The following is a 56,085-nucleotide window of genomic DNA, read 5'->3' on the forward strand; positions in this document are numbered from 1 at the left end:
CACGAACAGCATGGCTTGCGGCATGATCTCGTGCAGCTTCATGGCGTCGTGGCCGGCGCCGCTGGGCATGCGGTGCACGGGCACGCCCAGCGCGTCGACGGCGGCTTCCCAGCGGGCCTGCCATTGCGGATGGCTCGGCGCCGCGCTGGCGCGCATGGTTTCTTCCAGTTCGCGGCGCAGGCCGCGCCGCGCGCAGATGGCGTCCAGCTCGGCCAGCACGTCGCGCGCGAGGGCGTCGCGCTGCGGGTCGCTGGGCGCGCGCAGGTCCAGGCTCAGACGGCATTCGCCCGGGATGACGTTGATCGAGCCGCCCGGGACATCCAGCATGCCCACCGTGCCCACCGACCCGGCGTCGGCCGCGGCGCGTCGCTCCACATACAGGATGAGCTCGGCCGCGGCGGCGGCCGCGTCCCGCCGCCGGTCCATGGGCGTGGTGCCCGCGTGGCCGGCCATGCCGAGTATCCGCACGCGATGGCGCAGGCAACCGTTGATGGACGTGACCACGCCCAGCGGCAGGCCCAGTTCGTACAGCACCGGCCCCTGTTCGATGTGCACTTCCACGAACCCCAGGTAGCGGGCGGGATCGCGCTTGAGCCGGGCGATGTCTTCGGCGCGCAGGCCGGCCCGCGCCATGGCCTGGCGCAGCGTGACGCCGTCGGCGTCACGCTGGTCCAGCCAGGCGGGCTGGAAGCCGCCGACCAGCGCGCCGGAGCCGAGGAAGGTGGCCGGGAAGCGCTGGCCTTCCTCTTCGGCGAATCCGATCACTTCGAGGTGGAACGGCAAGCGGCGGCCCTGGCGGCGCAGTTCGCGCACGCAGGCCATGGGGGTGAAGATGCCGAGCCGGCCGTCGTACTTGCCGGCGTTGCGCACCGTGTCGTAGTGGCTACCTGTCATCAGGGTGGGGGCCTGGGGATCGGCGGCGCGGTAGATGCCCACCACGTTGCCCACCGCGTCGGTGCCGACTTCGTCGAAGCCGCATTCGCCCATCCATTGCGAGATGCGCTGCGCGCAGGCCCGGTGGGCCTCGGTGAGGTAGGTGACCGTGAGCTGGCCTCTTTCGGCGTATCCCGGGTCGCTGTGGGCGCTCAGTTCCTCCTGCCAGTCCCAGATCCGGTCGCCCATGGCGGTGTCGGCGCCGAAGCGGCGGGCAAGGCGCAGCTCGGCGCTGCGGTGCAGCGCCCGCAGCGCTTCGCCGCGTTCCAGGTCGGCGGGATGATCCAGGCGGCGCCTGAGCATGTCCTCGGCCTGCGCCGCGTCCAGCGGCGCGCCGCGCGGGCCGGCTTCGGCGAGCACGCAGGGGTAGCCGAACCGCGCCTCGTATTCATCGGCCAGCCAGGCGGGCGCGCCGGGGGCGCGCGCCTGGCTGCGCAGCATCGCCGTCTGCGCTTCGGCGCCGGCTTCGTCCACCGCCTGCCGCAGACGCTGCTGCAGCTCGGCCAGGGAGCGGAAGGGGCGGGCGGCGAGCGCGGCCCGGGCGATCCAGGGCGCGTGGTCGTACAGGCCGTCGAGCAGGCGGAGGGCTTCGTCGTGCGGCGCGCGGTTGAGATCGGCGAGAGTGGCGGGGGTCATGGAGCGCTCGGATGGAAACGGGGGGCGGGAAGTCTCATAGAGTACAAAAGATGTATACAAATTTCCAGTGCACCGGCCGGCGCCCAGGCCGCGTGCGGAATGTGATCCGCTTGCGTGCCCGCGCGCTGCCGCCAGGCGGTCTCGGCGAATATCGGACATCCGGACGAGGCTTGCATGCAACAGGCCGACGCCCGCCGTGCAAAATATGGTGCGCCGCCGCATCTCGAAATGCCTGACATTGCGGGCGAGTAACCGGCGCAATGCCCGGCGTTGCCAGGACATTCCAGGCTTGCATGACTCCATTCCAAATCGGCTTTTGCGGCACGCAATGCCGAAAAGACACCCGTAAACTCAAAGGGTTATACTTTCGCCCATACGGCTTTCAAGGCTCGTACGCGCCTTCTGCCCCTGCTATCCGCTAACCGGGAAGCCCGTGTCGCGGAAGGTTTTCTCCTGCATCGTGTCGAGTGAAGCACTCGTAAAGGTGAAGCGATATGTCTTCGGAAATAGAGTCCCTATCCACGTCTTACTTGTTTGGGGGTAATGCCCCCTACGTCGAAGAGCTTTACGAAGCCTACCTCGACAACCCGGGTTCGGTGCCCGACAACTGGCGCGAATATTTCGATCAGCTCCAGCACGCCCCCGCCACCGACGGCCAGGAATCCACCCGCGATCAGGCCCACGCTCCCATCGTCGAATCCTTTGCGCAACGCGCCCGCGCCAACGCCTTCGTGCAGCGCGTCGCCGAGCCGGATCTCACCGTGGCGAGCAAGCAGGTGTCGGTGCAGTCGCTGATCGCCGCCTACCGCTCGCTGGGCTCGCGCTGGGCCGACCTCGATCCGCTCAAGCGCCAGGAACGTCCGCCCATCCCCGAACTCGACCCGGCCTTCTACGGCCTGACCGAAGCAGACCTCGACCAGACCTATTCCGCCACCAATACGTACTTCACGACCGCCAGCACCATGACGCTGCGCGACATCCTGAAGGCGTTGCGCGACACGTACTGCCGCTCCATCGGCGCCGAATTCACGCACATCTCCGACCCCGCCGCCAAGCGCTGGATCCAGGAACGCCTGGAGTCCACCCTGGGCGCGCCGAACTACACGGCCGAAGAAAAGCGCCACATCCTCCAGCAGCTGACCGAAGCCGAAGGTCTCGAGCGCTTCCTGCACACCAAGTACGTGGGCCAGAAGCGCTTCTCGCTGGAAGGCGGCGAAAGCTTCATCGCCTCGATGGACGAAGTGGTTAACCACGCCGGCGAGAACGGCGTGCAGGAAATCGTCGTGGGCATGGCCCACCGCGGCCGCCTCAACCTGCTCGTGAACATCATGGGCAAGATGCCCGGCGACCTCTTCGCCGAGTTCGAGGGCAAGCACGCCGAAGGTCTGACCGACGGCGACGTGAAGTACCACAACGGCTTTTCCAGCGACCTTTCCACGCGCGGCGGCCCGGTCCACCTGTCGCTGGCGTTCAACCCCTCCCACCTCGAAATCGTGAATCCTGTGGTCGAGGGCAGCGCGCGCGCGCGCCAGGAACGCCGCGGCGACACCGAAGGCAAGCAGGTCCTGCCCGTGCTGGTGCACGGCGACGCGGCCTTCGCCGGCCAGGGCGTGGTCATGGAAACGCTGAACCTCGCGCAGACCCGCGGCTACGGCACGGGCGGCACGCTGCACATCGTCATCAACAACCAGATCGGCTTCACCACGTCCGATCCGCGCGATTCGCGTTCCACGCTGTATTGCACCGACGTGGTCAAGATGATCGAGGCGCCCGTCTTCCACGTGAACGGCGACGATCCCGAAGCCGTGGTCTTCGTGACCAAGCTGGCCCTGGACTACCGCCTGCAGTTCCGCCACGACGTGGTGGTGGACATCGTCTGCTTCCGCAAGCTGGGCCACAACGAGCAGGACACCCCCTCGCTCACGCAGCCGCTGATGTACAAGCGCATCGGCCATCATCCCGGTACCCGCAAGCTGTACGCCGACAAGCTCACCACGCAGGGCGTGCTGGCCGAGGGCGAAGCCGACCAGCTCGTCAAGGACTACCGCCAGCTCATGGAAGACGGCCAGCGCACCATCGAGCCGGTGCTGACCGACTACAAGAGCAAGTACGCCATCGACTGGTCGCCGTTCCTGGGCGCCAAGTGGACCGACCAGGCCGACACCGCTGTGCCGCTGGCCGAGCTCAAGCGCATCGGCGAGCGCATCACCACGGTTCCCGACGGCTTCACCGTGCACCCGCTGGTGGCCAAGCTGCTGAACGACCGCCGCGCCATGGCCAAGGGCGAGCTGAACCTCGACTGGGGCATGGGCGAGCACCTGGCCTTCGCCACCCTGGTGGCCTCGGGCTACGCCGTGCGCATCACCGGCCAGGACTCCGGCCGCGGCACGTTCACGCACCGCCACGCCGTGCTGCACGACCAGAACCGCGAGCGCTGGGACGACGGCACCTACATCCCCCTGCAGAACGTCTCGGAAGGCCAGGCGCCCTTCACCGTCATCGACTCCGTGCTGTCCGAAGAGGCGGTGCTGGGCTTCGAATACGGCTATTCCAGCGCCGAGCCCAACACGCTGACCATCTGGGAAGGCCAGTTCGGCGACTTCGTCAACGGCGCCCAGGTCGTGATCGACCAGTTCATCAGCTCGGGCGAAGCCAAGTGGGGCCGCCAGTCGGGCCTGACCCTGATGCTGCCGCACGGCTACGAAGGCCAGGGGCCCGAGCACTCGTCGGGCCGCATCGAGCGATTCCTGCAGCTTTGCGCCGACAACAACATGCAGGTCATCCAGCCGACCACGGCTTCGCAGATCTTCCACGTGCTGCGCCGCCAGATGATCCGCCCGTTCCGCAAGCCGCTGGTGCTGTTCACGCCCAAGTCGTTGCTGCGCAACAAGGACGCGGGCTCGCCGCTCACCGAACTGGCCGGCGGCAGCTTCCGCCCGGTGATCGGCGAGCTGGACGAGTCCATCGACGCCGGCAAGGTCAAGCGCGTGCTGGTCTGCTCGGGCAAGGTCTACTACGACCTGGTCCACGCCCGCCGCGAGCGCGGCGCCGACAACGTCGCCATCATGCGCGTCGAGCAGCTTTATCCGTTCGCTCACAAGGCGTTCGAAGCCGAGATGCGCAAGTACCCGAAGGCCACCGAGGTCATCTGGGTCCAGGACGAGCCCCAGAACCAGGGCCCGTGGTTCTACGTGCAGCACCATGTGTACGAGAACATGGTCGAAGGCCAGAAGCTCGGCTACGCCGGCCGCCCGGCGTCGGCCTCGCCGGCCGTGGGCTACCTCGCCAAGCACCAGGAGCAGCAGAAAGCCCTGATCGAGGCGGCTTTCGCGCCCAAGTTCAAGACCATGCTGACGAAGTAAGCATCACACGCCGCATGCGACGTCCGCGGCAAGCGACCGGAACGCCCGTTTCGACCTTGCCGCGGCCCGTTACCAGAATACAAACTCTACGGAATACACAAAATGGCTATTACCGACGTCGTCGTCCCCCAACTGTCCGAGTCCGTCTCCGAAGCCACGCTGCTCACCTGGAAGAAGCAGCCGGGCGCCGCGGTTGAAGCGGACGAAATCCTCATCGAAGTCGAAACCGACAAAGTCGTGCTCGAAGTGCCGGCCCCGGCTTCGGGCGTGCTGGCTGAAATCGTCAAGGGCGACGGCAGCACCGTGACCTCCGGCGAAGTCCTGGCCCGCATCGATACCGACGCCAAGGCCGCCGCCGCTCCCGCCACCGCGCCTGCCGCCGCGCCCAAGGCCGCCGAGCAGGCCGCCGCCCCCGCCGCCGCTCCGGCTTCCAAGTCGGCCGCCGGCGTGGCTTCGCCCGCCGCCGCCAAGATCCTGGCCGAGAAGGGCGTCGATGCCGCTTCCGTGACCGGCACCGGCCGCGACGGCCGCGTGACCAAGGGCGACGCCCTGGCCGCCGAAGCGCCCAAGGCCGCCGCCAAGCCGGCCGCCGCCGCGCCCGCGCCCACCACCCTGTCGCTAGACGGCCGCCCCGAGCAGCGCGTGCCCATGAGCCGCCTGCGCGCCCGCATCGCCGAGCGCCTGCTGCAGTCGCAACAGGAAAACGCGATCCTCACCACGTTCAACGAAGTGAACATGCAGGCGGTCATCGACCTGCGCAACAAGTACAAAGAGAAGTTCGAGAAAGAGCACGGCATCAAGCTGGGCTTCATGTCGTTCTTCGTGAAGGCCGCCGTGGCCGCCCTCAAGAAGTTCCCGCTGATCAACGCCTCGATCGACGGCAAAGACATCATCTACCACGGCTACTTCGACATCGGCATCGCCGTGGGCAGTCCGCGCGGCCTGGTGGTGCCCATCTTGCGCAACGCCGACCAGCTCTCCATCGCCGATATCGAGAAGGCCATCGCCGACTTCGGCCGCCGCGCGGCCGACGGCAAGCTGGGCATCGAGGAAATGACCGGCGGCACGTTCTCCATCTCCAACGGCGGCGTGTTCGGCTCCATGCTGTCCACCCCGATCATCAACCCGCCGCAATCGGCCATCCTGGGCGTGCACGCCACCAAGGAGCGCCCCGTCGTCGAAAACGGCCAGATCGTCATCCGCCCGATGAACTACCTGGCCCTCTCCTACGACCACCGCATCATCGACGGCCGCGAAGCCGTGCTGGGCCTGGTCGCCATGAAGGACGCCCTGGAAGATCCGCAGCGCCTGCTGCTGGACCTGTAATCCGTCCGTCCTGGTCCGGGCGCCGCGGCGGGCATCCCGCCCCGCGGCGCCCGGGCCGGCCCTGCGCCGGCCCGCCCCGGACCCGCCATCCCATTCATTCTTTGCGAGAACGCTATGTCCAAACAATTTGACGTCGTCGTGATCGGCGCCGGCCCCGGAGGCTACATCGCCGCGATCCGCGCGGCGCAGCTCGGCATGTCCGTGGCGTGCATCGACGCCTGGCAGAACGGCCAGGGCGGCCCGGCCCCCGGCGGCACGTGCACCAACGTCGGCTGCATCCCGTCCAAGGCGCTGCTGCAATCGTCCGAGCACTACGAACAGGCCGGCCATCACTTCGCCGAGCACGGCATCGAGGTCAAGGGCCTGGGCCTGAAACTCGACACGCTGATCGGCCGCAAGAACACCGTGGTCAAGCAGAACAACGACGGCATCCTGTACCTGTTCAAGAAGAACAAGGTCACCTTCTTCCATGGCAAGGGCGCGTTCAGCGGCCAGGTCGAAGGCGGCTGGGGCATCAAGGTCACCGGCACCGCCGAGGAGGACCTGGTGGCCAAGCACGTCATCGTCGCCACCGGCTCGTCGGCGCGCGAGCTGCCGGGCCTGCCGTTCGACGAGAAGGTCGTGCTGTCCAACGACGGCGCGCTCAACATGAGCGCCGTGCCCAAGAAGCTGGGCGTGATCGGCGCGGGCGTGATCGGCCTCGAAATGGGCAGCGTGTGGCGCCGCCTGGGGGCGGAAGTCACCATCCTGGAAGCCATGCCGGAATTCCTGGCCGCCGCCGACCAGCAGGTCGCCAAGGAAGCGCTCAAGGCCTTCGCCAAGCAGGGCCTGGACATCCAGATGGGCGTGAAGATCGGCGAGGTCAAGGCCACGGCCAAGTCCGTGACCATTCCCTACACCGATGCCAAGGGCGCCGAGCAGAAGCTGGTGGTGGACAAGCTCATCGTCTCCATCGGCCGCGTGCCCTACACCGGCGGCCTGAACGCCGAGGCCGTGGGCCTGAAGCTCGACGAGCGCGGCTTCATCGCCGTGGACGCCGACTGCAAGACCAACCTGCCCAACGTGTGGGCGGTGGGCGATGTGGTGCGCGGCCCCATGCTGGCGCACAAGGCCGAGGAAGAGGGCGTGGCGGTTGCCGAGCGCATCGCCGGCCAGCACGGCCACGTCAACTTCGACACCGTGCCGTGGGTCATCTACACCTCGCCCGAGATCGCCTGGGTCGGCAAGACCGAGCAGCAGCTCAAGAAGGAAGGGCGCGAGTACAAGGCCGGTTCGTTCCCCTTCCTGGCCAACGGCCGCGCCCGCGCGCTGGGCGACACCACCGGCTTCGCCAAGGTGATCGCGGACGCCAAGACCGACGAAGTCCTGGGCGTGCACATCGTGGGCCCGATGGCCTCGGAACTGATCTCGGAAGCCGTGACCATCATGGAATTCCGCGGCGCCGCCGAAGACATCGCCCGCATCTGCCACGCGCACCCGACGCTGTCGGAAGCCGTGAAGGAAGCCGCGCTGGCCGTGGACAAGCGTGCGTTGAACTTCTGATGCACGACGGGGCGCCCGGGCGCCCCGGCCATCGCAGCAAGGGCGGGTTCGCGAATCCGCCCTTTTTTCATCCTGCCTGCTCCCTCATCTCCATGAACGTCCGCGAATACTACGAACATGCCCTGGCCGAGCGCGGCTACAAGCCCGACGAGGCGCAACTGCGGGCCATCGACCGGCTGCAGCGCTATTACGACGACTGGGTCAGGTTCAAGTCCATGCGTTCGAACGCCCTCAAGAAACTGCTCAACCGGCCCGATGTGCCGCGCGGCGTGTACCTCTGGGGCGGGGTGGGGCGCGGCAAGAGCTTCCTGATGGACGCGTTCTACGCCACCGTGCCCGTGGTGCGAAAGACGCGGCTGCACTTCCACGAGTTCATGCGCGGCGTGCACCGCGAACTCGAAGAAGTGAAAGGCATGCAGGATCCGCTGGACGAGGTCGCGCGCCGCCTCGCCAAGCGCTACCGGCTGATCTGCTTCGACGAATTCCACGTATCGGACGTGGCCGACGCCATGATCCTGTACCGGCTGCTCCTCAAGCTCTTCGAATACGGCACGTCGTTCATCATGACCTCGAACTACGAGCCCTCCACGCTGTATCCCGACGGCCTGCACCGCGACCGCATCCTGCCGGCCATCGAGCTGATCCAGTCGCGCATGGACGTGCTGAACGTGGACGCCGGCATCGACTACCGCCGCCGTTCGCTGGAGCAGGTGCAGTGCTACCACACGCCGCTGGACGCCAAGGCCGACCAGGCGCTGCGCGAAGCCTTCGAGCACCTGGCCGACACGCCGCCGCAGGATCCGGTGCTGCACATCGAGCACCGCGAGATCCGCGCCCTGGCGCTGGCGGGCACGGTGGTCTGGTTCGATTTCGCCACGCTTTGCGGCGGGCCGCGCTCGCAGAACGACTATCTGGAGCTGGCCAATCGCTTCCACGCCGTCATCCTTTCCGGCGTGCCGCGCATGGGACCGCGCCAGGCCTCCGAGGCGCGCCGCTTTACCTGGCTCATCGACGTGTTCTACGACCATCGCGTCAAGCTCATCATGTCGGCGGAATGCGAACCCGAGGAAATCTATACCGAAGGCGTGCTGGCCAACGAATTCCACCGCACCGTCTCCCGGATTCTGGAGATGCAGTCGCGCGAATACCTGGAGTCCGAGCGCCGCCTGGCGGTGGACCTGTAGGCTGCCGCGGCGCGGCCTTTGCGCGCCGCGGCGGCCGGGCGGCCATGCGGCGGTCTTTTTCGTAGTGAGAATGGTTATAATTCAAACCCTGTCGGCGGGCGTTCGCAGCGGGGCGGGCGCGGCCGGCGGCTCATCACAAGGAAAAGACCTCATGCAATTCGCAAGAACCCTGGCCGCGCTCGTTCTTCTGGGCAGCGCGGGCGCCGCGCAGGCGCATTTCGTCTGGATCGAGCAGGCGCCGGGCGGCGTCGCCAAAGCCTATTTCGGCGAGTGGGCCGACGACCTGCGCGAAAAGCGCGATGGCCTGCTGGGCAAGGTGCTCGCCGCGCCCGTGGTGACCGACGCCGAAGGCAAGACGCTCAAGGCTTCCGGCGAGGGCGCGGATTTCATCGCGTTCGGCGGCGCAGGCAAGGGCGACGTGCGCCTGAGCCAGCCCTACCCGTACAAAGACACCCTGGTGCGCTTCGGCGCGCGCGCCGGCCGCCAGGACACCCGGGGCAAGCTCGATCTCGAACTGGTGCCGGCCGCGGCGGGCGCCAACGCCTTCGTGCTGCAGTTCAAGGGCCAGCCCCTGCCCAGGACGGAAGTCACGGTGTTCGGTCCGCCCAAATGGGAAAAGCGGTTCCGCAGCGACGAAAACGGGCGCATCGAGATCACGACGCCGTGGCCGGGCCAGTATGTGCTGGAGGCCGCGCACGTCGAGGATAAACCCGGCGAGGCCGACGGCAAGTCCTATGCCAAGGTCCGCTATGTCACCACGCTCACCTTCGACGTAGCCAAGTGAAAGCTCCCGCTGCCGGCGCAGGCATGATGCGCTACCGAATGGCCGTCGCCTCGCGCGCGGTGGCCGCAATCCTGGGCGGTTACGGCCTGGCGTCGGCGGCGGCGGCCTGCCTGGCGGTGTGGCTGCCGATGGCGCGCGCCGACGCGGTGACCACCGCCCAGATGCTGTCCTTCGTCGTGTATGCCTGCGGCGTGATCTGGGTGTTCGCCACGCGCAACGCATGGCGGGCGTGGGGCGGCATCGTGCTGCCCGCCGCCGTTTTCGGCGGCCTGTTCCTCGCCGGCCGCGCCCTGGGGGTGGCATGAAGCCGGCCGCCAAAGCACAGGGCGAAGAAGGCCTGCGCCAGTCCATGTCCTGGCTGCACACCTGGTCGGGGCTGATCTTCGGTTGGGTGCTGTTCGCCATGTTTCTCACGGGCACCCTGGCGTTCTTCCGGCCCGAGATCACGCGCTGGATGCAGCCGGAAATCCAGACGCACAGCGCGCCCGCCGCCCAGTCGGCGGCCCTGGCGCAGCGCTATCTCGAAGCGCACGCGCCCGACGCCAGGCGCTGGTTCATCACGCCGCCCTCGGACCGCGAGCCCGTCATCCGGCTGCTGTACCAGGCGCCCAAGCCCAAGCCGGGCGAGCGCGGCTTCGTGCGGGTCGCGCTGGACCCCGCCACGGGCGAGGCGGTGCAAGGCCGCGAAACCCGCGGCGGCGATTTCTTCTACCGTTTCCACTTCGAGCTCGAAATGGGCTTCCCATGGGGGCGCTGGCTGGCGAGCATCGCCGGCATGTTCATGCTGGTGGCTATCATCAGCGGCATCATCACGCACAAGAAGATCTTCACCGACTTCTTCACCTTCCGGCCGCGCAAGGGCGGCCAGCGCGCCTGGATGGACGGGCACAACGTGCTTTCGGTGCTGGGGCTGCCGTTTCACCTCATGATCACGTTCAGCGGGCTGGTGCTGTTCATGTTCATGCTCATGCCCGCCGGCATTCTGGCGGTGTACGAAAACCAGCGGCAGTATTCCGACGAGGTCTTCAGCTCGTTCCGGATCACGCCGCCCAAGAATGCGCCGGCGCCGCTCACGCCGCTGGCGCCGCTCGTCGCGCAGGCCGAAAGCCACTGGCAGGGCCGCGTAGGCCGCGTCACCGTGAACAATCCGGGCGATGCGGGCGCCGTGGTGACCGTGTCGCGCGACGCGGCCGACGGCGTTTCGTTCGGCAGGATCTCTCCCTCCATGCGGTTCGACGGCGTGACGGGGCAGCTGCAGGACAGGCAGGACGAACTCAGCGCGGCGGTGCGGACCGCCGGCACGATCAGCGGCCTGCACCTGGGCCTGTTCGCCGCGCCGTTCCTGCGCTGGCTGTATTTCCTGGTCAGTCTGGCCGGCGCCGGCATGGTGGGCACGGGACTGGTCCTCTGGATCGCCAAGCGCCGCCAGAAGCTGCGGCCCGGCGCGGCGGAGACATTTTCGCTGCGGCTGGTGGACGGGCTCAACGCGGGCACCGTGGCCGGCCTCTTCATCGCGGTGGCGGCGGTTTTCTGGGCCAACCGGCTCGTGCCGGCCGGCCTGCCGGGGCGCGAGCTCTGGGAAACGCGCGCGTTCTTCGCGGCCTGGGGCCTGTCGCTCGCCTATGCTTTCCTGTTTCCGCGCCGCAAGTGGCAAGACCTGTTGTCGGCCGGCGCGCTGGCGCTGGGGCTGGTGCCCGTGCTCAACGCGTTGACCACGCAGCGCCACCTGGGCGTGTCGCTGCCCGCGGGCGACTGGGTCATGGCCGGGTTCGACCTGACCTGTCTGGCCGGCGGGCTGCTGCTTGCCTGGATCGCCCGCCGGGCGGCGCGCGGCCGCAAGGCGCCCGCCGCGCAGGCCAGAGCCGGCGCCGCGCCGGCGCGGCGCGGGGCGTCCGCGGCCGCCGCGGCGCCGGCTCCGTCCGCATCCACCCACTACGCGCAAGGAGGTGAAGCGCCATGATCCTCGCCGCTTTCTGCCTGGCCTACGCGGGTTTTTCCGCGCTGTGCCTGGCCATGGACCGTCATTATGAAGACGTGTTCGACCGCACGTTGCCGCGCCGCCACCGCATCCCGCTGCGCCTCTTCGGCGCGCTGGCGCTGGGCCTGTCGCTGTGCGCCTCGGCCGCCGTGTGGGGATGGAGCTACGGCACGGTCGAATGGATAGGCATACTCAGCCTGGCAGGGCTGCTGCTGATCTGGTTCCTGACCTACAAGCCGCGCGCGGCGCTCGCCGCGGGCGGGCTTTGCGCCGTGGCCGCGCCGGTGCTGGCCGCGCTCTAGCCGCAGGCTCCGGGCCGGCGTTGCGGGCGGGGCGCGTTAAACTCGGCTTTTCCCAGCGCTACTGTCTGACGGTTTATGAACACCCGCGTCCTCACTGGCATCACCACCACCGGAACCCCCCATCTCGGCAATTACGCCGGCGCCATCCGCCCCGCCGTCCGCGCCAGCACCCAGCCCGGCGCGGACGCGTTCTTCTTCATGGCCGATTACCACGCGCTCATCAAGTGCGACGACCCGGCCCGCGTGGCGCGCTCGCGCCTCGAAATCGCCGCGACCTGGCTGGCCGCCGGCCTCGACCCCGACCGCGTCACCTTCTATCGGCAATCCGACATTCCCGAGATTCCCGAACTGTGCTGGATGCTCAGCTGCGTGACGGCCAAGGGCCTGATGAACCGCGCCCACGCCTACAAGGCCTCGGTGGACCAGAACGTGGCCAAGGGCGTGGACCCGGACGACGGCGTCACCATGGGGCTGTTCTCCTATCCGGTGCTGATGGCGGCCGACATCCTCTTGTTCAATGCGAACAAGGTGCCGGTGGGGCGCGACCAGATCCAGCACCTGGAAATGGCGCGCGACATCGCCCAGCGCTTCAACCATCTGTACGGGCGCGACTTCTTCACCCTGCCCGACGTCTCCATCGAGGACGACGTGGCGACGCTGCCGGGGCTGGACGGGCGCAAGATGTCCAAGAGCTACAACAACACCATTCCCCTCTTCGAGGGCGGCTCCAAGGCGATGCGCGCCGCCATCATGCGCATCGTGACCGACTCGCGCGAGCCCGGCGAGCCCAAGGATGCCGAGAACTCCCATCTGTACACCATCTATCGCGCCTTCGCCAGCGCCGAGCAGGCGGCGGCATTCCGCCGGCAGCTCGAAGAGGGCATGGGCTGGGGCGACGCGAAAAACGCGCTGTACGAGCATCTCGAAGCCCTGGTCGCGCCCATGCGCGATCGCTACGTCGAACTGATGGCCGATCCGGCGCGCATCGAAGACATTCTCCAGGCGGGCGCGGCCAAGGCGCGCAAGCTGGCCACGCCCCTGATGCGGGAACTGCGCGAGGCCGTGGGCCTGCGCAACATCTCGGCGGCGCCCGCCGCCGCCCCGCGCGCGGGCAAGAAAGAAAAGGCCAAGGGCGCGCGCTTCGTCAGCTTCCGCGAAACCGACGGCAGCTTCCGCTTCCGCCTGCTGGCGGCCGACGGCGAAGAGCTGCTGCTTTCCGGGCGACATGCCGATCCCAAGGCCGCGGGCGCGGCATTGCGCCGCCTGCAGACCGAGGCGGCCGACCTGCGCGCGGGCGAAGACGGCACGGTTGCGGCCTACCTCGACGGTTCGGCCGCCGCGTCGATGGCCGTGGCGGACGCCGAGGCGCATCTGGAGAAAATCCGCGCCGCCCTGGCATCCCTGGCCGAGGAATAAGGCGGGGCGGGCCCGGCGAGGCGAACCGCGCCCGCCGGGCCGGGCGCCGTCGAGGCCGGCGACGGTTCCCGTCCTGCCGGCGCGCATGAAAAAGCCCGCTGCGGGGCAGCGGGCTGCGGGACGGCGATGCGGGACGATCAGCGCTTGAGCTTGGCGAAGGCGTCGGCCATGGCGCTGTTCATCAGGCCGCCGCCCTGGCCGCGGCCGCCATCGTTGCCGCGCCGGTTCGGGCGCTCGCCGCCGCGCTCGCCGCCGCGCGGCGCATCGCCGCCACGGCGGGGCGCGGGAGCCGCCGTGTCGTTCAGGCGCATGGTGAGCGCGACCCGCTTACGCGCCACGTCCACTTCCAGCACCTTCACGGTCACCGTCTGGCCCACGCGGACCACGTCGCGCGGGTCTTTCACGAACTTCTCGGACAGCGCCGAAATGTGAACCAGCCCGTCCTGGTGCACGCCGATGTCCACGAAGGCGCCGAAGTTGACGACGTTGGTCACCACGCCCTCCAGCACCATGCCGGGATAGAGGTCGTTAAGCGTTTCCACGCCTTCCTTGAACTGCGCCGTCTTGAATTCCGGGCGCGGGTCGCGGCCGGGTTTCTCCAGTTCGGCGAAGATGTCGCGTACCGTGGGCAGGCCGAAGCGCTCGTCGGTGAAGTCCGAAGGCGACACGCCCTTGAGCGCTTCGCGGCGGCCGATGATCTCCTTCACTTCGGCCTTGATGCGGGCCACGATGCGCTCGACCACCGGATAGGCTTCCGGGTGCACGGCCGAGGCGTCCAGCGGGTTCTCGCCGTTCGGAATGCGCAGAAAGCCCGCGGCCTGCTCGAACGCCTTGTCGCCGAAGCGCGGCACCTTGCGCAGGGCCTCGCGGGTGGGGAAGGCGCCGTTCTCGTCGCGGAAGGCCACGATGTTCTTGGCCAGCAGCGAATTCAGCCCCGACACACGGGCGAGCAGGGCCGCCGAGGCGGTATTCACGTCCACGCCCACGGCGTTCACGCAGTCTTCGACCACCGCGTCGAGCGAACGGGCCAGCTCGCGCTGGTTGACGTCGTGCTGGTACTGGCCCACGCCGATGGCCTTGGGATCGATCTTCACCAGTTCGGCCAGGGGATCCTGCAGGCGGCGCGCAATGGATACCGCGCCGCGCAGCGTGACGTCCAGATCGGGGAATTCCTGCGCGGCCAGCTCGGACGCCGAATAGACGGATGCGCCCGCCTCGGAGACCACCACGCGCGTGACCTTGAGCTCGGGGAAGCGCGCCATCATGTCGCCCACCAGCTTCTCGCTTTCGCGCGAGGCGGTGCCGTTGCCGATGGCGATGAGGTCCACCTGGTGGCGCGCCGCCAGGGCGGCCAGGGTATTGATGGCGCCGTCGCGGTCGCGGCGGGGCTCGAACGGATACACGGTGGCGGTGTCCACCACCTTGCCGGTCCGGTCGATGACGGCCACCTTGCAGCCCGTGCGGATGCCCGGGTCCAGGCCCAGCACCGCCTTGGGGCCGGCGGGCGCCGCCAGCAGCAGGTCTTTCAGGTTGGCGGCGAAGACGCGGATGGCCTCGTCCTCGGCGCTTTCGCGCAGCCGGCCGATGAGTTCGCTTTCGAAGGCCGTGAGCAGCTTGACGCGCCAGGTCCAGCGGCAGACCTCGCCCAGCCAGCGCTCGCGCGGCGCAGCATCGGCGGCGAACAGACCGTTGCCCAGCTTGAGGAAGCTGGCGATGCGCGCCACGCAGGGATGCGGAAGCTGTTCTTCGAGCCCGGCCTCCAGGCCCAGGCGCAGGTCCAGCACGCCCTGCTGGCGCCCGCGCAGCAGCGCCAGGATGCGGTGCGAGGGCAGGGTGCGCAGCGGCTCGCTGAAATCGAACCAGTCGCGGAAGTTGGCGCCTTCGGCCTCCTTGCCTTCGGCCACCTTGGAATAGAGCACCCCGGTGTTCCAGAGGTGCTCGCGCATGTCGGCCAGCAGGTCGGCGTTTTCCGCATAGCGCTCGGCGAGAATGTCGCGCGCGCCGTCCAGCGCCGCCTTGGCGTCGCTGATGGAGGCTTCTGGGTTCAGGTACCGGGCGGCCAGCGCGGCGGGATCGCAGGACGGATCGGCCAGGATGGCGTCGGCCAGCGGTTCCAGTCCCGCTTCGCGCGCGATCTGCGCGCGGGTGCGGCGCTTGGGCTTGTAGGGCGCGTACAGGTCTTCCAGGCGCTGCTTGGTGTCGGCCGCGGCGATTTCCTTTTGCAGCTCGGGCGTGAGCTTGCCTTGCTGGGAGATGGATTCGAGGATGGCGCCGCGGCGTTCCTCGAGCTCGCGCAGATAGCCCAGCCGCACTTCCAGGTTGCGCAGCACGCTGTCGTCCAGCCCGCCGGTGGCTTCCTTGCGGTAGCGGGCGATGAAGGGCACCGTGGCGCCGTCATCCAGCAGCTCCACGGCCGCGGCCACCTGGCTGGCGCGCACGCCCAGTTCGGTAGCCAGTTGCGCCACGATGCGGGCGTTGTCGACGCCGGCGGCGACGTTCGTGATAACGGAAGTTTCAGACATCTCGGTACGACGGCAAAAAGGGAAAACAAGGGGCGGATTGTGCCATAAGCGGGTGTTACAAAAAGTGCGCACCGGGACGGATATGTCCCTGAAGCGCCGCGCACGCGGCCGGCGCGGCGGCGCGGCAGGGGGTATCATTGGGGCCTTCGCCTCCGAGCCTGTGCCCGAACCGCGGTCCAGCCCGGTTCTCCCGCCTGCCCGAAACACGCCTGCACTCCCCCATGCTGGACCTGGAAATTTCCGAATTCTTCGCCGAAGATGGCCCGCTCGCGTCGGCCTTGCCCGGCTATGCGCCGCGCCCCTCGCAAGTGGCGCTGGCGCAGGCCATCGGGCAAGCCATCCGCGACCGCGCCACGCTCGTGGCCGAAGCCGGCACCGGCATCGGAAAAACCTGGGCCTATCTTGTACCCGCCTTCATCCAGGGCGGCAAGGTGCTCATCTCCACAGGCACCCGCACCCTGCAGGACCAGCTTTTCATGCGCGACCTGCCACGCGTGCGCGCGGCGCTGGCCGCGCCCGTCACCGCGGCCCTGCTCAAGGGCCGCGGCAACTACGTGTGCCATTACCATCTCGACCGCCTGCAGGGCGACGAGCGGGCGCTGAAATCGCGCACCGAGATCAGCCAGTTGCGCCAGATCCAGGTGTTCGCCGGTATTTCCAAGACCGGCGACCGCAGCGACCTGGCCCAGGTGCCTGAAGACGCCGACATCTGGCAGCGCGTGACATCCACCCGCGAGAACTGCCTGGGGCAGGAGTGCCCGCGCATCCGCGACTGCTTCGTGCTCAAGGCCCGGCGCCAGGCCCAGGAGGCCGACGTGGTGGTGGTGAACCACGCGCTGTTCATGGCCGACCTGGTGCTGCGCGAGGAGGGCGTGACCGATCTGCTGCCCGAAGCCGACACGGTCATCTTCGACGAGGCGCACCAGCTGCCCGATACGGCCACGCGCTTTCTGGGCAGCAGCGTGTCCACGCACCAGTTGCTGGATTTCTGCCGCACCCTGGAGGCCGCCGGCCTGGCCTATGCACGCGAGGCCGCGAAATGGAGCGACGTGGCCCGCCATCTCGAAACCGCCGCGCGCGAGCTGCGGCTGGCCTGTGCGCCGCTGGACAGGCTGCCCGGCCGCAAGGCCACTTTCGAGGCCATGCCCGACCCGGATACCTTCGACGCGGCCCTGGCGGACCTGCGCGCCGCCGTGGACGCCGCCGCGCAGGCGCTGGGCGCCGTGGCCGAGAAGCATCCGGACCTGATGGCAGCGGCGCGCAGCGGCGCGGAGATCTCGCTGCGCCTGAAGCGCTGGGCCACGCCGGCCCGCGCGGGCGCGGCGGCCGAGGACGAGGGCTGGGGGCGCGACGACCAGTCGCCTGGCGGGGCTGCCGTGGAACCGCTCGCGGGCTCGCTCGCGCCCGCGCTGATGCAGGCCGCGGCCGACGCGACGCCCTGGACCGGCCCGGCGGTGCGCTGGGTGGAGCACGGGCAGCACCATGTGCGGCTGCACTCGGCGCCGCTCTCGGTGGCGCAGGCTTTTTCCAAGTACCGCAAGCCCGGCCAGGCCTGGATCATGACTTCGGCCACGCTGTCGGTGAACGGCGAGTTCCATCACTTCACCAGCCAGCTCGGGCTGGAGCAGGCGCGCACCGGCAAATGGGAATCGCCCTTCGACTACCCCGAGCAGGGGCTGTTGTTCGTGCCGCGCGGGCTGCCCGAGCCGCAGTCGCCGGCTTTCCTGGAGCGCTTCGTCGAAACGCTGCTGCCCTTGCTGCAGGCCAGCCCCGGCGGCGCGCTCGTGCTGTGCACCACGCTGCGCGCGGTGGACAAGGTGGCGGCCCTGCTGGCCGACGCCTTTGAAGACGAGGGGCACGACTGGCCGCTGCTCAAGCAGGGCGACGGCACGCGGCGCGACCTGCTCGAGCGCTTCTGCAAGCTGAAGCATCCGGTGCTGGTCGGCAGCGCGAGCTTCTGGGAAGGAATAGACCTGCCCGGCGACGTGCTTACGCTGGTGGCCATCGACAAGCTGCCGTTCGCGCCGCCGGACGACCCGGTCATCGAGGCGCGGCTGCGGGCCTGCCGCGCCCAGGGCGGCAACCCCTTTGCCGAATACCAGTTGCCCGAAGCCGCCATTTCGCTCAAGCAGGGCGCGGGGCGGCTGATCCGCACCGAATCCGACTGGGGAGTGCTCATGGTGGGCGATACCCGGCTGGTCGAAAAGCCCTACGGCAAACGGCTGTGGCGGGGCCTGCCGCCTTTCGCGCGCACGCGCGAACTGGAAGAGGCGCTGGCCTTCTACCGGCGCAAGGGCGGCGACTGACCCGGGTCCAAAAGCGACAAGCCCCGGAGACGGGGCTTGTCGTTCGGGGCTTGCCGCTTCAAGGCAGCCTGGGACGGCCGGGGGCCGGGCGGCTCAGTTGAACGGATTCCACCAGCTCTTGTCGGCGTCCAGTCCTTTTTCGCGGAAGGCGCTGTTGGGGAAGTTCGTGTCGTACACGCGCTTCGCGTCGTCGCGCAGCTTCGTCATGCCCAGCTTGTCGTAGGAGTTGACGAGCAGGTACAGCGCCTCTTCGGCGGCCGGCGCGCCTTCGAAATCGGTAATGACGGTCTGGGCACGATTGGCCGCGGCCACGTAAGCGCCGCGCTCGTAGTAGTAGCGCGCCACGTGGACTTCGTTCATCGCGATGGCGTTCACCAGCCACGCCACGCGCTTTTCCGCGTCGGCCGAGTACTTGCTGTCGGGGTAGCGCTTGATGAGCTCGTTGAACGCGTCATACGAGGCGCGCAGGCCCTTGGGGTCTCGCTCGGACGGATCCTGGCCCGTGATGTTGCTCATGAACGCGCTGGCCGGCGTGAAGTTGATGAGGCCCTTCAGGTAGAGGGCGTAGTCGGTGCCGGGGTGGTTCGGGTAGAGCTGCTGGAAGCGGTCGATGGCGGCCAGGGCCTGCTCGTTTTCGCCGTCTTTCCAGTTGACGTAGGCGAGATCGAGCAGCGCCTGCTGGGCGTAGACGCCGAAGGGATACCGGCTTTCGATGGAGGTCAGGCGTTCGCGCGCTTCTTTCCAGCCGCCCGAGGCCATTTCGGCCTTGGCGTCCGCGTAGAGCTGCTCGGCGCTCCAGTTGGCGGTCTTGTCGTATTTGCCGTCGGTGGAGCTGCACCCGGCGATGGACAGCGCGATGAGAAGCGCGACAACCACGCGCAAGACCGGCCCGCTGCGGGAGGCGGGATTCGAGGAAGCTGCGAAGTGGTGAATCACGAGAATCGTATCCTTGGTGTTAGCATGGCAGGCTGATTATATGATTTGTCTCCATGTCTGATACAGCCGTCGGTTCCGACCCCCCCTGCGAAGGCGAGGCGCGCCGCCGCGCAGGCGAAAACACCGGCCCTGACCGCGCCGGCGAGGCCATCCTGGCCGACGATGACGCCGCCGAGCCGCTTCTGCTCACCGTGCCCCGCGACGCGCGCGCCGACCGCCTCGACAAAGTGCTGGCCGGCCTGCTTCCCGAGCATTCCCGCAGCCGGCTGCGGGCCTGGATCGAAGCCGCGGGCGTGCTGGTCAACGGCAAGCCCGCCAAGGTGCGCCAGACGGTGGGGCCCGGCGACGAGCTCGCGGTCTGGGTGCAGCCGGCCCCCGAGGCGAAGGCCTTCGCGCCCGAACCCGTGGATTTCGGCGTGGTGGACGAAAGCCCCGACTGGATCGTGGTGAACAAGCCGGCCGGCCTGGTCACGCATCCGGGCGCGGGCAACTGGAGCGGCACCCTGCTCAACGGGCTGCTCCACCGTTATCCCGAGCTGGTCCAGGTGGCGCGCGCGGGCATCGTGCACCGGCTCGACAAGGACACCTCCGGCCTCATGGTCGTGGCGCGCAACGAAATCGCCCAGACCCACCTGGTGCGCCAGCTGCAGGCGCGCAGCATGGGCCGCGAGTACGTCGCGCTGGTCCATGGCTGGATCGAGCGGCCCGGCAGGGTCGACCGCCCCATCGGCCGCGACCCCCGGGTGCCGGTGCGCATGAGCGTGGAGCGGCCCGTGGCGCCCAAGCCCGCCGTCACCCACTATGCGCCGTCGCGCCTCGGCGCCGCCGGTCCCGGCGTGCGCGTTTCCGAAGTCGTGTGCCGCCTGGAAACGGGACGCACGCACCAGATCCGCGTGCATCTGGCCAGCCTGGGGCATCCGCTGCTGGCCGACGCTCTCTATGGCGGCAAGAACGCGGCGGGCGCCTTGCGGCAGATGCTGCACGCCCGCGCCCTGCATTTCGACGATCCGGCCGGGCGCGGCGCAGTCAGCTTCCACGCCGACCCCCCGCCGGACATGCTTCAGGTACAGGAGGCCATCGAATGGAACGCATGATCGCGGGGCTGCCCGTGGTGACGGGGCCCGACTGGAAAGGCGTCAGCTATTTCTGCACCACCCGGGCAGGCGGCGTGGGCGCGGCGCCTCACGACACCCTCAACCTGGGCTTGCGGGCCGGAGACGATCCGGCGGTCGTGGCTGAGAACCGCCGCCGCTTGCGGGCGGCCGTGCCGTCCGAGCCGCTGTGGCTGCGGCAGGTCCATGGCGCGGGCGTGGTGGACGCGGACGCCCCGCAAGCGGAGACGGAGCCGGCGGCCGACGCCAGCGTCACCTCGCGCCCCGGCCGGGTGTTGGCCATCTTGGTGGCCGATTGCCTGCCCGTGCTCATCGCCGACGCCGAAGGGCGGGCAGTAGGCGCGGCGCACGCGGGCTGGCGCGGCCTGGCGGGCGGCGTGCTGGAGAACACGTTCGCGGCGCTGCGGGCCAAGGCGCCCGGCGCGAGCCAATGGCGCGCCTGGGTCGGCCCGGGCATCGGGCCGCAGGCCTTCGAGGTGGGAGACGACGTGCGCGACGCCTTTATTTCGGACGATTCCTCCGTCGCGGCGTATTTCCGGCCGCGCCCCGGCGTGCAGGGCAAGTGGCTGGCCGATCTCCCCGGATTGGCCGATTTCCGTTTGCGCCGGGCCGGGGTAAAAGAGGTGAGCCTGAGCGGGCTGTGCACCGCGAGCGATGCGAAGCGGTTCTTTTCGTATCGCCGTGACGGACAGACCGGACGCATGGCGATGCTGGCCTGGATGCCGCCGGCGGACTGACGCGCCGCGAGGCGCGCGGGCTAAGGGCTGGCGCGGCATTGCAGGCTGGTATACCCGCATTGACAGCCCTGGACCCCACATGCAACATCAATCGCGCAGTCTCGATAATAAGGTGTCGAAGTGAATGCCAATCTCTCCGCAGCAGGGCCCGATCCGGTGAGCGTGGCGCCGGAAATCTTGGCTGAAATCCAGGCCGAGTTCTCGCGCGAATGGCAGCGTCTTTGCGATGATGCCCGACGCGGAGCGCTTGCGCCGCCGTCCGACCGCCGCTTCGCGGGCAACGCGTGGGCCGCCAACGGCGCGCACCTGCTGCTGGCGCATACCTACCTGCTGTCCGCCCGCGCCCTGTCGCGCATGGTGGAAGCGGCCCAGGTCAGCGAGCCGCTGCGCGACCGGCTGCGCTTCTCGGTCATGCAATGGGTCGACGCCCTGTCTCCCGCGAATTTCCTCGCCCTCAACCCCGATGCCCAGCAGTCCGTCGTGGAAAGCGCCGGCCGCGCCCTCACCGAGGGGCTGGCCAACCTGCTGGGCGACGTGCAGAAGGGCCGCATTACCCAGACCGACGAATCGCAGTTCGAGATCGGCCGCAACGTGGCCGTGACGCCCGGCGAGGTGGTGTACGAAAACCGGCTGTTCCAGCTCATCCAGTACGCGCCGTCGACCGCCCAGGTCCACGAGCTGCCGCTGGTGATCGTGCCGCCCAACATCAACAAGTTCTACATCCTCGACCTGCAGCCCGAGAACTCCTTCGTGCGCCATGCGGTGGAGCAGGGCTTCACCGTGTTCATGATCTCGTGGCGCAATCCGATGCCGGGCGACACCGACGGCGTGGACAGGGCCTCCTGGTCCGACTATCTGGAAGAAGCCGTGCTGCGCGCGCTGGCGGTGGCAAGCGAGATCACGCGGCAGCCGCAGGTCAACGCGCTGGGCTTCTGCGTGGGCGGCACCATGCTGGCGTCGGCGCTGGCGCTGGCCGAGGCGCGCGGCGAACACCCCGTGGCCTCGCTCACGCTGCTGACGTCGATGCTGGACTTCCACGACACGGGCATCCTCAAGGTGTTCGTCGACGAAGCGCACGCGCTGCTGCGCGATCACCAGCTCGGTCGCGGCGGCCTGATGCCCGGACGCGACCTGGCCACCACCTTCTCGTTCCTGCGGCCCAACGAGCTGGTCTGGAACTACGTGGTGGGCAACTACCTCAAGGGCCAGAAGCCGCCGCCCTTCGATCTGCTGTTCTGGAACGGCGACAGCACCAACCTGCCCGGGCCCTTCTTTTCCTGGTACTTCCGCAATACCTATCTTGAGAACAATCTCAAGGTGCCGGGCCGCGCCCAGGCCGGAGGCGTGCCGCTGGACCTCACCCGCCTGAAGATGCCCGCGTATCTGTTCGGCTCGCGCGAAGACCACATCGTGCCCTGGATCACGGCCTATGCTTCCACGCAACTGCTGCGCGGGCCCCAGCGCTTCGTGCTGGGCGCTTCCGGGCACATCGCGGGCGTGATCAATCCGCCCGCCAAAAAGCGCCGCAGCTACTGGGCGGCAGATGAACTGGAATCGCCCCTGCCGGGCGATCCGAATGCCTGGCTGGCCCGGGCTTCCGAGCATGCCGGAAGCTGGTGGCCCGACTGGGCGCAATGGCTGGCCGGCCATTCCGGCAAGAAAGTAAAGGCAAGGTCGAAGTTGGGCAGCGCCCGGTACAGGCCCATCGAGCCTGCCCCCGGGCGATATGTGAAGGTTCGCGCGGCCTGAGGCCGCGGCCCTCGCGGGCATCGGACCAGAGCGGTTTCAATCAACGAGGCGTCCGTCGCACACAGGAGGAAGTATGAGCGGGAAACTGGCTTACGTTACAGGCGGGATGGGCGGTATCGGCACCTCTATTTGCCAGCGCCTGGCCAAGGACGGCTTTCGCGTCGTGGCAGGCTGCGGCCCCAGCCGCAACTACCAGCAATGGCTGGACGAGCAGGCCGCGCAGGGCTATACGTTCTACGCGTCGGTGGGCAACGTGTCGGACTGGGATTCCACGGTGGCGGCCTTCGAGAAGGTCACCGCGGAGCACGGTCCGGTGGACGTGCTGGTCAACAACGCGGGCATCACCCGCGATGGCCTGTTCCGGAAAATGAGCGCCGACGATTGGCGCGCCGTGATCGACACCAACCTCAACAGCCTCTTCAATGTCACCAAGCAGGTCATCGACAGCATGATCGAGCGGCAGTGGGGGCGCATCATCAACATCAGTTCGGTCAACGGCCAGAAGGGCCAGTTCGGCCAGACCAACTACTCGACGGCCAAGGCCGGCATCCACGGCTTCACCATGGCGCTGGCCCAGGAGGTGGCCAGCAAGGGCATCACGGTGAACACGGTGTCGCCGGGCTACATCGGCACGGACATGGTCCGGGCCATCCGGCCCGACGTGCTGGAAAAGATCGTGGCCACCATCCCCGTGCGCCGCCTGGGCACGCCCGAAGAAATCGCGTCCATTACATCCTGGCTGGCTTCCGACGAATCCGGCTTCGCGACGGGCGCGGATTTTTCGCTCAACGGCGGCCTGCACATGGGCTGAACGCGGCGCGCCGCCCCAGGGCGGCCTCCGCCAGGGTCCGCGCGGTTTCGGGGAGAGGGCCGCGCGGGATTACACTTCACCTTATTCCAAGTCAGAGAGATCGCCCGATCCGGGGACAACCATGACGCAAGCACAAACCGGCGCCAGTTTGCGCCTGATTAAAAAGTACCCCAACCGCCGCCTGTACGACACCCGGACCAGCACTTACATCACGCTGGCCGACGTAAAGCAATTGGTTCTGGCCAACGAGGAATTCCAGGTCGTCGACGCCAAGAGCGCCGAAGACCTGACCCGCAGCATCCTGCTCCAGATCATTCTCGAGGAAGAAAGCGGCGGCATGCCCATGTTCTCGTCCAACATGCTGGCGCAGATCATCCGTTTCTACGGCCACGCGATGCAGGGCATCATGGGCTCGTACCTGGAGAAGAACATCCAGGCGTTCATGGAGATCCAGCAGCGCATGGCCGAGCAGTCCAAGGGGCTGTACGGCAGCCAGTTCGGCCCCGAGGCCTGGGCGCAGTTCATGAACGTGCAGACCCCCATGCTGCAGAACATGATGAACAACTACATCGACCAGAGCAAAAACCTGTTCGTGCAGATGCAGGACCAGATGCAGGACCAGACCCGCGCCATGTTCTCCACGTTCCCGTTCGTGCAGGGCGGGCCGCAGCAGGGCGGGGGGAGCGGACGCAAGTAAACGGGGGATAACCGATCTTACCGTGGCGCGGCGCGAGCCGCGCTTTTTCATGGTCGCGTTGCGTCACCAGAATGGCTTCGATTCAGGGATCTGTCAGTTGTTTGCTTTAAATTAATGAAAACGGTTCTTGTTTATATTCTACTGGCCGTTATCTCCCCTGAATTCTGAGGATGTTCCAGATGATCAAAAAAGCCTTGGCATTGGCGTTCGTCGGTTTGAGCGTGTCGGCGGCGCAAGCGGCCGAATACCCTATCGGCAAGCCCGTGGAAAAGGGCGGCATGGAAATCGGCGCGGTGTATCTGCAGCCCATTGAAATGGACCCCCCCGGCATGATGCGCGACGCCAAGGATTCCGACGTACACCTGGAAGCCGACATCCACGCTACCGCCGGCAACAAGACGGGCTTTCCCGAAGGCGAATGGGTGCCGTACCTTGTGGTCGACTACGAAATCCAGAAGGTGGGCAGCCAGAACGTGCAGAAGGGCACCTTCATGCCCATGGTCGCCAACGACGGGCCGCACTACGGCGACAACGTCAAGCTCGAAGGCCCGGGCAAGTACAAGCTGAAGTATTCCATCAAGCCGCCCACCGCGGCCAAGATGAATCACTTCGGGCGCCACATCGACAAGGAAACCGGCGTGGGTCCGTGGTTCGAGCCGTTCGAACTGAACTACGAGTTCGTCTACGCCGGCACCGGCAAGAAGGGCGGATACTGATCGTGCGCCGTCTGCTCAGCGTCCTGACCGCCCTGTGGATCGGCCTGGCCTGCGCGCCGGCGCAGGCGGCCGATCTTCCCACGTTCACCCTGCGCTTCAAGGCCGACGGCACCTTCGAGCCGGCCACGCTGGAGGTTCCGGCCGGCCGCTTCAAGATCGAACTCATCAACGAAAGCAACGAGCCGGTGGAATTCGAGAGCATTCCGCTGCGCAAGGAAAAGGTGCTGGGGCCGGGCGTGAAGTCCTTTGTCGTCATCACCATTTCGCGCCCCGGCGAGTATCCGTTTTTCGACGACTTTCACCAGAACGTGAAAGGCACGCTCGTCGTGAAGCCCAAAGACTGACAGGCTGCCTCATCGCATGGAACAGGTACTTTTCATCGTCTGGCGCGAAAGCGTCGAAGCCCTGCTGGTAGTGGGCATTCTCTATACCTGGCTGCGCGCCACGCCCGAGGGGCGCCGCGGCCTGCCTTATCTCTGGGGCGGCATCGTGGCCGGCCTGGCCCTGGCCGTGGCCCTGGCGCTGGTGCTGCTGGGCGTGTCCTCCTGGCTCAGCGACGAGGGGCAGGAGTGGTTCCAGGCCATCATGTCGCTGGCGGCCTGCGCCCTGGTGGTGCAGATGGTGGTGTGGATGAAAAAGCACGGCCGCACGCTCAAGAGCGAACTCGAAAGCGGGGCCCGCGCCTCGGTGGCCAGCGACAACTGGTGGGGCCTGCTGGTGCTGGTGGCCATCGCCGTGGCGCGCGAAGGCAGCGAAACCGTGGTGTTCCTGTACGGCACCGTGGCCGCCTCCGAAGGCGGCGGCGACATGATGAAACTGGCGCTGGCCGGCGTGGCGGGCTTTGCCGTGGCGCTGCTGACGTTCTGGCTGCTGCAGCTGGGCGGCAAGCTCATTACATGGCGGCGGTTCTTCCGCGTCACGGAAATCCTGTTGCTGCTGCTCGCGGGCGCCCTGCTGGTGGGCGGGCTGGATCACCTGATTTCGCTGGGCGTGCTTCCCACTCTGGTGGACCCGGTCTGGGACAGCTCCTGGCTGCTCGACGACAGCAGCGGCCTGGGCAAGGTACTGGCGGATTTCGCGGGCTATCGCGCCTATCCCGCGCTGATTACGGTCATCCTGTGGCTGGCTTATTGGGTCGTGGTGTGGGCCTTGCTGCGCGCCTTCGGCGGCGGCAGGCCGGCGCCGGCCGCCGCGCACGGCGCGTCTTCCTGAGGCCGGCACGCGGGATCGCATTGATGAAGGTCTGAACATGGCAGCAGCACTCGGGAGGGCAACCTCCCGTATCGCCGATTTCCTCCGCGACCATGCCCCCCTGTTGCGCAAGCTGCAGTGGGGCATTGTCGCGATATACGCATTTCTTCTGATCGTGCCGGCGATGATGCCGCTGCCCGGCAACGCGGCATCGGTTTTCAACAACCTCACCATCGTGGCCCAGTTCGCCTTCTGGGGCATCTGGTGGCCCTTCGTGCTGGTGTCCATGCCGATACTCGGCCGGGCATGGTGCGGCTGGCTCTGTCCCGAGGGCATGCTGACCGAGTGGGCCAGCGAGCACGGCCAGGGCCACGCGATTCCGAAATGGATGCGCTGGGGCGGCTGGCCGTTCGTCGCGTTCGCGCTGACCACCATCTATGGCCAGCTCGTCAGCGTCTACCAGTATCCCCTGGCCGTGCTGGCCGTGCTGGGCGGCTCCACCGTGGCGGCCATGATCGTGGGTTGGCGCTACGGCCGCAGCAAGCGGGTGTGGTGCAAATACCTGTGTCCCGTGAACGGCGTGTTCAACCTGCTGGCCAAGCTCGCGCCCTGGCATTTCAAGGTGAACGAAGAGGCGTGGCGCCATCCTGTCATCCGCATCCAGCCCGTGAACTGCGCGCCGCTCGTGCCGCTGCGGCACATGAAGGGCGCCGGCGAATGCCACGTCTGCGGCCGCTGCAGCGGCTACCGCGGCGCCATCGCCTTGACGCCGCGCTCGCCCGAAGAGGAAATCGTACACGTGGCCGACGGCGAGCCCTGGCAGACGGCGCTGCTGTGCTTCGGCCTCATGGGCATCGCCATCGGCGCGTTCCTCTGGAGCGCCAGCCCCTGGTTCGTCGCGCTCAAGCAATGGGCGGCGACCTGGCTGGTGGAGCACGACATCATGTGGCCGCTGCAGGACAACGCGCCCTGGTTCATCCTGACGCATTATCCCGAGGTGAACGACAGCTTTTCCTGGCTGGACGGCGCGGGCATCCTGGCTTTCGTGTTCGGCGCCATGGCCTGTGTGGGCGGCATGACCTATCTGTCGCTGTGGGTGGCCGACCGCATCGCCCCGGCCGCCCCGCCGGCCAATGGCCACGTCACCCGCATGGGCCGGCCCGGCCTGCACAAGCTGGCCCAGGCGCTTATTCCCAGCGCGGGCATCGGCGTGTTCCTGGGCCTGTCGGCCACGACCGTGAACCTGCTCAAGCACGAAGGCGTGCAGGCCGCCTGGGCCGGTCCGGTGCGTTTCACCCTGCTGACGCTGGCCGTGCTCTGGACGCTCAGGCTCTACGCCCGCCTGCTCGCGCCGCGGCCCGTCGGCAAGGCGCGCAAGGCGGCGGCCTGGCTGGTGCTCGCGGCGGGGCTGGCGCCGTTCTGCCTGTCGTGGGTGCTGTTCTTCGCGGTGTGGTGAGGCGCGCCGGCCGGGCGCGGTAAAGTAGGCGTTCCTCTTCGAGCAGGCGTTCCTTCACGTCTTTCGCGCCATGGCCTCTTACGCATTCCGCCTTCTCAACGTCTTCGCCCCGTCCACCTTCGGCGGCAACGCGCTTTGCGTATTCGAAGATGCGCGCGGCATGGACGACGCCACCATGCTCAACCTCGCCGCGCAGTTCAATCTGTCGGAAACCACCTTCATCCTGCCCTCGTCCCGGGCCCAGGCCCGCGTGCGCATTTTCACGCCCGGCCACGAGATGCGCTTCGCCGGCCATCCCGCCATCGGCACCGCGCAGGTGCTGAGCGAGCTGCTTGGGGCCGGCGCCCGGTTGGACGTGGAGTTCCAGGCGGGCATCGTGCCGCTCGTGGCCGAAGACGGAGGCTGGACTTTCACCGCGCCTTGCCCGGACGGCGTGCGCACCGCGCCGCCGCAGCACAGCGCCGGGGAGATCGCCGCGCTGCTGGGATTGCGGGAATCCGATCTGCTCGATGCGCCCCTTTGGGTGGACACCGGCGCGGATCAGTTGCTGGTGCCGGTCCAGGACGCCGATGCCGTGCGCCGCGCCCGCCCCGACGCGGCGCGGCTGGAACAGTGGCAGCCGAACAGCCTGGGCCGCCGCATCGCGTATGTGTTCGCGCTGGAACCCGGGACGGGCCCGGACGGCCGGCGCCTGGCGACGGCGCGCTATTTCTATGGCAAGCCGGGCGGCGGGCTGGAGGAAGACGCCGGCACGGGCTCGGCATGCGCCAACCTGGGTGGATGGCTGCTGCACACGGGCCGCCCGACGCCCGCCAGCGTGCTGGTGCGGCAAGGCGACCAGAAAGGCCGGCCGTGCCGGTTGCGGCTGGACGTGGGGGCGGACGGCCGCATCCGCGTCGGCGGCGCGGCGCTGCAGATCGGGCGCGGCACGGTGACGTTGTAGCGCCGGCGATAACAAGAGAAGAGAACAAGAGCCCCCACGCCGCGCCCGCTGCGCGGGCTTGCTGCCCCCCGGGGGGGGCGTTTTTGTCTTGGGACGGCCCGGCGACAAAAAAAGCCCGCGCGCAGCGCGGGCCAAGCATGGGCAACCCGGCAATGGGCCGGGCGGGGCCACTACGACTTCTTGGCCTTCGCGGGGTCGACCTTGATGTCGTTCTTGACCTGCTTGACGCCTTCGATCGCGCGCGTCACTTGGGCCGCATGGTCGGCCTCGGCGGCGGTGCCGACGGTGCCGGTCAGGGTGGTGACGCCATTGTTGGTTTCCACCGCGATGTCCAGCGCGCTCAGCTGCTTGTCCGCCACGAACGCGGCCTTGACCTTGGTGGTGATGGCGGCATCGGACGCATACTCGCCCACGGACTGCTTGGGCTTGCCGTCGTCGGCGGCAAGCGCGATGCAGGAGAAGGCCGCGCCCGTGCCGAGAGCGGCGGCGGCGATCAGCTTGCGAAGTTCCATAGTCGTGCTCCTTCTTGACAGGGGGCGGCGCGCGCAGGCGCCATGAGTCGGGGACTGGCCGTGGGATCTATTTCTTCCTGAAGGCGCCGCCCAGGATGGACAGCAGCGCCAGGACCAGGAAGATGAAGAACAGGATCTTCGCGATGCCCGCAGCGCCGGCGGCGATGCCGCCGAAGCCCAGCACCGCGGCGATGATCGCAATCACGAAGAAAACTACGGCGTAGTGCAACATGTCGGTCCTCCCGGTATTGAACGAGAATCGGAAGCCTGCGCCGGATCAGGGATTGCGGTCGAAGAAATCGCGGACTTCCTTTTCCGCCTCTTCGCGGGTCTTGCCGTAGCGTTCCTGGATGAGTCCCGCGAGGCGCTCGGCATTGCCTTCGGTGCGGGTCAGTTCGTCGTCGGTCAGTTCGCCCCAGGCCGCCTTCGCCTTGCCGGCCAACTGTTTCCACTTCCCAGCGATGATGTCGTTGTTCATAGTGACCTCTCTGTTGTCGTGGCGGCGCGTCCTTTCGTGGCCGACGATCGGCGCGCCGCTCGGGGTGAATCTGCGCTGATCAGCTTGATTCCAAGGTACGAGCGGGCTTCGAGGGGTGTCAAACGGGGCTGTGGAAAAATGTAACGGGGCTGGCGGCCCGTTGCCCGGGGTTTTGCCACGGGCGCAGCGCACCGGGGCGGCTCCATGGGGAGTTACATTTAGGCAATCTCTTGTCCCGCTTTGAACGGGGCAGGTAACCGGATATGGGCCCGCGCGCCTATCCATCACAAGGAGAAAACATGAAGCGGCTGTTGTGTGCGATGGTTCTCGCGGGGGCGGCGACGCTGGCAGCCGGATGCGCCCACGTCACCGACAGGTATCAGGCCGGGGTGCGCGACGTGGGCCTGGGGCCGTGCAGCTGAGGCCGGGGCAGGGCCCGGCCTGACCGATCCGGCTGCGGCCTCAGCCTTCCTGGATGCGGCGCGCGATGTGCGCCAGCGCCTCTTCCACCTGGTCCACCAGCACCAGGCACAGGTCGCCCGGGGCGAGCCGTTCCAGGGCGGTGTCGATGGCGAGGAATTCGCCGTGGATCTCATCGATGCGCCGCGTGCGGCTGGCGTGCGCCAGGCCCTGGCGCAGCAGGGCCAGCACCTCGCCGTCGGCGCGGCCGCGCTGGCACTGGTCCTGGTACAGCACCACGTCGTCGAACGCCTCGCCCAGGATTTCCGTCTGCATGCGGATGTCTTCGTCGCGGCGGTCGCCCGCTCCGCTGATCACCACGGAACGCCGTTGCGCCGGCATGGCGTCCACGGCGCGCACCAGCGCCAGGATGGCGTCGGGGTTGTGGCCGTAGTCGGCGATGACGGTGGCTCCGCGGTAGTCGAACACGTTGAACCTTCCCGGCGCCGTCTGCGCGTCGTTCACGAAGGTGGCGAGCCCCTGGCGGATCACTGTCCAGTCCAGGCCCAGCGCCCAGGCGGCAGCCACGGAAGCCATGGCGTTCTCCACCTGGAACGCGATGCTGCCGTTGCGGGTGAGCGGAATGGCCGCCAGCGGGAAGCGCTCTTGCGCGGCGCCCTGCGCCGCCACAATGGCGTCGCCGTCGCGGTACACCACGCGCTGGCCCTGCGCGTGATGCGTGGTCATGACGGGGTGGTGGCGGTCTTCGGCGAAGTAGATGACGGAACCGGGGCAGCTCGCGGCCATGTCGGCCACGATGGGGTCGGCGGCGTTGAGCACCGCCGCGCCCGAAGGCTGCACGTGCTGCACGATGACGCGCTTGACCACGGCCAGGTCCTCGACCGTGCTGATGTAGCCCAGGCCCAGGTGGTCGCCCATGCCGATGTTGGTGACGACGGCGACGTTGCAGCGGTCGAAGGCCAGGCCTTCGCGCAGGATGCCGCCGCGCGCGGTCTCGAACACCGCCGCGTCCACGTCGGGATGCATGAGCACGCTGCGGGCGCTGCGCGGGCCGCTGCAGTCGCCGGTATCGATGCGCCGTCCCGCGATGTAGACGCCGTCGGAGTTGGTCATGCCCACGCGGTTGCCGGCCGTGGCCAGCAGGTGCGCCGTCAGGCGCACGGTGGTGGTCTTGCCGTTGGTGCCGGCCACCGCCACGACCGGGATGCGGCCGTCCTCGCCGTCGGCATACATGTTGGCGATGATGGCCTCGCCCACGGCGCGGCCCTTGCCGAACGAGGGGTTCAGGTGCATGCGCAGGCCGGGCGCGGCGTTCACTTCGACCACGCCGCCATGCTGCTCTTCCAGCGGAAGGTGCACGCTCTCGGCCACCACGTCCACGCCGCAGATGTCCAGCCCGATCATGCGGGCGGCGGCCACGGCGCGCGCCGCCAGCTCGGGATGCACCTCGTCGGTTACGTCGGTGGCCGAACCGCCGGTGCTCAGGTTGGCGTTGTTGCGCAGGAACACCAGCGTGCCGGGCGGTGGCACCGAGTCGGCCTCGTAGCCCTGTTTCCTGAGCGTGGCCAGCGCGATGTCGTCGAAACGGATCTTGGTGAGCGACGTGGCGTGGCCGTCGCCGCGCAGCGGGTCGGCATTGACCTGTTCCACCAGCTCGCGGATGGTGTGGCGGCCGTCTCCGGTAACCTGCGGCGGATCGCGGCGCGACGCCGCCACCAGCGTGTCGCCCACCACCAGCAGGCGGAAGTCGTGGCCGGGAATGTAGCGCTCCACGATGACTTCGGAGCTGATCTCCGCGGCGGCCTCGAAAGCCTGGACCACGCGCTCGCGCGTTTCGATGTTCACGGCTACGCCGCGGCCCTGGCTGCCGTCGCGCGGCTTGACGACCACGGGGCCGCCCAGCTCCTGGGCGGCTTCCCAGGCTTCTTCGGCCGAGCCTACCGAGCGGCCGCGCGGCACGGGCACGCCCGCCGCTTCCAGCAGCATTTTGGTGAGTTCCTTATCCTGGGCGATGGACTCGGAAATGGCGCTGGTGAGATCGGTTTCGGCGGCCTGGATGCGGCGCTGCTTGCTGCCCCAGCCGAACTGCACCATGCTGCCCTGCGTGAGCCGGCGGTAGGGGATGTTGCGGGCCACGGCGGCATGGACGATGGCGCCCGTGCTGGGCCCCAGGCGCACGTCTTCGTCCAGCTCGCGCAGGCGCTTGAGCGCGCCGGCCAGATCGAAGGGCGTATCGTCCAGGGCGGCCCGCACCAGTTCGCAGGCCAGGTCCATGGCCAGGCGGCCCACTTCTTCCTCGCTGTATTCGACCACGACCTGGAACACGCCGGGCTCGACCGTAGCCGCGGTGCGGCCGAAGGTGACGGGGCAGCCGGCGTAGGCCTGCAGGGTCAGCGCCACGATCTGCAGCACGTGCGCGATGGACACCGCGCCCTGGTGGCCATCGGGCCGCAGCACGCCGGTCTGCGGCAGGCGCGCGCGCAGCCGGGGCTCGAAATCGGGCAGGTTTTCGATGGAGCATTCGGCGTCGGCGCAGGACACGATGGCCTCGATGGCCGTGTTCTTGCTCCAGAGATTCGGGCCGCGCAGCGCCCGGATACGAGAAACTTCCATGGCAGGATTTCCTGTCTAGCATGCGCCGCCCGGCGGGCCGGCGCGCGGAAAATGGTCAGTGTTGCTGGATCCAGCGGCGGACCAGGTCGATGGTGGGGCCGGAGAATGCCTCGTCCGACTGCAGCAGGACGAAATCGCCCGGCTGCATGGCGCCCAGCGTGGCCTCGATGGCCCGCGCGTGGTCGGGCTCGTCGACGATGGCGCTGGCGCGGCCGCCTTGCTCCGCGCCCCGGCGCAGCAGGGCGCGGGCTTCGCCCGCCGGCCTGCGGCTGCGCACCGTGGCGTCGTCGTAGAGCACGACCTGGTCGAACGACTGGCCCAGCAGCCTGCCCTGGGCCAGCAGTTCTTCGTCGCGGCGGTCCGCGCCGGCGGAATAGACCGCCGTGCGGCGCGCGGCCGGGAACTGCCCGATGGCGTCGATGAGGGCGCGCAGCGCCGAACTGTTGTGCACGTCGTCCACCACGACGGTGCCGTTGCCGCGCTCGAACAAGGTGAACTGCCAGGGTGCGTCCGCCTGGTCGATGTCGAAAGTCTCGATGCCCGCGCGGATCAGCGGAACCGGGATGTCGAGCGCCCAGGCCGCGCCCACGGCGGCCAGCACGTTCTCCACCTGGAACGCCACGCGCCCGCCATGGGTGAGGGGGATGGAAGCCACGTCGGCCAGCCGTTCCTCGGCGCCGCCCTGGGCGAGCACGATGCCGCCGTCGCGCACGAAGACGGCGCGGCCGCCCTGGCCGCGGTGCCCGTCGATGGCAGGCAGGTCGGGCGAAATGCCGAAGAAGATGACGCTGCCATCGCAGAGTTCGGCCATTTCCACCACGCGCGGGTCGCGCGCATTGAGCACGGCCGCGCCCGTGGGCAGCACCACATCGACCTGCGTGCGGAATACGTTGAACATGCGCTCGGCGTCGTTGACGTCGAAATCGCCCAGGTGGTCCGCGTCGTCGATGTTGGTTACCACACCGACGTGGCAGCGGTCGTAGGCCAGGCCCTGGCCCAGGATGACGCCGCTGTCGTTCTCGATGACGGCCGCGTCCACGTTGCGGTTCACGAGCAGGCGCGTGGCCGAGTCGAAGTCGGCCCGGTCGCCTTTCTGCACCAGGCGGCGGTCGAGATAGAGTCCTTCGCTGCAGGCCAGCCCCGTGCGCTTGCCCGACAGGTGCAGCAGCCGCGCCACCAGGCGCGCGACCACGGTCTTGCCGTTGGTGCCGGTGACGCCCACGATAGGTATGCGGCCGTCTTCGCCCGCGGGAAAAAGATGGTCCACGATGGCGCGGCCCACGGGGCGCGGCTTGCCGTCGGCGGGCTTGAGGTGCATGAGCAGGCCCGGCCCGGCGTTGACCTCCACGATGGCGCCGCGCTGTTCCTCGAGCGGGCGCGAGATGTCCTCGGCCACCAGGTCCACGCCCGCGATGTCCAGGCCCACCACGCGGGCGGCCAGGGTCACGGCAGCGGCCACGTCGGGATGCACGCGGTCGGTCACGTCGAAGGCCACATTGCCCGAGCGCTGCACCAGCACGCGCTGCCCCTGCGCGGGCACGCTGTCCGCGGCGAGGCCCTGGCGCGCGATCTCGAGGGTGGCGGCCGAATCCAGGCGGACCGGGTTGAGCGGATGGTTTTCCGTGCGGCCGCGGCGCGGGTCGGTGTTGAGCTGCAGGTCGATCAGCTCTTCCACGGTGGATACGCCGTCGCCGGTGACCCAGGCGGGCTCGCCGGCCGCGGCGGCCACCATGCGGTCGCCCACGACCAGCAGCCGGTGCTCGTTGCCGGGCACGAAGCGTTCGACGATGACGCCGCTGCCTTCTTCCACGGCGACCCGGTAGGCCGAGACGATTTCCTCGCGCGTGAGCAGGTTGGTGAATACGCCCCGGCCGTGGTTGCCGTCGTAAGGTTTGATCACCACCGGCAGGCCGATGTCCTGCGCGGCTTCCCAGGCGTCGTCCTCGTTTTCGACCAGACGGCCTTCCGGCACCGGCACGCCGCAGGTCGCCAGCAGTTCCTTGGTGAGATCCTTGTCGCGCGAAATACCTTCGGCGATGGCGCTGGTGCGATCGGTTTCCGCGGTCCAGATGCGGCGCTGGCGCGACCCGTAGCCGAACTGCACCAGGTTGCCCTCGAACAGCCGGATATAGGGAATGTCGCGGTCGTCGGCGGCGTCGACGATGCAGGCCGTGCTGGGGCCCAGGCAGTGCCGGTCCACGAGCCCGCGCAGCCGCGCCACGGCGGCCTCGACGTCGAAGGGCCGGTCTTCGATGGCGGCCATGACCAGGTTCCGCGCTTCCTGCAGGGCGGTGCGGGTGACCTGTTCCTGCCAGGCGCGCACCACCACCTTGTAGACGCCGCGCGTAGAGGTTTCGCGCGCCTTGCCGAAGCCGCCGGGAAGGCCGGCCAGGTTCTGCAGCTCCAGCGTGACGTGTTCCAGGATATGGCCCGGCCAGGTGCCTTCTTTCAGGCGCTGCAGGAATCCGCCGCGCACGCCCGGGCTGCAGCGGTGCTCGATCAGGGTCGGCAGCCAGGCGGTGAGCCGTTCGTAGAAGCCGGGAATGGTGTTGGAAGGGTAGTCTTCCAGCTCTCCGATATCCACCCAGGCTTCGAGCACGGGGCGATAGGTCCAAATGTTCGGGCCGCGCAAAGCCACGACATCGAGAAATTCAATGTCTTTCTTTTTCATGTTTTAATTTACGTGAAAAGCACGTTGGCACGCGCGGACGCCCCTGTTGCCTGATCGCGGATCGCGTGGAGCTGCGCCTTGGAAAAAGGATGCCAACGAGTGGGGGATCCCGGATATTCCTAATAAGAAAAATCGGCTGATACTATACGCCGCCTTGCGAGGCGAGAATCGCTGTGTTGTAAGGAAATCACAGCTTTTCGGCCGCGGGGTTTCCCGGGCGTCCGGGGCGGCGAAAATCGTTGCCGTCCCGAGGATCCAGGCGCGGTTCACCCAGCGTTCCAATGAAAAAAACACACCAGTTTTCCGGCTCTGCCGATGCGGTACCCGCGCCGTGGGGCGGCGAGCTCAGCGCCCAGTTGGAGCCGGGCGAAATTCTGCTGGCCTGGCTTGAGACAGACCTCGACGGCAGGCTAAAGTTCCGCGCGGGTTTCGTGGCGGCGACCGATCGCCGGCTGCTGGCGCGCAGCCCCGACGGCACGGGCTGGCAATGCTGGCCCTATGGCGCCCAGCTCGCCCTGTCCCTGACCGACCACGCGGGCGCGGCGCAGCTCGAACTGCACGACGACCAGGAGCGCCTGGCCGCCTGGCGCTTCACGCTGGCGCGCAATCCGGCCGCGCTGCGGCTGCTGGGCCGGTTCGAGGCGCAGCAGGCGCTGCACCTGTCCGGCCAGCGCCTTGAGGCGGCGCCGCGTCTGTGTCCCACCTGCGGCGGCGCCATTCCGGAAGGGCGGGACGACTGCCCCAACTGCTCCCGGGAATCCGCCGCGCCGCCCTCGACCTGGGCGCTGCTGCGGCTGTGGCGCTTCGCCCGGCCGTACCGCATGCCGCTGCTGGCCGGTTTCCTGCTGACCCTGCTGGGCACGGCCGCGACCCTGGTGCCGCCCTACCTGACCATGCCGCTCATGGACGACGTGCTCATCCCGTTCCAGAACGGCGCGCCCATCGAATACGGCAAAGTGCGGCTCTACCTGGGCGGGCTGCTGGCCTCGGCGTTCCTGGCGTGGGGACTGGGCTGGGCGCGCACCTACATCCTGGCCTGGGTCAGCGAACGCATCGGCGCCGACCTGCGCACCACCACCTACGAGCACCTGCAGCAGCTATCGCTGGAGTATTTCGGCGGCAAGCGCACGGGCGACCTGATATCCCGCATCGGCAGCGAAACCGACCGGATCTGCGTGTTCCTGTCGTTGCACTTGCTGGATTTCGCCACCGATGTGCTCATGATCGCCATGACCGCGGTGATCCTGGTGTCCATCAATCCGTGGCTGGCGCTGGTCACGCTGGTGCCGCTGCCTTTCATCATCTGGATGATCCATTCGGTGCGCGACCGCTTGCGCCATGGATTCGAGAAGGTCGACCGCATCTGGTCGGAAATCACCAATGTGCTGGCCGACACCATCCCGGGCATCCGCGTGGTCAAGGCCTTCGCCCAGGAAAAGCGCGAAGTGCAGCGCTTTCGCGAGGCCAACAACCGCAACCTGGAAGTGAACGACCGCGTCAATACGGTGTGGTCGCTGTTCTCGCCCACGGTGACGCTGCTGACCGAGATCGGCCTGCTGGTGGTGTGGATCTTCGGCATCTGGCAGGTGTCGCAGCACCAGATCACGGTGGGCGTGCTGGCGGCCTTCCTGGCCTACATCGGGCGCTTCTACACGCGCCTGGATTCCATGAGCCGCATCGTGTCGGTCACGCAGAAAGCGGCGGCGGGCGCCAAGCGCATCTTCGACATCCTGGACCACGTGTCCAGCGTGCCCGAACCCCAGCGTCCGGCCAGCCTGTCGCACCTGCACGGGCGCATCGAGCTGCGCGACGTGGGATTCCGCTACGGCAACCGGCAGGTCATCCGCGGGCTGAACCTGGACATCGCGCCCGGCGAAATGATCGGCCTGGTGGGGCACAGCGGATCGGGCAAGAGCACCCTCATCAACCTGATCTGCCGCTTCTACGACGTGTCGGAAGGCGCGGTGCTGGTCGACGGAGCGGACATCCGCAGCCTGCGGGTGGCGGAGTACCGCCGCCACATCGGACTGGTGCTGCAGGAGCCGTTCCTGTTCTTCGGCACCATCGCCGAGAACATCGCCTACGGCCGGCCCGAGGCCACGCGCGAGGAGATCATCGCCGCGGCGCGCGCGGCCCATGCGCACGAATTCATCCTGCGCCTGCCGCACGGCTACGATTCGCTGGTCGGCGAGCGCGGACAGGCCCTGTCCGGCGGCGAGCGGCAGCGCATTTCCATCGCGCGGGCGCTGCTCATCGACCCCCGCATCCTTATCCTGGACGAGGCCACCTCCTCGGTGGACACCACCACCGAGAAAGAGATCCAGAAAGCCCTGGACAATCTCGTGCGCGGCCGCACCACGATCGCCATCGCCCACCGCCTGAGCACGCTGCGCAAGGCCGACCGGCTGGTCGTGCTTGACCGCGGGCAGGTGGTGGAAGAGGGGCCGCACGAGGAACTCATGGCGCGCGAAGGCGCCTACTACCGGCTCTACCAGGCGCAGGCGCGGCAGGCGGAGGCCGACGCCGAGGCCGCTGCCTCCGCGGGCGGCGAAGACGTGGCCGCCGTGGCCTGACGCCCCGCCGACCTGACCGCCCCAGGACGCAACAACGGAAACCGCCATGACGCTTCCCGCATTCCAACTGCGCCGCAACGCCTTCGGGCGGCTCGTGTTCGAGTCCGCCGACGGACAGACGTACGACGGCGTGGTCCCGGTGCGCGCATTTCCCATCAGCGACGCCGATCACGGCCTGTCCCTGGTGTCGTCCGAAGGGCGCGAACTGCTCTGGATCGACCGCCTGGCCGACCTGCCCGCCCCGGCGCGCGACCTCATCGAGGAAGAGCTTGCCGCCCGCGAGTTCATGCCGGTGATCCAGCGGCTGGTCAGCGTGTCCACCTACGCCACGCCCAGCGTCTGGGACGTGGAAACCGACAGGGGCTCCACGTCTTTCACGCTGCGCGGCGAGGAAGACATCCGGCGCCTGCACGGGCAGACGCTGCTCATCGCCGACAGCCACGGCATTTTCTACCTGATCCGCGACGCGCTTTCGCTGGACCGCCACAGCCGCAAGCTGCTGGACCGCTTTCTTTGAAGCTTCAGCCTGCGCGCCGCTTGAAGGGCGTGTGCGCTTCCAGCTCGCCCAGGTAGCCGGCCACGGCAGCGGTTTCCCGTTCCAGGAAGTCTTCGATCGCGGCGGCGAAGCGCCGGTCGGCGATCCAGTGCGCCGACCAGGTAGGCGTGGGCAGCAGGCCGCGCGCCATCTTGTGCTCGCCTTGCGCGCCGCCCTCGAAGCGCGCCAGGCCGTGCGCGATGCAATAGGCGATGGACTGCAGGTAGCAGGTTTCGAAGTGCAGGCCGGGCACGTACTCGGCGGCGCCCCAGTAGCGTCCATACAGCGCGTCGCCGCCGGCGAGGTTCAGGGCTGCCGCCACGGGCTGCTCGCCCCGGCAGGCCAGGATCAGCACGAAGGCGTCGGGGTCCGCGCGGAAGGCGCGGGCGAAGAATTCGCGGCTGAGGTAGGGCGGGTTGCCGTGGTTGAAATAGGTGCCCTGGTAGCAGGCATAGAAAAAGTCCAGCTCGGCCGGTCCGATCTGCGCGCCGCGCAGCCAGCGGAACGCGAGGCCGGCGGCCGCCACTTTCTTGCGGTCCTGCCGGATCTTCTTGCGCTTGTCGTGGCTCATGGCGGCCAGGAAGGCGTCCAGGTCGGCGTAGCCCGCGTTGCGCCAATGGAACTGCACGCTTTCGCGCAGCAGGAACCCGGCGCTTTCCAGCGCGAGCCGGTCGGCCTCGGCGGGAAACAGCACGTGCAGCGAGGACACGCCCGTCTCTTCGGCGAAGGCGGCCATGGCATGCGCCAGGCGCAGGCGGTCGGCGTCCGAGGCGGCCAGCAGGCGGGGCCCCGTCACCGGCGTGAAGGGCACCGCGCACAGCAGCTTGGGGTAATAGCGCAACCCGTGGCGCTCGAAGGCGTCCGCCCAGGCGTAGTCGAACACGTACTCGCCGCGCGAATGCGATTTCAGGTAGAGGGGGCAGGCGGCCGCCAGGGTGTCGCCGCGCCACAGCGCCAGGTAGTGCGGCGACCAGCCGCTGCGCGGCGAGGCGCAGCCCGTGTCGTGCAGCGCGCACAGGAACGCATGCTTGAGAAAGGGCTGGTCGCCCGCCAGCGCGTCCCAGGCGCGGGCGTCGATGCGGCGCAGGTCGGTTTCCAGGGTCAGGCGCGGGGAGGAGTCCATGCGTGAATGATAAAGTCTGTGCTGGCGACGCAGCCCGAGGGCGCGCGCCGCGGGCGGCCCGCGAGGTGTACCGGGCCCCTCTGTTTCTGGAAACCTCATCATGCATAGCCGTTTTTCCGTGCCGGCCGGGGCCGGCGGCCAGGCGACGTGCCTGCGCGAACGGGCGCTGGCCGCGCTCGCGGCCGGGCCATGGCCGGACAAGCTGGCCGCGGTGCGCGCCATCGCCGACGACGCCAGGGTGGACGCCGCGCGAGAACTCGCCGCCGCCGCGCCGCTGCCGGGACGCCCGGCGCGTCCCGAGCTGGTGTCGCCGGCCCAGGTGAAACAGCGGTCCATGGCCACGGTGGAAGGGCGGGCGGCCCTGCTGCACGCGCTGGCCCACATCGAGTTCAATGCCGTGAACCTGGCGTTGGACATCGTCTGGCGCTTTTCCGGCATGCCCGAGGCGTTCTACCGGGACTGGCTGCGCGTGGCGCGCGAGGAAGCCCACCATTTCGACCTGCTCAACCGGCGCCTGGCCGCGCTGGGATACGCCTACGGCGACTTTCCCGCGCATAACGGGCTCTGGGAAATGGCCGAGAAAACCCGCGGCGACCTGCTGGCGCGGCTGGCGCTGGTGCCGCGCACCCTGGAAGCGCGCGGACTGGATGCCTCGCCGCTCATCCGCGACAAGCTGGCGGGGGCGGGCGACGCCGAAAGCGCGGCCATCCTGGACATCATCCTGCGCGACGAGATCGGTCACGTCGCCATCGGCAACCGCTGGTACCGGCACCTGTGCGCGCAGGCCGGCGCCGACCCGGTGGCCTGCTATGCCGAGCTTGCGCAGCGCTATGGCGCGCCGCGCCTGCGCGGCCCCTTCAACCTGGAGGCGCGCCGCGCGGCGGGCTTCGACGAGGCCGAGCTGGCTGCGCTGACCGCCCCGGCCGCCTGACCCCCATGCCCATGGAACCCATCGTCATCGACGCGCTGCTGACCGGCCCGGTGCGCCCGCTGGGCGATTCCGGCAAGACCAGCGCCATCGGCAAGCAGCCCGCGCCCGGCCGCCTCCGGCTCGGGCTGGAAGGGTTGGACGGCGACGAGCAGGCCGACCGGCGCCACCACGGCGGCCCGGAAAAGGCCCTGCACCATTACGCCCGCGAGCACTACGCGCGCTGGCGCGGCGAGCTGGGCGAGCTGCCCGTGCTGGCGGCGCCCGGCGCGTTCGGCGAAAACCTGTCCACCGTCGGCATGACGGAAGCGGACGTCTGCGTGGGCGACATATTCCGCGCCGGCGGCGCGCTCATCCAGGTGTCGCAGGCGCGCCAGCCGTGCTGGAAGCTCAACCACCGCTTCGGCGCGCCCGGCATGTCGGCGCGGGTGCAGGCCAGCGGCATGACGGGCTGGTACTACCGGGTGCTGGAGCCGGGCTGGCTGTCGCCCGGCGACACGCTGGCGCTGCAGGCGCGCCCGCACCCGCAATGGACGCTGGCGCGCGTGCAGGACATTCTCAACCGGCGGGTGCTCGATGCCGGCATCCTGCGGACGCTGGCGGCCCTGCCGGAACTGTCCCCCAACTGGCGGGCGCTGTTCGAGAAGCGCGCGCGCCTGGGCGAGGTCGAAGACTGGAAGCCGAGGCTGGAAGGCGAGGCCGGGGCAAATCGCTAAGGTTTGTAAGGCCGGGGCCCGGCGCGCGGCCATGCGGGCCGCGCTGACCTATACTGGTTTTCCGATTTTTTTCCCGGGAGTACGGCGATGAGTCTATTGGATGATCTGGCTTCGATGGCTGGCGGCGGCCAGCGCCAGGGCGGAGCCGCGGGCGGGCTGGCCGCCGCCGCGCTGCTGCCCGCCCTGATCGAACTGCTGAACAAATACCCGGGCGGCCTGTCCGGCCTGATCGCCAGCTTCCAGAAGGGCGGCCTGGGCGAAATCGTGGCTTCCTGGGTCGGCACCGGGCAGAACCAGCCGGTCAGCCCCGGCCAGCTCGGCCAGGTGCTGGAGCCTGGCATGGTGGACGAGCTGGCCGCCAAGACCGGGCAGGACCAGGATTCGGTGCTGGCTACGCTGTCGCAATTGCTGCCGCAACTGGTGGACCAGGCCACGCCCTCGGGGCAGGTCCAGGAAGGCCAGCAGGGTTTCAACCCCGCGGAACTGCTGGGCTCGCTGTCCAGCCTGTTCGGCAATCGCCAGGCCTAGGCGCCTGTCCGAAGCGCGTCCCGCTGCGGCCGAGCCATAGCGGGACGCCGGCGCGCCATGGCGGGGAACGGATCCCCATGCGCTGTTCGCGCGTTTTCGTCCATGCACCATTCAAACAGGCCCCGCGGGGCCTGTTTGTTTTTGCCCTGCCGTTGCGGGAAAACCCTGCGGGCCGTTCGATTGACGGGGGTGGTCGGCCGGATAATAATTATCATGTTAACTAAATATCCATCATGAAACCGCAACCCTTTCTTCTCGACGACGGGCAGCCCCTGGGCACGGTGTACGGCGTGCTGCTTAACGACGCCGCCACCGTGCGGCGGCTGGCGCCGCAGTTTGACGCGCCTCCCTACAAGGCCGCGCCCAGGGCGCCGGTGCTGTACATCAAGCCGCGCAACACCTATGCGCGCGACGGCGCCGCCGTGGCGATTCCCGCCGAACCCGGGGCGGTCCGGCTCGATGCCACCATCGGCCTGCTCATCGGCGCGCCCGCCACGCGCGTGGAGGTACGCGACGCCATGGCCCACGTGGCGGGTTTCGTGCTGGCCAGCGACATCACCTTGCCGCACGACAATTATTTCCGCCCCGCGATCCGCCAGCGTTGCCGCGACGGCTTCTGCCCCATGAGCGGGCCATACGCGCCGGGCGACGGCTACGACATCGCGTCCGCCACGCTGCAGGTTTCGATCAACGGCCGGCCCGCCTGGCGGCGCGGTTTTGCCGGACTGGTGAGGCCGGCCGCGCAACTGATTGCCGACGTAACGGCGTTCATGACGCTCTCGCGCGGCGACGTGCTGCTGCTGGGGCCGGGCGAGGGCTCGCCGCTGGCGCGTCCGGGCGACCTGGTGGAGATCGAGGCGCCGGGCCTGGGCCGGCTGGCGCATCGCATCGTGGCCGAGGCGGCCGCGGCGCAGGAAGGAGCGCAGGCATGAAACACGGACGCATACGCTACGAGGGCCGGGTCGTCGAGGTGACGGAGGGCGCGGACGGACGGGTGAGGCTGCCCGACGGCCGCCTGCTGGACGAGGCCGAGGCGCAGTGGCTGCCTCCGCTGGAATTCGGCACCGTCTTCGTGCTGGGGCTGAACTACGCCGACCATGCCAAGGAAATCGCCTTCAACAAGGCGCCCGAGGAACCGCTCGTCTTCCTCAAGGGGCCGAACGCGCTGCAAGGGCACCGCGGCAAGACCTGGCGTCCTGCCGACGTGGACTACATGCACTTCGAATGCGAGCTGGGCGTGGTGATCGGCAAGACGTGCCGCAACGTGCCGCGCCAACGGGCCTACGACGTGGTGGCGGGCTACTGCGCGGCCAACGACTACGCCATCCGCGACTATCTCGAGAATTTCTACCGGCCGAACCTGCGCGTGAAGAACCGCGACGGCGCCACGCCAGTGGGGCCGTGGTTCGTGGACGCGGCCGACATTCCCGATCCCATGAACCTGCGCCTGCGCAGTTGGGTCAACGGCGAGCTGAAGCAGGACGGCAACACGCGCGACATGGTGCACGACATTCCTGCGCTGATCGCGCACCTGTCGGGTTTCATGACGCTCAACCCCGGCGACCTGATCCTGACCGGCACGCCCGTCGGCGTGGCGGATTCCAAGGCGGGCGACGAGATCGTCACGGAAGTCGAGGGCGTGGGCCGGCTGGTCAATACCATTGCCGGCGAACCGCCCGCGCCGCCGTCGCACTGACTCGGCGCGGCATCTCTCTTTATCCGGAATTCCTTCATGCGCATCGACCATCTCATCGACGGCAAGGCCGTCGCCGGCCAGGACTATTTCGAAACCGTCAATCCCGCCACGCAGGAAGTGCTGGCCGAGGTCGCGGCGGGCGGAGCGGCCGAAGTGGACGCCGCCGTGGCCGCGGCGCGCGCGGCCTTTCCCAAATGGGCCGGCACGCCCGCGCCGGAGCGCGCCAGGCTCATACGCAAGCTGGGCGACCTGATCGCCCGCCATGCGCCCGACATCGCGCAGACCGAGACCGACGACTGCGGACAGGTCATCGCCCAGACCGGCAGGCAACTCGTGCCGCGCGCGGCCGACAACTTCTACTACTTCGCCGAGATGTGCACCCGGGTGGACGGCCACACCTATCCCACCGCCACCCACCTGAACTACACGCTGTTCCATCCGGTGGGCGTGTGTGCGCTGATCTCGCCCTGGAATGTGCCGTTCATGACGGCCACCTGGAAGGTCGCGCCCTGCCTGGCCTTCGGCAACACGGCGGTGCTCAAGATGAGCGAGCTTTCGCCGCTGTCGGCCGCGCGCCTGGGCGAGCTGGCGCTGGAGGCCGGCATTCCGGCCGGCGTGCTCAACCTGGTGCATGGCTACGGCAAGGATGCGGGCGAGCCGCTGGTCGCGCACCGCGACGTGCGCGCCGTGTCGTTCACCGGCTCGACGGCCACCGGCAACCGCATCGTGCAGGCGGCCGGCCTGAAGAAGTTCAGCATGGAGCTGGGCGGCAAGAGTCCGTTCGTGATCTTCGACGACGCCGACTTCGAGCGCGCGCTGGACGCCGCCGTCTTCATGATCTTTTCCAACAATGGCGAGCGCTGCACGGCCGGCAGCCGCATCCTGGTGCAGAAGGGCATCTATCCCCGCTTCGTCGAGCGCTTCGTGGAGCGCGCCCGCAAGATCGCCGTGGGCGACCCGCTGGACGAGCAGACCATCGTCGGCCCCATGATCAGCGCCAATCACCTGGCCAAGGTGCGCCGCTACATCGAGCTGGGCCGGAAAGAGGGCGCCAGCATGCTGTGCGGCGGCCTGGAAACGCCCCCGCTGCCGGCCCGCGTGCGCAAGGGCAACTACGTGTTGCCCACCGTGTTCGCCGACGTGGACAACCGCATGCGGATCGCCCAGGACGAGATCTTCGGCCCCGTGGCGTGCATTATCCCGTTCGGCGACGAAGAAGAAGCCGTGCGCCTGGCCAACGACACCGTCTACGGCCTGTCGAGCTACGTCTGGACGGAGAACCTCGGCCGCGGCCACCGGGTGGCCGCGGCCATCGAGGCCGGCATGTGCTTCGTCAACAGCCAGAACGTGCGCGACCTGCGCCAGCCCTTCGGCGGCACCAAGGCATCGGGCACGGGCCGCGAAGGCGGCACCTGGAGCTATGAAGTTTTCTGCGAGCCCAAGAACGTCGCCGTGTCGCTGGGCTCTCATCACATTCCCCGCTGGGGCGCCTGAGACGGCGGCCCAAGGCAAAGAGAACAACCAGGAGACATCCATGCAACGTCGTCAATTCCTGCAGGCTTCGGCCGCCGCCGCGCTGGCCTGCTCATGCGGCCTGGCGCGGGCCGCTCAGGGCGCCTGGCCCGCCAGGCCCGTGCGCATCGTGGTGCCGTTCCCGCCCGGCGGCACCACTGACATGGTGACGCGCCTCATCGGCAGCGAGCTGTCCAGGCAGCTGAGCGTGTCCGTCATCGTGGAGAACAAGCCCGGCGCGGGCACCGTGATCGGCGTGGACTACGTCGCCAAGCAGCCCGCGGACGGCTACACGCTGGTGTGCGTGGCCAACAGCTTCACGGCCAACAAGACCCTGGTGAAGAACCTGCCCTACGACACCGCGCGCGACCTGCGCCCCGTGGCGCTCATGGGCCTGTCGGAGCACGTGCTGGCGACCCACCCGGACAGCGGGCTCAAGACCCTGGCCGACCTGAAGAAGGCGGCCTCGGACAAGCCGGGCACGCTGACCTACGCCTCGTTCGGCAACGGCACCTCGGCCCACCTGTCGGCGGCCGCGCTGTGCCAGAAGCTCGGCATCGACATGGTGCACGTGCCGTACAAGGGCCAGGGCCCGGCGCTGACCGACCTGCTGGGCGGGCAGGTGTCCGTGATGTTCGGCAACTGGTCCGAGTTCCGCGCGCACGTCGAGCGCGGCAAGCTGGTCGCGCTGGGCATGGCCACGCTGCAGCGTTCGCGCTTCGCGCCCGGCATTCCCACGCTGGCGGAGCAGGGCGCGCCCATCGAGTCGAACTCCTGGCAGGGCCTGCTCGCACCCGCCGGCACGCCGGACGCCATCGTCCGGCGCATCAATGCCGAGGTTAACCAGGCCCTGGCCGCGCCCAACGTGCGGGAAGTGTTCGCCAGGGGCGGCATCGTGGAGCAATCGGGCAGCGTGGAGCAGTTCGCCGCCTTCGTGTCCAGCGAAACCGCCAAGTACGCCGACATCATCCAGCGGGCCCACATCACCCTCGGATAAACGCTGCGCAAGGACTGCCATGCCCCACGTCGTCATCCTCTACACCGGCAACCTGGACGCCCGCGCCGACATGGGCGGCTTGTGCCGCAAGCTGGCCGACGCCATGCTCGCGGTGCGCGCCGAAGACGGCAGCCAGGTCTTTCCCACGGGCGGCACGCGCGTCTACGCCTATCCCGCCCCCCACTACGCCGTGGCCGACGGCGGCGCGGCCGGCAAGGCCGCGGGCGGCGACGGCGATTACGGTTTCGTCTACGTCAACCTGCGCATGGGGCGGGGCCGCTCCGATGCGGTCAGGCAGGCCGCGGGCGATGCGCTGCTGGCCTGCGCGCGCGAGCACCTGGCGCCGGTTTTCGCCGCCGGGCACCTGGGCCTCACCGTGCAGGTGGATGAAAGCCCCGGCCAGGTTTACGACGGCAAGCACAGCACCCTGCATCCGCTTTTTTCCCGCTAGCGACGCCCGCGTCCGGCCTTGCCGGCGCCTTGGAGCATCCAGACCATGTTTTCCGACGAACTTCTGATCCAGCTCGCGCAGGAACTCGACGCCAGCGAGAAATCGCGCATGCAGGTGGAGCATTTTTCCAAGCGCTACCCCGGCATGACCATCGAAGACGGCTATCGCGTTTCGCGGACCTGGGTGCGCATGCAGGTCGCCGCCGGCCGCAAGATCATCGGCCACAAGATCGGCCTGACCTCGCGCGCCATGCAGCAGGCCAGCCAGATCGACGAGCCCGATTTCGGCACGCTGCTCGATTCCATGCTTTTTACCTGCGTGGAAGGCCAGGAACTGGCCATTCCCGCTTCCCGCTTCATCGCGCCGCGCGTGGAGGTGGAGCTCGCTTTCGTGCTGAAGTCGCCGCTGGGCGGTTCCGGCCGGGCCGGGGAGGTCACGCTGCAGGACGTGCTGGACGCCACCGACTACGTGACACCGGCCATCGAGATCATCGACGCCCGTATCGAACAGTTCGACCGCCACACGCGCGCCATGCGCAAGGTCTACGATACGATCAGCGACAATGCGGCCAACGCCGGGGTGGTCGTCGGCGGCAGGCGGGCGGACCCCGCCGGCCTCGATCTGCCCTGGTGCGGCGCGGTGCTGCGCCAGAACGGCGTGGTCGAGGAAACCGGCCTGGCCGCGGGCGTGCAGGGCCATCCCGCCATCGGCGTGGCCTGGCTCGCCAACAAGCTGGCGCCGTGGGGCGAAACCCTGCAGCCCGGCCAGCTCATCCTGGCCGGGTCGTTCACTCGCCCCGTGGCGGCGCGCCAGGGCGATGGCTTCGAAGCCGACTACGGCCCGCTGGGCGTGCTGCGTTTCCGCTTTTCCTGAACATCTTTCCACGCGAGGTATCGATGCAGACCCCCGTCAACCGCTTCAAGGCCGCCCTGCGCGCCGGCCAGCCGCAGATCGGCCTGTGGCTCGGGCTGGGCAGCCCGTACACCGCCGAGATCTGCGCCGGCGCCGGCTTCGACTGGCTGCTCATCGATGGCGAACACGGCCCCAACGACACCCTGACCCTGCTGTCGCAGTTGCAGTCGATCGCCGCGTATCCGGCCAGCCATCCCATCGCGCGCGTGCCCATGGGACACGGCGAAGTCGGCGAAATGCTCATCAAGCAGTACCTGGACCTCGGGGCGCAGACGCTGCTCGTTCCCATGGTCGACACGGCGGAACAGGCCGGCCGCATCGTGCGCGCCGCCCGCTATCCGCAGAACGACGGCAAGGGCGGCATCCGCGGCATGGCGGGCGCGCGCGCCTCGCTGTGGGGCCGCCGCCCCGGGTACTTCCTGGAAGCCAACGAACAGGTCTGCGTGCTGGTGCAGGTGGAAACCCGCGCGGGGCTGGACAATCTCGACGCCATCGCCGCCACCGAAGGCGTGGACGGCGTGTTCATCGGGCCGGCCGACCTGTCCGCCTCGCTGGGCCACGTGGGCGACCCGGGCCATGCCGACGTGCAGGCCGCCATTGCCGACGCCATCGCGCGCGTGCGCAAGGCGGGCAAGGCGGCGGGCATCCTGACGCCCAACGAGGCCATGGCGCGCAAGTACCTGGAAATGGGCTGCGCCTTCGTGGCCGTGGGGCTGGACACCAGCCTGCTGGTGCAGGCCACCAGCGCCCTGGCCGCGCGGTTCAAGGACGTGCAGGCCGTGGCGCCGGGCAGTACCTATTGAGCGGCGGGCGGCCGTCCGGCCGCCGCCAAGGCGGCCCGCGCGGCAAGCCGGCGCAGCGGCCGGGCCTTCCGGAGAAGACGACAGCGGCGCCCGGCCGGAGGTATAACGGCATTGTCGGCCTGCCCGCGCGGGCCGCGATTCATGACGACGGGAGCGCGTGCCATGAGCGCAGACCCCTACAACCTCCAGCGCTTTGCCGATGCCCAGGACCGGGTCTACGACGACGTCCTGGCCGAACTGGCCCAAGGCCGCAAGACCAGCCACTGGATGTGGTTCGTCTTTCCGCAGCTCCAGGGCCTGGGGCACAGCGCCACGGCCCGCTACTACGGCATCGCCTCGCGCGAGGAGGCGGCCGCCTACCTCGGGCATCCCGTGCTCGGCCCCCGGCTGCGCGAATGCGTGGACCGGCTGCTGGCTCTGGACGGCGCCGACCCCCACGCCATATTCGGCTCCCCCGACGACCTGAAACTGCGCTCGTGCCTGACGCTGTTCAGCGCCGTCGCCCCGGACGAGGCCCGGTTCGGCGAGGCGCTGCGGCGCTATTATCCCGAGGGCCCCGACGAGGCCACGCTGCGCCTGCTGCGGGCGTAGGCGGAAACGGAATCCGGGAATCGACCCATGGCGCGCACCGACACGAAAAACCTGTCGCGGTACTGGTGGGACAGGCACACCCCCGGCCTCAGCCTCATGTGCGCGGATTTCACCACGCAGGAGTATCCGCCGCACACGCACGACGGTTTCGTCATCGCCGTCACGGAAACGGGGGGCTCGGTCATCAAGAGCCGAGGCGTGGTGGAAGAGGCGCGTTCGTCGACCTTGTTCGTCTTCAATCCGGTCGAGGCGCACGCGGGATGGATGGGTTCCAGCGAGCGCTGGCGCTACCGTTCGTTCTATCTCACGCAGTCGGCGATCGACGCCGTGGCCCGGGGGCTGGGAATCGAGGACGTGCCGTATTTCACCCGCAACATGTTCGGCGACCGGGATCTGATCGACAGCTTCCTGACGCTGCACCGGGCGCTGGAAGACGGGCACGATCTTTTCCGCGAACGGGAGCTGCTGTTCTCCACGTTCGGGCAGCTTTACCGGCGCCACGGCAGCGGCGGCGGACGCATCGATCCGCCGCCGCGCGACCGGGCCCTGCTGCGCATCGTGACCGATTTCGTCAACGACCGTCACGCCCAGGATCTGCGCCTGGAAGACTTGAGCGCGGCCGCCGGGCTCACGCCGTTCCAGCTCATCGGACTGTTCAAGCGCTGCCTGGGCCTGACGCCCCATGCCTACCTGACCCAAGTCCGCCTGGGGCGGGCCTGCCGCTACCTGCGGCTCGGCATGCCGATCGCGCAGGTGGCGGCGGCCACCGGCTTCTATGACCAGAGCGCCCTGACGAAGCATTTCAAGCGGTGCTATGCGATCACGCCGCTGCAGTTCGCCCGGGCGGCGGCCGCGCGGGGTGCGGCGCATTGAGATAGCGTCACCTTTTCCGGCGTCTTTCGCGGCGCCCCTCTCGGCGCAATTTTTGCCAATACGCGGCGCCGGCCTTTGCCGATACTTCCCGGACACCGTATCGACATTCCAGGAAGCTCGCATGGCTCCACCGGCGTTCTATCACGCACATCCCGACATCCTCGTTCTCGAAACCCAGGTGGCGCACGCCAGGCCCGGCCGCGTCCTGCTGGCCGAATCGCCTTTCTACCCCGGCGGCGGCGGACAATTGCCCGACCGCGGCATGTTGCGGCACCGGGGCGGAGAGGTCGCCGTTGCCGGCTTCGAAGCCGACGGCGGGCGGATCTGGGCGTTGCTGGCGGACCCCGCGCTCGAACTGGCCGGCGCGGTGCGGGCGGAGGTCGATCCCGGCTTCCGGCAGATGATGCGCGAGCTGCACACCGGCACGCACATCCTCAACGCGTTCGTGTTCCAGGCCTTCGATGGCGCGCTGGTGACCGGCGTGCAGATGAACGAGGACGGCACGGCGCGCATGGACTTCGACGTGCCGCAGGCCGACAACGACCGCCTGCGGGCCCTGGAAGGCCCCATCAACGACGCCATCCGGCAGAACCTGCCTGTGCGGGACGTTTACGTGCCGCTGGAGACGGCGCGCGGCGAACACGGCCTGATCCGCTCCAAGTCGGCGGCCCCGCCGCCCACGGAAGACGGCGGCATACGCATCGTGGAAATCGCGGGCCTGGACCGCCAGGCCTGCGGCGGCACCCATCTGTCGGAAACCGGCGCGTCGCGCCCCGTTCGCATCCTCAAGATCGACAACAAAGGACGCCACAACCGCCGGGTGCGCATCGGGCTGGTGAACGGGTGAGCGCCGCGATGAACAGGAAAGAAACCGGAGCTGGCCGCGCCCGGCTGCATCGGGCCCTGGGGCTGCGCGCCGCCGTCGCGCTGGGTGTCGGCGGCACCATCGGCGGAGGCATATTCGTTCTGGTGGGGCACACGGCCGCGCTGGCCGGCCCGGCGGCCCTGCTGGCCTTCGCGCTGGCATTCCTCGCGTCGCTGCTGATCGCGCTGCCCTATGCGGAACTCGCCTGCCGCTATCCCGAATCCGGGGGCGGCTATGCCTTCGCCCGCGAAGTGCTGGGGCGGCGATGGGGGTTCCTGATGGGCTGGGTGTTCTGGGGCGCCTATCTGTTCATCAGCGGCTACGTCACGCTGGGCTTCGGCGGCTACCTGGGATCGCTCACCGGGCTGCCGCCGGCATGGGGCGCCATCGCGCTGGTGGCGGCCTGCGTTGCCGTCAACGCGGCCGGAGTCAGGCTTTCGGGGCAGATGCAGGTGCTGGTGATCGGCGTGGCCCTGGCCGGGCTGCTGGGCTTCGCACTGGCCGGCCTGCCGTCCGTGCAGACGCATCGGTTCACGCCCTGGATGCCCAATGGGGCGTCCGGCATGCTCTCCGCCGCCCTCATCGCCTTCCTGGCCTTCGGCGGCTTCGACATGGTGGCGGCCGCGGGCGAAGAGATCGAGCGGCCGGAGAGAAACCTGCCGCTGGCCATTCTGCTCACGCTCGCCATCGTGCTGGTGGTGTACCTGCTGGTGGCGTTCGCGGCGCTGGGCACGCTGGATTGGCGCCTGCTCGGCGCGTCCGCCGCGCCCCTGGCCGATGCGGCCCAGGCGTTCATGGGAAGCATCGGCGGCCGCCTGGTGGCCGGCGTGGCCGTGCTGACGACCGCCGCCACCGCGAACGCGGTGCTGGTGGTGACGTCGCGCATCAGCTTTGCCATGGCGCGCGACGGGCTGCTGCCGGCGGGCCTGGCGCGGGTAAGCCCCCAGACCCAAGCGCCCTGGGCCGCCGTGCTGCTCAGCGGCGCCCTGCTGGCGCTGGTGGCCTTGACGGCCACGCTGCGCATTTCCACCGCCATAGGCGGCTTCCTGTACGTCGTGCATTTCATTCCGCCGCTGCTGGTCCTGGCCAAGCTGCGCAAGAGCGCCGGGCCCGCGCCCGCCTTCCGGATGCCCGCTCCCGCCATCCTGCTGCCGCTGGCTTTTCTCATGGCGCTGGTCCTGCTCGTTTCCAGCGGCCCGGTCGGCCTGGCGGGCGGCGCGGCATGGATGGCGCTCGGACTGCTCGTGGCCGGCGCCAGGCAGGGCAGCGAGCGCGGGGGCGCGGCATGAGGGGCGACGGGCGTTTCAGCCCGGATTCAGCGGCGCACGGCCGTCATATCCGTTTACGCCGCCACAAAGCGTTTCAGGACGACAGCGGCGGCGCGGCGCGCCGTAACAAACATAGCGACCTGTATACGCTTGGATTCAGGCCCCGGCCCCGGCAATGGGAAATAATGGACGCTCGTCATTGCCAGGGGCGCGCCCCATGCGTTTCACGCCTATCCGATTTCTCACCTCCCGGCATGCGCTGCCCGTGGCGCGCGCCGGCCTGCTCGGCGCCGTCGCGCTGCTGGCGGCCTGCACGGCCACGCCGACCATAGACGAGCGCGATTCCTTCACCCAGGGGAACACCTATTCCCGCAATTTCCCCGGCTCCAGCCAGGCGGCCTGCGAAGCCGGGCGGCGTTCGCTGCTGGGGCAGGGGTACATCATCGACAAGGCCGAGCCCAACCGGGTCAGCGGACACAAGAACTACCAGGACAAGGAAAACGGCAATCAGCATGCGCAGATCCTGTTCAACGTGGACTGTGCGCCCAGCGGCAACGGCGACTCGGTCGTCTACGCCAGTGCGCTGCGCGAGCTGTACACGATAAAGAAGTCCAGCAATTCGGCCAGCGTGGGCCTGAGCGTGCTGGGCGCGGTATCCATGCCAGTGGGCGCCAGCGACGATTCGCTGGTCAAGACCTCCAGCGAAACCATCTCGCGCGGCGCGTTCTACGACGGGTTCTTCGAGCAGGTGGCGCAGAACCTGGCGTCCGCGCAGGCCGCGATCGAGTCGGGCACCACGCCCGCGCAGAATCCGCAGCCGGCCGGCGCGGCGGCCAAGCCGGGGCAGGGCGCGCAGCCCGCGCCCGCCAAGGCGCCGGGCGCGCCTTCGGCCCAGTCCTCGCCGGCCGCCGCGTCGCCGGCGGACGGCGGCGCGGGCAAGCCCGGCCAGGCCGCCCCGGACAGCGAGGCCGCGCGGCCGCCGTCCACGCAGACGCCGGCTGCGCCGTCTGCCGGCAGCTCGGCGCAGCCGGCCCCCGCCGCGTCCTCCGCCCAGCCCTGACCCTCGGCGCGGCGGGCGCCGCGGTCCGCAAGGCCCGCACCACGAGCGAAAAGGCGGGAGAAGGCTGCCGCCGGCTCGGATAGAGGTGATAGCCCGTGAATTTCGGGCACCAGTCCGTCAGCGCGCGCACGAGCCGGACCGACTCGAGGCGCTCCGCCAGTTCGTCTTCCGGCAGCAGCGTGATGCCCAGGCCCGCCAGGGCCGCGTCCACCTGCGGCGGTGCAGTGTTGAAGATGCGCTGTCCGTCGACCTGCACGTTCACCTGCCGGCCGCGGCGCGCGAAACTCCACACGGACAGTCCTCTCGGCCTCGGCATTCTCTGGTTGATGCCGTTGTGCGCGGTGAGGTTCTTGGGGGCCTTGGGAACGGGATGCCGGGGCCGCCGGGAATGGGCAGGCACCCTGTATCCCTGTGTACGCGGGCGGCTACTCGCAGGATCGTGGTGCGCGAGCGCTACGTGCCGCGTATCCGCCATTCCGAGGCGCAGCTCGCCGCCGCCGCGCCCCTGCTGTGCGCTGGCATCACGACCTATTCGCCCTTGCGCCACTGGAACGTCGGCCCTGGCCACAAAGTGGGCGTGGTGGGGACCGGCGGCCTGGGACACATGGGCATCAAGCTGGCCCGCGCCATGGGCGCGCACGAAGTCGCCATCTCCCGTCATGCGGACGAGATGGCGGCCCGTGTCCGGAGCCTGGATTGCATCCTCAACATCGTCGCCGCGCCGCACGATCTCGATCCCTATTTCGCGCTGCTCAAGCGCGATGGCGCCATGGCCGCTGGCAGGCGCGCCCGCCACGCCGCATCCGTCGCCCCAGGTGTTCAGCCCATCATGAAACGCCGCAGCCTTGCTGGTTGCATGATCGGCGGCATCCCCGAAACCCAGGAAATGCTCGACTTATGCGCCGAACGCGGCATCGTGGCCGGCATCGAGATGACCCACGCCGACGAGGTCAACCAGGCCTACGAGCGCATGCTCAAAGGCGGCGTGAAGTACCATTTCGTGATCGACATCGCCAGCCGCGGAGCGCGCCGGGCACAGGCTTGCGGCCAGTTGCCGCGATCGAGCAATGTGCAAGCGGTGGCGAGGTTCTTCGATCTGGGGTGGCTCACGGTCCAGACCCTGGACAAGGCCAGCCAGCCAGCCTTGGTGCGTGAGTCGGACTCGTCCGGGTCGAGTGCTTGGCCTATGGATACGTCCGCGAATACTGCTTCCTGGAAATCCGTGCCGCATTCCCCGGTAATGCTCGATGAGCCAAAAAAAATCCCAACCGATGAGGGTTGGGATTTTGGGTATTGGTGGAGCCGGGGGGAATTGAACCCCCGTCCGCAAGCCCTCCGCAACCAGTTCTACATGCGTAGTCGGCCTATTTGGATTTAACCCTGGACTTAGCCAACCGACAGGCCGGACCAGGGCGATTCACGTAATTTAAGCCTGAACCGTGTGACCCCAGCGCAGACCGATTCCTTGTAAATGTCGCTGCTGCGGTTCGAGGGTTGCCCCCCTGGGAAGTTGCCTTCCCCCGCCTGACCCAAGGACAGATCAGTGCAGCGGCTCACCGATTAAGCGGCGAGAGCGAAACGCTCGTCGTTGGCGTTTGTAGTGTTCCAGTGGATTTACGAGCTTACTGGTGCTCGGCATGCCCTGAGTTGTTTCGCGACCCACGTCGAATCCGGATCGGCCCCAAGTAAGGCTATTGTACGCTCAAACGCGATAGATTGCGCGAATTTTCGGACTCATGCCGTATCGGCGCAGGCGGTCTTGGCGCGGGCGGGCCGCGTGACGCTCATCATAAACAGGGACAGCACGACGGCCGCGCCGACGATGGCGGCGGCGGCCCAGCCCAGGGCGTCCAGGCCCACCCGCTCGATCACGGCGCCGCCGGCCACGGCGCCCAGGCCGATGCCGATGTTAGCGCCCGAGATATTGAGCGAGGCGGCGAAGGCGGGCGCTTCCGGGGCGGCTTTCATGAGGCGCACGTGGCAGACGATGAACAGCGCGGCCTGGGCGATGCCCCAGGCGCCCAGCACCGCAGCCAGCAGGCCGTGCGAGCCCATGACGGCGCCGAGAGTCGTCAGGCTGGCCGCCATGACCGCGGCGAAGAGAGCGGTGGCGCCCAGCGGGCTGCGGTCCACGAGCCGGCCGCCCAGGGTGTTGCCGGCCAGTCCGACGGCGCCGAAAGCCATCATGGTCCAGCCCACGGTGCGGCCATCGAAGCCGGCCAGCCGCTCCAGCATGTCGGCCAGGTAGGTGTAGGCGGTGAACATGCCGGTGAAGACGAGCAGGGAGAGCGCCACGTTGCCCAGCACCACGGGCTTGCGCAGGATGCGCAGTTGGCGGGAGAAGCGCACGCCTTCGGCGTGGACGCGAGTGCTGGGAAAGGCGGCCAGCAGCAGCAGCGCCTTGGCGAAGGCCACGGCCGACAGCGCGCCGAAGGCGGCGCGCCATCCATAGGCGTCGGAAATGAGTACGCCGATGGGTATGCCGAATACGGTGGCCGCGACGATGCCGAACGCCACCAGGGAGATGGCGCGTCCGGCCCGGGCCGGGCCGACCAGTTCCACGGCGGTGGCGCTGGCCAGCGACCAGAAAACGGGCAGGGCCAGGGCCGGCAGGAAACGCGCCAGCGCCATGATCCAGATGTCGGGCGCGGCGGCGGCCAGCGCGTTGGACAGGCCGAAAAGCGCCAGCACGCCCACGAACAGGCGCTTGCGCTCGAGGTTGGCCATGAGGGCCGTGAGAAACGGACCCGTGGCCGCGACGGTGAGCGCGAACAGCGTGACGAGCAGGCCAGCCTGCGCGATGCTCACGTGCAGGTCCCGGGCCAGGCCGGGCAGCAGGCCGACGATCAGGAATTCCGTGGTCAGGACGGTGAAGCCGGCCGCGGACAACAGCAAGATGGGCAATAGCATGAGTATTCCTCTGACGCGCCGCGATGCGGCGCGAGGATGATCGAAAGAGATGGAGGTGTGGCGCAAGCGCGCCGGGCGGCCGCAGGGGCGGCGGCGGAAGTGCGGCGGGGAGGGGAAAGCGCGCCCGCCGGGGGGCGATGTGCCCCGGTGCCCCCAAGGCGCCCAGTCTAGGGGAGCGCGGTGACGGGATAAAGACGGCGCATCCAACAACTGTGTTTGGCGGGCGCCGCCAATGGCGCGCGGGCGGCCGGGCCGCTCGCGCGTTTCGGCGTTAGCGCAGGCCGACGGGCAGCAGCGGCTCGATGGCCGGCCACAGTTCGCCGGGAGATTGCGCGCAGCGTTCGGCCTGCCAGCAGGCGATGTCGTCTTCTTCGCCGACATAGCCGTAGGCTGCCGCCACGGCCGGCATGC

At 68.7% G+C, this 56,085-nt stretch carries 49 protein-coding genes, 1 other RNA gene and 2 pseudogenes (2 of these 52 running past the window's edge); 39 read left to right on the forward strand and 13 right to left on the reverse strand.

What is annotated here, in order from left to right; translation table 11 throughout:
- Positions 1–1,569: the 5' portion of a hydantoinase/carbamoylase family amidase gene (locus tag NGJ44_RS09910; RefSeq protein WP_251863815.1), read on the reverse strand. It extends 126 nt beyond the left edge of the window; only the first 1,569 of its 1,695 coding nucleotides appear in the window; it begins with the start codon at positions 1,567–1,569; its stop codon lies off the left edge, out of view.
- Between the two features lie 494 nt (positions 1,570–2,063).
- Here NGJ44_RS09910 and NGJ44_RS09915 point away from each other — a divergent pair, with 494 nt between their 5' ends.
- The 9 genes from NGJ44_RS09915 to NGJ44_RS09955 all read left to right on the forward strand — a co-directional run bounded on the left by NGJ44_RS09915 (position 2,064) and on the right by NGJ44_RS09955 (position 13,463).
- Positions 2,064–4,931, forward strand: coding sequence for a 2-oxoglutarate dehydrogenase E1 component (locus NGJ44_RS09915; protein WP_053245778.1), 2,868 nt, complete (start codon positions 2,064–2,066; stop codon positions 4,929–4,931).
- Positions 4,932–5,033: 102 nt separating this feature from the next.
- Positions 5,034–6,257 carry a 2-oxoglutarate dehydrogenase complex dihydrolipoyllysine-residue succinyltransferase gene (gene odhB, locus NGJ44_RS09920; RefSeq protein ID WP_251863816.1) on the forward strand — a complete coding sequence of 408 codons (1,224 nt, stop codon included), beginning with the start codon at positions 5,034–5,036 and terminating at the stop codon, positions 6,255–6,257.
- A 114-nt stretch (positions 6,258–6,371) separates the two neighbouring features.
- A complete protein-coding gene (gene lpdA, locus NGJ44_RS09925; RefSeq protein WP_053246298.1) occupies positions 6,372–7,799 on the forward strand; it encodes a dihydrolipoyl dehydrogenase in 1,428 nt (475 codons plus the stop codon).
- A gap of 92 nt (positions 7,800–7,891) precedes the next feature.
- Positions 7,892–8,983 carry a cell division protein ZapE gene (zapE, locus tag NGJ44_RS09930; RefSeq protein ID WP_053246299.1) on the forward strand — a complete coding sequence of 364 codons (1,092 nt, stop codon included), beginning with the start codon at positions 7,892–7,894 and terminating at the stop codon, positions 8,981–8,983.
- 151 nt (positions 8,984–9,134) lie between these two features.
- The gene (locus NGJ44_RS09935) at positions 9,135–9,767 is read left to right on the forward strand and encodes a DUF4198 domain-containing protein (RefSeq protein WP_082308508.1); all 633 of its coding nucleotides are present in this window, start codon (positions 9,135–9,137) and stop codon (positions 9,765–9,767) included.
- A 23-nt stretch (positions 9,768–9,790) separates the two neighbouring features.
- A complete protein-coding gene (locus NGJ44_RS09940) occupies positions 9,791–10,072 on the forward strand; it encodes a DUF3649 domain-containing protein (protein WP_251863817.1) in 282 nt (93 codons plus the stop codon).
- Positions 10,069–11,727, forward strand: a complete 1,659-nt coding sequence (locus NGJ44_RS09945; protein WP_251863818.1) for a PepSY-associated TM helix domain-containing protein — start codon at positions 10,069–10,071, stop codon at positions 11,725–11,727. Before NGJ44_RS09940 ends, NGJ44_RS09945 begins: the two co-directional genes overlap by 4 nt.
- Positions 11,724–12,047, forward strand: coding sequence for a DUF3325 domain-containing protein (locus tag NGJ44_RS09950; protein ID WP_251863819.1), 324 nt, complete (start codon positions 11,724–11,726; stop codon positions 12,045–12,047). The genes NGJ44_RS09945 and NGJ44_RS09950 overlap by 4 nt, the downstream gene beginning before the upstream one ends.
- A 75-nt stretch (positions 12,048–12,122) precedes the next feature.
- Positions 12,123–13,463, forward strand: coding sequence for a tryptophan--tRNA ligase (locus NGJ44_RS09955; protein ID WP_251863820.1), 1,341 nt, complete (start codon positions 12,123–12,125; stop codon positions 13,461–13,463).
- Positions 13,464–13,600: 137 nt separating this feature from the next.
- On the opposite strand, the gene tex is transcribed toward NGJ44_RS09955, so the two are convergent.
- Positions 13,601–15,985, reverse strand: a complete 2,385-nt coding sequence (tex, locus tag NGJ44_RS09960) for an RNA-binding transcriptional accessory protein Tex (RefSeq protein WP_251863821.1) — start codon at positions 15,983–15,985, stop codon at positions 13,601–13,603.
- A gap of 221 nt (positions 15,986–16,206) precedes the next feature.
- On the opposite strand from tex, the gene yoaA reads away from it, so the two are divergent.
- Positions 16,207–18,291 carry a DNA repair helicase YoaA gene (gene yoaA, locus NGJ44_RS09965; protein WP_251863822.1) on the forward strand — a complete coding sequence of 695 codons (2,085 nt, stop codon included), beginning with the start codon at positions 16,207–16,209 and terminating at the stop codon, positions 18,289–18,291.
- 93 nt (positions 18,292–18,384) lie between these two features.
- On the opposite strand, the gene NGJ44_RS09970 is transcribed toward yoaA, so the two are convergent.
- Positions 18,385–19,173 (reverse strand): outer membrane protein assembly factor BamD, encoded by a 789-nt coding sequence (locus NGJ44_RS09970; RefSeq protein ID WP_251863850.1) that lies wholly within the window; start codon positions 19,171–19,173, stop codon positions 18,385–18,387.
- Positions 19,174–19,280: 107 nt separating this feature from the next.
- On the opposite strand from NGJ44_RS09970, the gene NGJ44_RS09975 reads away from it, so the two are divergent.
- From NGJ44_RS09975 to NGJ44_RS10020, 10 genes are all read left to right on the forward strand, one after another.
- The gene (locus NGJ44_RS09975; protein ID WP_251863823.1) at positions 19,281–20,321 is read left to right on the forward strand and encodes an RluA family pseudouridine synthase; all 1,041 of its coding nucleotides are present in this window, start codon (positions 19,281–19,283) and stop codon (positions 20,319–20,321) included.
- The gene (gene pgeF / locus NGJ44_RS09980) at positions 20,309–21,076 is read left to right on the forward strand and encodes a peptidoglycan editing factor PgeF (RefSeq protein ID WP_251863824.1); all 768 of its coding nucleotides are present in this window, start codon (positions 20,309–20,311) and stop codon (positions 21,074–21,076) included. Before NGJ44_RS09975 ends, pgeF begins: the two co-directional genes overlap by 13 nt.
- A gap of 120 nt (positions 21,077–21,196) precedes the next feature.
- The gene (locus tag NGJ44_RS09985) at positions 21,197–22,825 is read left to right on the forward strand and encodes a PHA/PHB synthase family protein (RefSeq protein ID WP_053244723.1); all 1,629 of its coding nucleotides are present in this window, start codon (positions 21,197–21,199) and stop codon (positions 22,823–22,825) included.
- A gap of 73 nt (positions 22,826–22,898) precedes the next feature.
- On the forward strand, positions 22,899–23,636 hold the full coding sequence (gene phbB / locus NGJ44_RS09990; protein ID WP_053244722.1) for an acetoacetyl-CoA reductase: 738 nt from the start codon (positions 22,899–22,901) through the stop codon (positions 23,634–23,636).
- A 121-nt stretch (positions 23,637–23,757) separates the two neighbouring features.
- Positions 23,758–24,333, forward strand: a complete 576-nt coding sequence (gene phaR / locus NGJ44_RS09995; RefSeq protein WP_053244721.1) for a polyhydroxyalkanoate synthesis repressor PhaR — start codon at positions 23,758–23,760, stop codon at positions 24,331–24,333.
- Between the two features lie 179 nt (positions 24,334–24,512).
- On the forward strand, positions 24,513–25,049 hold the full coding sequence (locus NGJ44_RS10000) for an iron transporter (RefSeq protein WP_251863825.1): 537 nt from the start codon (positions 24,513–24,515) through the stop codon (positions 25,047–25,049).
- A 2-nt stretch (positions 25,050–25,051) separates the two neighbouring features.
- The gene (locus NGJ44_RS10005) at positions 25,052–25,393 is read left to right on the forward strand and encodes a cupredoxin domain-containing protein (RefSeq protein ID WP_053244720.1); all 342 of its coding nucleotides are present in this window, start codon (positions 25,052–25,054) and stop codon (positions 25,391–25,393) included.
- A gap of 16 nt (positions 25,394–25,409) precedes the next feature.
- Positions 25,410–26,261, forward strand: coding sequence for an FTR1 family iron permease (locus NGJ44_RS10010; protein ID WP_053244719.1), 852 nt, complete (start codon positions 25,410–25,412; stop codon positions 26,259–26,261).
- Between the two features lie 37 nt (positions 26,262–26,298).
- Positions 26,299–27,696: a 4Fe-4S binding protein gene (locus NGJ44_RS10015; RefSeq protein WP_053244718.1), complete on the forward strand. Its 1,398-nt coding sequence runs from the start codon at positions 26,299–26,301 to the stop codon at positions 27,694–27,696.
- Between the two features lie 70 nt (positions 27,697–27,766).
- Positions 27,767–28,639 (forward strand): PhzF family phenazine biosynthesis protein, encoded by an 873-nt coding sequence (locus NGJ44_RS10020; protein ID WP_251863826.1) that lies wholly within the window; start codon positions 27,767–27,769, stop codon positions 28,637–28,639.
- Between the two features lie 170 nt (positions 28,640–28,809).
- Here the strand turns inward: NGJ44_RS10020 and NGJ44_RS10025 are convergent, their stop codons facing one another.
- From NGJ44_RS10025 to NGJ44_RS10035, 3 genes are all read right to left on the reverse strand, one after another.
- Positions 28,810–29,151 carry a BON domain-containing protein gene (locus NGJ44_RS10025; protein WP_053244716.1) on the reverse strand — a complete coding sequence of 114 codons (342 nt, stop codon included), beginning with the start codon at positions 29,149–29,151 and terminating at the stop codon, positions 28,810–28,812.
- A 67-nt stretch (positions 29,152–29,218) separates the two neighbouring features.
- Entirely contained in the window at positions 29,219–29,383 is a 165-nt protein-coding gene (locus tag NGJ44_RS10030) for a DUF1328 domain-containing protein (RefSeq protein WP_082308306.1), read from the reverse strand.
- Between the two features lie 45 nt (positions 29,384–29,428).
- Positions 29,429–29,629 (reverse strand): CsbD family protein, encoded by a 201-nt coding sequence (locus NGJ44_RS10035; protein WP_053244715.1) that lies wholly within the window; start codon positions 29,627–29,629, stop codon positions 29,429–29,431.
- Between the two features lie 299 nt (positions 29,630–29,928).
- Here NGJ44_RS10035 and NGJ44_RS23110 point away from each other — a divergent pair, with 299 nt between their 5' ends.
- On the forward strand, positions 29,929–30,051 hold the full coding sequence (locus NGJ44_RS23110; protein WP_255352199.1) for a hypothetical protein: 123 nt from the start codon (positions 29,929–29,931) through the stop codon (positions 30,049–30,051).
- A gap of 40 nt (positions 30,052–30,091) precedes the next feature.
- Here NGJ44_RS23110 and cphA (NGJ44_RS10040) read toward each other — a convergent pair whose 3' ends face one another.
- Together cphA (NGJ44_RS10040) and cphA (NGJ44_RS10045) are read right to left on the reverse strand one after the other, a co-directional pair.
- On the reverse strand, positions 30,092–32,662 hold the full coding sequence (gene cphA / locus NGJ44_RS10040) for a cyanophycin synthetase (RefSeq protein WP_251863827.1): 2,571 nt from the start codon (positions 32,660–32,662) through the stop codon (positions 30,092–30,094).
- A 55-nt stretch (positions 32,663–32,717) separates the two neighbouring features.
- Positions 32,718–35,333, reverse strand: coding sequence for a cyanophycin synthetase (gene cphA, locus NGJ44_RS10045; RefSeq protein WP_251863828.1), 2,616 nt, complete (start codon positions 35,331–35,333; stop codon positions 32,718–32,720).
- Positions 35,334–35,614: 281 nt separating this feature from the next.
- Here cphA (NGJ44_RS10045) and NGJ44_RS10050 point away from each other — a divergent pair, with 281 nt between their 5' ends.
- Both NGJ44_RS10050 and NGJ44_RS10055 read left to right on the forward strand, forming a co-directional pair.
- Positions 35,615–37,906 carry a cyanophycin metabolism-associated ABC transporter gene (locus NGJ44_RS10050; RefSeq protein WP_251863829.1) on the forward strand — a complete coding sequence of 764 codons (2,292 nt, stop codon included), beginning with the start codon at positions 35,615–35,617 and terminating at the stop codon, positions 37,904–37,906.
- 46 nt (positions 37,907–37,952) lie between these two features.
- Positions 37,953–38,423, forward strand: coding sequence for a cyanophycin metabolism-associated DUF1854 family protein (locus NGJ44_RS10055; protein ID WP_053244712.1), 471 nt, complete (start codon positions 37,953–37,955; stop codon positions 38,421–38,423).
- Between the two features lie 4 nt (positions 38,424–38,427).
- Here the strand turns inward: NGJ44_RS10055 and NGJ44_RS10060 are convergent, their stop codons facing one another.
- Positions 38,428–39,564: a GNAT family N-acetyltransferase gene (locus NGJ44_RS10060; protein WP_251863830.1), complete on the reverse strand. Its 1,137-nt coding sequence runs from the start codon at positions 39,562–39,564 to the stop codon at positions 38,428–38,430.
- A 100-nt stretch (positions 39,565–39,664) separates the two neighbouring features.
- Between NGJ44_RS10060 and NGJ44_RS10065 the strand changes: the two genes are divergently transcribed.
- The 15 genes from NGJ44_RS10065 (at position 39,665) to NGJ44_RS10135 (ending at position 52,764) form a co-directional block, all read left to right on the forward strand.
- The gene (locus NGJ44_RS10065; RefSeq protein ID WP_251863831.1) at positions 39,665–40,495 is read left to right on the forward strand and encodes a ferritin-like domain-containing protein; all 831 of its coding nucleotides are present in this window, start codon (positions 39,665–39,667) and stop codon (positions 40,493–40,495) included.
- Positions 40,496–40,506: 11 nt separating this feature from the next.
- A complete protein-coding gene (locus NGJ44_RS10070) occupies positions 40,507–41,208 on the forward strand; it encodes an MOSC domain-containing protein (protein ID WP_251863851.1) in 702 nt (233 codons plus the stop codon).
- Positions 41,209–41,295: 87 nt separating this feature from the next.
- Positions 41,296–41,736 (forward strand): YidB family protein, encoded by a 441-nt coding sequence (locus NGJ44_RS10075; protein WP_251863832.1) that lies wholly within the window; start codon positions 41,296–41,298, stop codon positions 41,734–41,736.
- 233 nt (positions 41,737–41,969) lie between these two features.
- Complete coding sequence (locus NGJ44_RS10080) at positions 41,970–42,668, forward strand: fumarylacetoacetate hydrolase family protein (RefSeq protein WP_251863833.1); 699 nt, start codon at positions 41,970–41,972, stop codon at positions 42,666–42,668.
- Positions 42,665–43,432, forward strand: a complete 768-nt coding sequence (locus tag NGJ44_RS10085; protein ID WP_053246277.1) for a fumarylacetoacetate hydrolase family protein — start codon at positions 42,665–42,667, stop codon at positions 43,430–43,432. Before NGJ44_RS10080 ends, NGJ44_RS10085 begins: the two co-directional genes overlap by 4 nt.
- Positions 43,433–43,468: 36 nt before the next feature.
- Entirely contained in the window at positions 43,469–44,926 is a 1,458-nt protein-coding gene (hpaE, locus tag NGJ44_RS10090) for a 5-carboxymethyl-2-hydroxymuconate semialdehyde dehydrogenase (protein ID WP_251863834.1), read from the forward strand.
- A gap of 40 nt (positions 44,927–44,966) precedes the next feature.
- Positions 44,967–45,941, forward strand: coding sequence for a tripartite tricarboxylate transporter substrate binding protein (locus NGJ44_RS10095; RefSeq protein ID WP_251863835.1), 975 nt, complete (start codon positions 44,967–44,969; stop codon positions 45,939–45,941).
- Between the two features lie 19 nt (positions 45,942–45,960).
- Positions 45,961–46,392, forward strand: a complete 432-nt coding sequence (locus NGJ44_RS10100; RefSeq protein ID WP_053246445.1) for a 5-carboxymethyl-2-hydroxymuconate Delta-isomerase — start codon at positions 45,961–45,963, stop codon at positions 46,390–46,392.
- 45 nt (positions 46,393–46,437) lie between these two features.
- On the forward strand, positions 46,438–47,265 hold the full coding sequence (gene hpaH / locus NGJ44_RS10105; protein ID WP_053246279.1) for a 2-oxo-hept-4-ene-1,7-dioate hydratase: 828 nt from the start codon (positions 46,438–46,440) through the stop codon (positions 47,263–47,265).
- Positions 47,266–47,288: 23 nt separating this feature from the next.
- Positions 47,289–48,107: an aldolase/citrate lyase family protein gene (locus tag NGJ44_RS10110; RefSeq protein WP_251863836.1), complete on the forward strand. Its 819-nt coding sequence runs from the start codon at positions 47,289–47,291 to the stop codon at positions 48,105–48,107.
- Positions 48,108–48,269: 162 nt separating this feature from the next.
- Positions 48,270–48,698 carry a DUF1810 domain-containing protein gene (locus tag NGJ44_RS10115; RefSeq protein ID WP_053243750.1) on the forward strand — a complete coding sequence of 143 codons (429 nt, stop codon included), beginning with the start codon at positions 48,270–48,272 and terminating at the stop codon, positions 48,696–48,698.
- A 27-nt stretch (positions 48,699–48,725) separates the two neighbouring features.
- A complete protein-coding gene (locus tag NGJ44_RS10120) occupies positions 48,726–49,571 on the forward strand; it encodes a helix-turn-helix transcriptional regulator (protein WP_082308187.1) in 846 nt (281 codons plus the stop codon).
- 121 nt (positions 49,572–49,692) lie between these two features.
- Positions 49,693–50,418, forward strand: a complete 726-nt coding sequence (locus NGJ44_RS10125) for an alanyl-tRNA editing protein (RefSeq protein WP_251863837.1) — start codon at positions 49,693–49,695, stop codon at positions 50,416–50,418.
- Between the two features lie 8 nt (positions 50,419–50,426).
- Positions 50,427–51,725 carry an APC family permease gene (locus NGJ44_RS10130; protein ID WP_251863838.1) on the forward strand — a complete coding sequence of 433 codons (1,299 nt, stop codon included), beginning with the start codon at positions 50,427–50,429 and terminating at the stop codon, positions 51,723–51,725.
- Between the two features lie 196 nt (positions 51,726–51,921).
- Positions 51,922–52,764 carry a DUF2242 domain-containing protein gene (locus tag NGJ44_RS10135; RefSeq protein WP_251863839.1) on the forward strand — a complete coding sequence of 281 codons (843 nt, stop codon included), beginning with the start codon at positions 51,922–51,924 and terminating at the stop codon, positions 52,762–52,764.
- Between the two features lie 25 nt (positions 52,765–52,789).
- On the opposite strand, the pseudogene NGJ44_RS10140 reads toward NGJ44_RS10135, so the two are convergent.
- Positions 52,790–53,137 (reverse strand): annotated as a pseudogene (locus tag NGJ44_RS10140) (LysR substrate-binding domain-containing protein); the annotation flags it as partial.
- Between the two features lie 47 nt (positions 53,138–53,184).
- On the opposite strand from NGJ44_RS10140, the pseudogene NGJ44_RS10145 reads away from it, so the two are divergent.
- Positions 53,185–53,782 (forward strand): annotated as a pseudogene (locus NGJ44_RS10145) (zinc-binding dehydrogenase); the annotation flags it as partial.
- A gap of 276 nt (positions 53,783–54,058) precedes the next feature.
- On the opposite strand, the gene ssrA reads toward NGJ44_RS10145, so the two are convergent.
- From ssrA to NGJ44_RS10160, 3 genes are all read right to left on the reverse strand, one after another.
- Positions 54,059–54,447, reverse strand: a transfer-messenger RNA (tmRNA) gene (ssrA, locus tag NGJ44_RS10150).
- Positions 54,448–54,498: 51 nt separating this feature from the next.
- Complete coding sequence (locus NGJ44_RS10155) at positions 54,499–55,674, reverse strand: MFS transporter (RefSeq protein ID WP_251863840.1); 1,176 nt, start codon at positions 55,672–55,674, stop codon at positions 54,499–54,501.
- A gap of 271 nt (positions 55,675–55,945) precedes the next feature.
- Positions 55,946–56,085: the 3' end of an HAD-IA family hydrolase gene (locus tag NGJ44_RS10160; RefSeq protein WP_053244222.1), read on the reverse strand. Its footprint extends 535 nt past the window's final position; 140 of the gene's 675 nt are visible here — the last part of the coding sequence; its start codon lies off the right edge, out of view; its stop codon occupies positions 55,946–55,948.

Source organism: Achromobacter sp. Marseille-Q4962, from assembly GCF_943737005.1.
Lineage (GTDB): Bacteria > Pseudomonadota > Gammaproteobacteria > Burkholderiales > Burkholderiaceae_B > Achromobacter.

Excerpts from the sequence above, each read along its gene's own strand:
- NGJ44_RS10115 (WP_053243750.1), top strand. The coding sequence starts at position 48,270 with ATGAGCGCAGACCCCTACAACCTCCAGCGCTTTGCCGATGCCCAGGAC.
- NGJ44_RS10075 (WP_251863832.1), top strand. The coding sequence starts at position 41,296 with ATGAGTCTATTGGATGATCTGGCTTCGATGGCTGGCGGCGGCCAGCGC.
- lpdA (WP_053246298.1), top strand. The coding sequence starts at position 6,372 with ATGTCCAAACAATTTGACGTCGTCGTGATCGGCGCCGGCCCCGGAGGC.
- NGJ44_RS10135 (WP_251863839.1), top strand. The coding sequence starts at position 51,922 with ATGCGTTTCACGCCTATCCGATTTCTCACCTCCCGGCATGCGCTGCCC.
- cphA (WP_251863827.1), bottom strand. The coding sequence starts at position 32,662 with ATGGAAGTTTCTCGTATCCGGGCGCTGCGCGGCCCGAATCTCTGGAGC.
- NGJ44_RS10070 (WP_251863851.1), top strand. The coding sequence starts at position 40,507 with ATGGAACCCATCGTCATCGACGCGCTGCTGACCGGCCCGGTGCGCCCG.
- NGJ44_RS10060 (WP_251863830.1), bottom strand. The coding sequence starts at position 39,564 with ATGGACTCCTCCCCGCGCCTGACCCTGGAAACCGACCTGCGCCGCATC.
- NGJ44_RS09940 (WP_251863817.1), top strand. The coding sequence starts at position 9,791 with ATGATGCGCTACCGAATGGCCGTCGCCTCGCGCGCGGTGGCCGCAATC.
- NGJ44_RS10080 (WP_251863833.1), top strand. The coding sequence starts at position 41,970 with ATGAAACCGCAACCCTTTCTTCTCGACGACGGGCAGCCCCTGGGCACG.
- odhB (WP_251863816.1), top strand. The coding sequence starts at position 5,034 with ATGGCTATTACCGACGTCGTCGTCCCCCAACTGTCCGAGTCCGTCTCC.
- NGJ44_RS10055 (WP_053244712.1), top strand. The coding sequence starts at position 37,953 with ATGACGCTTCCCGCATTCCAACTGCGCCGCAACGCCTTCGGGCGGCTC.
- NGJ44_RS09955 (WP_251863820.1), top strand. The coding sequence starts at position 12,123 with ATGAACACCCGCGTCCTCACTGGCATCACCACCACCGGAACCCCCCAT.
- hpaH (WP_053246279.1), top strand. The coding sequence starts at position 46,438 with ATGTTTTCCGACGAACTTCTGATCCAGCTCGCGCAGGAACTCGACGCC.
- tex (WP_251863821.1), bottom strand. The coding sequence starts at position 15,985 with ATGTCTGAAACTTCCGTTATCACGAACGTCGCCGCCGGCGTCGACAAC.
- NGJ44_RS10025 (WP_053244716.1), bottom strand. The coding sequence starts at position 29,151 with ATGGAACTTCGCAAGCTGATCGCCGCCGCCGCTCTCGGCACGGGCGCG.
- NGJ44_RS10020 (WP_251863826.1), top strand. The coding sequence starts at position 27,767 with ATGGCCTCTTACGCATTCCGCCTTCTCAACGTCTTCGCCCCGTCCACC.
- NGJ44_RS10085 (WP_053246277.1), top strand. The coding sequence starts at position 42,665 with ATGAAACACGGACGCATACGCTACGAGGGCCGGGTCGTCGAGGTGACG.
- NGJ44_RS10010 (WP_053244719.1), top strand. The coding sequence starts at position 25,410 with ATGGAACAGGTACTTTTCATCGTCTGGCGCGAAAGCGTCGAAGCCCTG.
- hpaE (WP_251863834.1), top strand. The coding sequence starts at position 43,469 with ATGCGCATCGACCATCTCATCGACGGCAAGGCCGTCGCCGGCCAGGAC.
- NGJ44_RS09975 (WP_251863823.1), top strand. The coding sequence starts at position 19,281 with ATGTCTGATACAGCCGTCGGTTCCGACCCCCCCTGCGAAGGCGAGGCG.
- NGJ44_RS10125 (WP_251863837.1), top strand. The coding sequence starts at position 49,693 with ATGGCTCCACCGGCGTTCTATCACGCACATCCCGACATCCTCGTTCTC.
- zapE (WP_053246299.1), top strand. The coding sequence starts at position 7,892 with ATGAACGTCCGCGAATACTACGAACATGCCCTGGCCGAGCGCGGCTAC.
- NGJ44_RS10035 (WP_053244715.1), bottom strand. The coding sequence starts at position 29,629 with ATGAACAACGACATCATCGCTGGGAAGTGGAAACAGTTGGCCGGCAAG.
- NGJ44_RS10095 (WP_251863835.1), top strand. The coding sequence starts at position 44,967 with ATGCAACGTCGTCAATTCCTGCAGGCTTCGGCCGCCGCCGCGCTGGCC.
- NGJ44_RS23110 (WP_255352199.1), top strand. The coding sequence starts at position 29,929 with ATGAAGCGGCTGTTGTGTGCGATGGTTCTCGCGGGGGCGGCGACGCTG.
- NGJ44_RS10100 (WP_053246445.1), top strand. The coding sequence starts at position 45,961 with ATGCCCCACGTCGTCATCCTCTACACCGGCAACCTGGACGCCCGCGCC.
- NGJ44_RS09950 (WP_251863819.1), top strand. The coding sequence starts at position 11,724 with ATGATCCTCGCCGCTTTCTGCCTGGCCTACGCGGGTTTTTCCGCGCTG.
- NGJ44_RS10155 (WP_251863840.1), bottom strand. The coding sequence starts at position 55,674 with ATGCTATTGCCCATCTTGCTGTTGTCCGCGGCCGGCTTCACCGTCCTG.
- NGJ44_RS10065 (WP_251863831.1), top strand. The coding sequence starts at position 39,665 with ATGCATAGCCGTTTTTCCGTGCCGGCCGGGGCCGGCGGCCAGGCGACG.
- phbB (WP_053244722.1), top strand. The coding sequence starts at position 22,899 with ATGAGCGGGAAACTGGCTTACGTTACAGGCGGGATGGGCGGTATCGGC.
- phaR (WP_053244721.1), top strand. The coding sequence starts at position 23,758 with ATGACGCAAGCACAAACCGGCGCCAGTTTGCGCCTGATTAAAAAGTAC.
- NGJ44_RS10015 (WP_053244718.1), top strand. The coding sequence starts at position 26,299 with ATGGCAGCAGCACTCGGGAGGGCAACCTCCCGTATCGCCGATTTCCTC.
- NGJ44_RS10050 (WP_251863829.1), top strand. The coding sequence starts at position 35,615 with ATGAAAAAAACACACCAGTTTTCCGGCTCTGCCGATGCGGTACCCGCG.
- pgeF (WP_251863824.1), top strand. The coding sequence starts at position 20,309 with ATGGAACGCATGATCGCGGGGCTGCCCGTGGTGACGGGGCCCGACTGG.
- NGJ44_RS09935 (WP_082308508.1), top strand. The coding sequence starts at position 9,135 with ATGCAATTCGCAAGAACCCTGGCCGCGCTCGTTCTTCTGGGCAGCGCG.
- NGJ44_RS09915 (WP_053245778.1), top strand. The coding sequence starts at position 2,064 with ATGTCTTCGGAAATAGAGTCCCTATCCACGTCTTACTTGTTTGGGGGT.
- NGJ44_RS10000 (WP_251863825.1), top strand. The coding sequence starts at position 24,513 with ATGATCAAAAAAGCCTTGGCATTGGCGTTCGTCGGTTTGAGCGTGTCG.
- cphA (WP_251863828.1), bottom strand. The coding sequence starts at position 35,333 with ATGAAAAAGAAAGACATTGAATTTCTCGATGTCGTGGCTTTGCGCGGC.
- NGJ44_RS10130 (WP_251863838.1), top strand. The coding sequence starts at position 50,427 with ATGAACAGGAAAGAAACCGGAGCTGGCCGCGCCCGGCTGCATCGGGCC.
- NGJ44_RS10030 (WP_082308306.1), bottom strand. The coding sequence starts at position 29,383 with ATGTTGCACTACGCCGTAGTTTTCTTCGTGATTGCGATCATCGCCGCG.
- NGJ44_RS09945 (WP_251863818.1), top strand. The coding sequence starts at position 10,069 with ATGAAGCCGGCCGCCAAAGCACAGGGCGAAGAAGGCCTGCGCCAGTCC.
- NGJ44_RS10120 (WP_082308187.1), top strand. The coding sequence starts at position 48,726 with ATGGCGCGCACCGACACGAAAAACCTGTCGCGGTACTGGTGGGACAGG.
- NGJ44_RS10110 (WP_251863836.1), top strand. The coding sequence starts at position 47,289 with ATGCAGACCCCCGTCAACCGCTTCAAGGCCGCCCTGCGCGCCGGCCAG.
- yoaA (WP_251863822.1), top strand. The coding sequence starts at position 16,207 with ATGCTGGACCTGGAAATTTCCGAATTCTTCGCCGAAGATGGCCCGCTC.